The 57671-nt window shown below is 68.3% G+C and carries 24 protein-coding genes (1 of these 24 running past the window's edge); 12 read left to right on the top strand and 12 right to left on the bottom strand.

Annotated elements, in window-relative coordinates:
• Positions 1–1415: the 3' portion of a DUF4153 domain-containing protein gene (locus tag VIM12_RS00635; protein ID WP_331939669.1), read on the top strand. It extends 412 nt beyond the left edge of the window; the window shows 1415 of its 1827 coding nt (coding positions 413–1827); the start codon falls outside the window, past its left edge; the stop codon is at positions 1413–1415.
• A 42-nt stretch (positions 1416–1457) separates the two neighbouring features.
• Here the strand turns inward: VIM12_RS00635 and VIM12_RS00630 are convergent, their stop codons facing one another.
• Complete coding sequence (locus VIM12_RS00630; protein WP_331939668.1) at positions 1458–1706, bottom strand: hypothetical protein; 249 nt, start codon at positions 1704–1706, stop codon at positions 1458–1460.
• A gap of 343 nt (positions 1707–2049) precedes the next feature.
• Here VIM12_RS00630 and VIM12_RS00625 point away from each other — a divergent pair, with 343 nt between their 5' ends.
• From VIM12_RS00625 to VIM12_RS00615, 3 genes are all read left to right on the top strand, one after another.
• The gene (locus tag VIM12_RS00625) at positions 2050–4254 is read left to right on the top strand and encodes a hybrid sensor histidine kinase/response regulator (RefSeq protein ID WP_331939667.1); all 2205 of its coding nucleotides are present in this window, start codon (positions 2050–2052) and stop codon (positions 4252–4254) included.
• A gap of 8 nt (positions 4255–4262) precedes the next feature.
• Positions 4263–5093: a helix-turn-helix domain-containing protein gene (locus VIM12_RS00620; protein ID WP_331939666.1), complete on the top strand. Its 831-nt coding sequence runs from the start codon at positions 4263–4265 to the stop codon at positions 5091–5093.
• Between the two features lie 103 nt (positions 5094–5196).
• Positions 5197–5673 (top strand): NADH-quinone oxidoreductase subunit B family protein, encoded by a 477-nt coding sequence (locus VIM12_RS00615; RefSeq protein WP_331939665.1) that lies wholly within the window; start codon positions 5197–5199, stop codon positions 5671–5673.
• 28 nt (positions 5674–5701) lie between these two features.
• Here VIM12_RS00615 and mrtJ read toward each other — a convergent pair whose 3' ends face one another.
• The 8 genes from mrtJ to VIM12_RS00575 form a co-directional block, all read right to left on the bottom strand.
• Positions 5702–6193 carry a JDVT-CTERM system glutamic-type intramembrane protease MrtJ gene (gene mrtJ, locus VIM12_RS00610; RefSeq protein WP_331939664.1) on the bottom strand — a complete coding sequence of 164 codons (492 nt, stop codon included), beginning with the start codon at positions 6191–6193 and terminating at the stop codon, positions 5702–5704.
• Positions 6174–8558: a PQQ-dependent sugar dehydrogenase gene (locus tag VIM12_RS00605; RefSeq protein ID WP_331939663.1), complete on the bottom strand. Its 2385-nt coding sequence runs from the start codon at positions 8556–8558 to the stop codon at positions 6174–6176. The genes mrtJ and VIM12_RS00605 overlap by 20 nt, the downstream gene beginning before the upstream one ends.
• 558 nt (positions 8559–9116) lie before the next feature.
• Positions 9117–10073 (bottom strand): PA2778 family cysteine peptidase, encoded by a 957-nt coding sequence (locus tag VIM12_RS00600; RefSeq protein WP_331939662.1) that lies wholly within the window; start codon positions 10071–10073, stop codon positions 9117–9119.
• Complete coding sequence (locus VIM12_RS00595) at positions 10070–10459, bottom strand: PA2779 family protein (RefSeq protein ID WP_331939661.1); 390 nt, start codon at positions 10457–10459, stop codon at positions 10070–10072. The genes VIM12_RS00600 and VIM12_RS00595 overlap by 4 nt, the downstream gene beginning before the upstream one ends.
• Positions 10460–10870: 411 nt before the next feature.
• Positions 10871–12181, bottom strand: coding sequence for a flavin-containing monooxygenase (locus tag VIM12_RS00590; protein ID WP_331939660.1), 1311 nt, complete (start codon positions 12179–12181; stop codon positions 10871–10873).
• Positions 12168–13139, bottom strand: a complete 972-nt coding sequence (locus tag VIM12_RS00585) for an NAD-dependent epimerase/dehydratase family protein (protein ID WP_331939659.1) — start codon at positions 13137–13139, stop codon at positions 12168–12170. The genes VIM12_RS00590 and VIM12_RS00585 overlap by 14 nt, the downstream gene beginning before the upstream one ends.
• Before the next feature lie 83 nt (positions 13140–13222).
• Complete coding sequence (locus VIM12_RS00580; protein ID WP_331939658.1) at positions 13223–14974, bottom strand: long-chain-fatty-acid--CoA ligase; 1752 nt, start codon at positions 14972–14974, stop codon at positions 13223–13225.
• 48 nt (positions 14975–15022) lie between these two features.
• Positions 15023–16321 carry an MFS transporter gene (locus VIM12_RS00575; protein ID WP_331939657.1) on the bottom strand — a complete coding sequence of 433 codons (1299 nt, stop codon included), beginning with the start codon at positions 16319–16321 and terminating at the stop codon, positions 15023–15025.
• 260 nt (positions 16322–16581) lie between these two features.
• On the opposite strand from VIM12_RS00575, the gene VIM12_RS00570 reads away from it, so the two are divergent.
• From VIM12_RS00570 to VIM12_RS00550, 5 genes are all read left to right on the top strand, one after another.
• A complete protein-coding gene (locus VIM12_RS00570; RefSeq protein ID WP_331939656.1) occupies positions 16582–17871 on the top strand; it encodes a TetR/AcrR family transcriptional regulator in 1290 nt (429 codons plus the stop codon).
• 269 nt (positions 17872–18140) lie between these two features.
• On the top strand, positions 18141–18821 hold the full coding sequence (locus tag VIM12_RS00565; RefSeq protein ID WP_331939655.1) for a response regulator transcription factor: 681 nt from the start codon (positions 18141–18143) through the stop codon (positions 18819–18821).
• A gap of 238 nt (positions 18822–19059) precedes the next feature.
• Complete coding sequence (locus tag VIM12_RS00560; RefSeq protein ID WP_331939654.1) at positions 19060–19824, top strand: SDR family oxidoreductase; 765 nt, start codon at positions 19060–19062, stop codon at positions 19822–19824.
• Positions 19825–19832: 8 nt separating this feature from the next.
• Positions 19833–21017, top strand: coding sequence for an acyl-CoA dehydrogenase family protein (locus VIM12_RS00555; protein ID WP_331939653.1), 1185 nt, complete (start codon positions 19833–19835; stop codon positions 21015–21017).
• 30 nt (positions 21018–21047) lie between these two features.
• Positions 21048–22187 (top strand): acyl-CoA dehydrogenase family protein, encoded by a 1140-nt coding sequence (locus tag VIM12_RS00550; RefSeq protein ID WP_331939652.1) that lies wholly within the window; start codon positions 21048–21050, stop codon positions 22185–22187.
• A 22-nt stretch (positions 22188–22209) separates the two neighbouring features.
• Here the strand turns inward: VIM12_RS00550 and VIM12_RS00545 are convergent, their stop codons facing one another.
• On the bottom strand, positions 22210–22656 hold the full coding sequence (locus tag VIM12_RS00545; RefSeq protein ID WP_331939651.1) for a hypothetical protein: 447 nt from the start codon (positions 22654–22656) through the stop codon (positions 22210–22212).
• Positions 22657–22870: 214 nt separating this feature from the next.
• Positions 22871–23329: a cache domain-containing protein gene (locus VIM12_RS00540; protein WP_331939650.1), complete on the bottom strand. Its 459-nt coding sequence runs from the start codon at positions 23327–23329 to the stop codon at positions 22871–22873.
• Positions 23330–23632: 303 nt separating this feature from the next.
• Here VIM12_RS00540 and VIM12_RS00535 point away from each other — a divergent pair, with 303 nt between their 5' ends.
• Positions 23633–24382 (top strand): SapC family protein, encoded by a 750-nt coding sequence (locus VIM12_RS00535; RefSeq protein ID WP_331939649.1) that lies wholly within the window; start codon positions 23633–23635, stop codon positions 24380–24382.
• A gap of 96 nt (positions 24383–24478) precedes the next feature.
• Here VIM12_RS00535 and VIM12_RS00530 read toward each other — a convergent pair whose 3' ends face one another.
• Positions 24479–25522, bottom strand: coding sequence for a hypothetical protein (locus VIM12_RS00530; protein WP_331939648.1), 1044 nt, complete (start codon positions 25520–25522; stop codon positions 24479–24481).
• Between the two features lie 267 nt (positions 25523–25789).
• Between VIM12_RS00530 and VIM12_RS00525 the strand changes: the two genes are divergently transcribed.
• Together VIM12_RS00525 and VIM12_RS00520 are read left to right on the top strand one after the other, a co-directional pair.
• Positions 25790–27121: a TolC family outer membrane protein gene (locus VIM12_RS00525; protein WP_331939647.1), complete on the top strand. Its 1332-nt coding sequence runs from the start codon at positions 25790–25792 to the stop codon at positions 27119–27121.
• Between the two features lie 133 nt (positions 27122–27254).
• Positions 27255–57671: DUF4347 domain-containing protein (locus VIM12_RS00520; protein WP_331939646.1), on the top strand; the 30417-nt coding region annotated here is incomplete at its 3' end.

Here is a 57671-nt window from a genome sequence, read left to right as displayed (position 1 = left end):
TGTCCGCCATCCACGACGGTCGGCGGCTGGCGCGCTATCCGACCTACTTCGACGTGTCCTGGAAGCTGCTCATCCAGCTCGGCTTTTCGGCCATGTTCGTCGGCGCGCTGTGGCTGGCGCTGTCGCTCGGCGCGGTGCTGTTCATGCTGGTGCGTCTCGATTTCCTCGAAACGCTGCTCAAGCAGTCGTGGTTTGCGATTCCGGCCAGCGTCTTTGCGTTTGCCTGCGCGATGCACATCACCGACGTGCGCCCCGCCATCGTGCGCGGCATCCGGTCGCTGCTGCTGGTGCTCCTGTCGTGGCTCCTGCCGTTGAGCGCGCTGATCGTGCTCGCCTTCCTGCTCAGCCTGGTGTTCACCGGGCTGGAGCCGTTGTGGGCGACGCGCAAGGCCACCGCCGTCCTGCTGGGCGCGGCGGCGCTGCTGGTCGTGCTCATCAATGCCGCATACCAGAACGGCGAGCAGGCGGCGACCGTGCCCCGCCTGGTCCGCTGGTCTGCGCTCGCCGCCGCGCTGACGCTGCTGCCGATCGTGGCGATTGCGGTCTACTCCCTCGCCCTGCGGGTCGCCGACTACGGGTGGACGACCGACCGCGTGATTGCCGCCGCCTGTCTGGCAGTGGCGGCCTGCTATGCGCTCGGCTATGGATGGGCGGCGTATGCGTTCTTCAGGCGCGGCGAATGGATGCAAGGCCTCGCCCCCGTCAACATCGCGACGGCATGCGTGGTCCTGGCGGTGCTGCTCGGCCTGTTCTCGCCGCTGGCCGATCCTGCGCGGCTTTCGGTCGACAGCCAGGTGGGGCGCCTGCTGTCGGGCGCCACGCCGCCGGACAAGTTTGACTTCGATTACCTGCATGCCCACGGCGCGCGCTACGGCCGCGCGGCGCTGGAGCAGCTGCAGGCGGCGGGCGGCGCCGACGGGCAGATCCGCGACAGGGCCGGGCGCGCCCTGGCGCGCAAGGCGCGGCCGGGCCAGCCGCCGGTCCCTGCCAGCCAGGCGGAGGTGGCCGCCAACATCACCGTCTGGCCCAGGCATGCAGGGCTGCCCACGTCCTTCCGCCAGCAGAACTGGTCGGACAAGCAGCAGAGGTGGCAACTGCCGCCCTGCCTGCGGCAAGCCGGCATGCCATGCGACGCGGTTTTGCTCGATATCGACCGCGACGGCCGGCCGGAGGTGCTGCTGCTTCCGGCCGAATCCCAGTCCGCGCCTGTACTCCTGGGGGAAGGCGGCGGTGGCGGCTGGAGCGTGCTGGGCAGGCTGCCGGGCGAGCTCAACAGTTGTGCTTCGCTGCGCAGGCAGCTGCTCGACGGGACCTACGGCCTGGTCCCGGCGCGCGTCCATGACCTGGAGATAGGCGGGCAGCGCATGGCGATCAGCCGGCAGCCGGGCGCATCCGCGATCGCCTGCCCGCCCTAGGCGCGCGGCAGCGTGAGACGACGTCATCGCCGCGGCGACGGATCAGATGTCTTTTTCCGGCACTCCCGTCAGTGTGCCTCCCTCCAGGCGCACGTCCAGGCCATCGCCTGCCGTCGCGTTCTGCCGCGCGTAGAGCGACACCGCGTAGGCCTTGAGGGCTTCCTCGCGCTCGGCCTGGCTCATCTCGGCCCACGGTTTGCCGCCGCGCTGCTGCGAAATCGCTTCCTCGACGGAAAATTCGACGGAGCTGTCCGTTCCTTGACCCTTGATCCACGCCTTGATGCTTTCCATGTGCGTCCTTTCATGGCTGGTTCCGATCCCGCTGTCGAAGCGAAACGCATGCCGGCCCGGTTGCGACCCCTTCGATGGGGAAAGGAACCGGCGGCACAGGCGCCGGAAGCGCCCCGCGCCGTGTGGAAAGGCAGCGCCGGCCCGCTCGCGGCGTCTCGGGCAGCACGCCTGCGACGGGCCGTGCGCAGCCGGTCGGGCACATGGCATCGCGTATTTTTTTCAAGGAGCGGACGAACGGGCAGGTCTTGCGGATCGGTTACACTGCCGGGGTCCGATCCTGCCCGCCGCAGTGACCGTTACTCCGTTCCCTCCTGTTAAGCCTTGCGCCTGGAAAAACCGCCTCATGAGCGACAAGAAGACATGGCATCTCTCGCAACTGCTGGCCCTGCTTGCCGCCATTGCCTTGTTACCCGTCGTGCTGGCCGGCGCCTGGGCGATCCGCAGCGCGATGGAGCAACACCGCGGCGACGCGGAGCGGGCGGCGCTCGATCTTTCGCGCGCACTTGCCATCGCCGTCGCCGCCGAGCTTGAATCATCGGTGTCCGCGCTGCGCACGCTTTCCGGTACGCCGGCGCTCCTGGACGGCGAAATCGCCGACTTTTATCCGATCGCGAAAAACGCGCTCAAGGCCCGCCCTGGCTGGAAGGCGGTCATCCTGACCGACCGTGACGGCAGGATGCTGTTCTCCACCCGGCTGCCGTACGGCGCCGCCGCGGGCGCCGTGGTTGATCCCGACAGCCACCGACGCGCGGTCGAGACCCGGCAGGCCACGTTCGGCAGCGCGCTGCCGGGGCCGGAAGGCCAGCTCGCCTATCCGGTGCGCGTCCCGGTGGTGCAGAACGGCGCGGTCCAGTACGTACTGACCGCGGCGGTCATGCCGGACCGGATGATCGACCTCATCCAGAAGCAGAACGCGCCGCCGAGCTGGATCCTTGCCGTCTTCGACGCGTCGGGGAAGCGCGTTGCGCGTACCCGGGCACACGAGACCAATGCGCCCTCGCCGTCGTTGCGCCGCCTGCTCGCGGAGAACGGGACCGAAGGCGTCGGCGTCACGAAGACCCTGGAAGGGGTCGAGTCCCTGACCGCATTCACCCGCGTGCACGGCGCCAGCTGGGTGGTGGCAGTCGGCATCCCGGTGCAGGGCCTGCAATCCGGCCTCCTGCAGGGCATCGTCCTCTACCTTGCCGGCATCCTGGCGTCGGTGGTTGCCTACGTGATCGCCGCCACCATCCTCGCGCGCGGCATCGCGCGCGGCGTCGACGGCCTGCACGGCCAGGCGTCCCGCCTGGTGCGCGAGACCGCGCGCCTGCCGCCGTTGCATAGCCGCATCCGGGAAGTCAACGAGGTCAATGCCGCGCTGATGTCCCTGTCGGAGGAGCGGGTGCAGATCGAGGCCGAGCGCGCGAACCTGCTGACCTCGCTGAATGCGGCGCTGGATACCGCGCGCCAGGCGCTGGCCCGGGCCGAGGAGGCCGGCCGCGCGAAGGACATGTTCCTGGCGATGCTGGGCCACGAATTGCGCAACCCGCTGGCGCCGATCGTGTCGGCGCTCGATTTGATGGAAATCCGGGGTGACGACCGCACCGCCCGCGAACGGGGGATCATGCGCAGGCAGGTCGAGCACTTGCACCGGCTGGTGGACGACCTGCTGGACGTCTCGCGCATCGTCCAGGGCAAGCTGGAGATCCGCCAGGAGCCGGTCGACCTCAAGGACGTCGCGCAGTGCGCCCATGAAGCGGTGCGGCGCACTTCGGAATACGGCGGCACCGTGATCGAGAGCAGCCTGCCGGACGCCGCGGTCTGGGTCACCGGCGATGCCGCGCGCCTGGTGCAGGCCGCGACCAACCTGTTGGCCAATGCGTTGCGCTTCGCGCCGGGCGGAAGGGTCCGTCTCGCGGTGCATGCGCGGGAGGGCAGTGCCGCCATCGTCGTCGAGGACGACGGCGCGGGCATGGCGCCCGAGATCCTGGACAAGGTGTTCCAGCCGTTTTTCCAGGCGCCGCAGTCGATCGCCCGTTCCACCGGCGGCCTGGGACTGGGCCTGGCCATCGTGCGCAGCATCGTCGAGCTGCACGGCGGCCGGGTCCACGCGGACAGCAAGGGGGCGGGCAAGGGCAGCCGCTTCGAGATCATCCTGCCGTCCGGCGCGGCGCCCGGCGCAGCCGCGAACGCGTCCGCGACCGCCGTCGGGATCGCCGGAAGGCGCATCCTGGTGGTCGACGACAACGTCGATGCCGCCGAACTGGTGGCGGCCGGACTGAGCGCCGCCGGCCATGAGGTACGGACCGCGCACGAGGCCGATGACGCGCTTGACCTGTTGCGGTCGTTCCAACCGGAGGTGGCGATACTGGATATCGGCATGCCCGGCATGAGCGGATACGAACTTGCCACGGCCATCCGTTCCCACGCCGCGGGATGGGACGGGAAGCTGATTGCGCTGAGCGGTTACGGCCAGGCCAACGACAAGGAGCGGGCGCGCGCCGCCGGCTTCGACGTCCACCTGACCAAGCCGGTGCGCATCGCCGAGCTGAACCAGGTGTTGCACTAGGCGCCGCGATGTCGCGCAAGGTCGTCCTCGCCTGCCCCCCGTTGCGCCCCGCGGTGCGCAACATCATGCTGGGCGGGTTCGACAGCGACTGCGTGCACCTGCCGGCCGCGGCCGACATCCAGCTGGTGGTCTACCTGCACGGCGGCGCCTTCCATATTGCCGACGACGGGGCGGACGGGCTTCCCGTTGCCTTCGTTGCGCCGGGCAGCCTCGCGCCCCGCCTGTTCCGGGTCGAGCCCGCAAGCCGCTTCATCGCCGCCACCTTTCGCCCCTCCGGGTTCCTGGCCTGTTTCGGTGTTCCCGCCCATGCACTCGGCGACGCCGAGGTGCGGCTGGATGACCTGGTGCCGCGGTCCCAGGTCGAGGCGCTGCAGGCGCGACTGGACGCGGCGCGCGGTGACCGGGAACGGGTGGCGGCGCTCGAGGCCTTCCTGCTGGCCCGGCTCGATCCCGCCCGGGTCCGCGCGCTGCCGCTGCCGCCCATGACGCTGGAACGCCTGCTGCTGCCGGCGACCGATCTCGCCGCGGCGCTCGGCATCGGCACGCGGCAGCTGGAGCGCCGCTTCCTGATCCACCACGGCATGTCCCTGCGCGACTATCGCCGGCTGATGCGCTTTTCCAGCGCGCTGGCCGGCATGATGCAGGCGCATCGGCAGCCGGCCAGCCTGGCGCAGGCGGCCCTGCAGGCCGGCTATGTGGACCAGGCGCATCTCACCCGCGATTTCCGCCGCTTCGTCGGGCAGCCGCCGGCGCAATTCGCGCGCGAGCGCTTGGCACCCGGTTCCATCTACAGCCTGTGGCAGCTCAGCGCCGAGGAATTGCCCGCCTTCGTGGACTAGGTCAGGGCGCCAACCGGCGCTGCCGGCGGACGGGATGTCGTGTCGGTACAAGATTTCCCGCCGCGCCCGGGCTATCGTTTCCTGCTCGGAAAGGGGAAATTCTATGGAAGGCACGTCGCTCGATACCCACGGCTACATCCTCACCTCGGTCGATACCCTGCTGGCGCACGCCCGCAGCAACAGCATCTGGTACCTGTCCTTCGGCCTCGCCTGTTGCGCGGTCGAGATGATGCAGGCCGCCGCCTCGCGTTACGACATGGACCGCTTCGGCGTCATGCCGCGCGCCAGTCCGCGCCAGGCCGACCTGATGATCGTCGCCGGCACGCTCACCAACAAGATGGCGGCGGCGGTGCGCAAGGTCTACGACCAGATGCCCGATCCGAAGTACGTGATTTCCATGGGTTCCTGCGCCAACGGCGGCGGCTACTACCACTACTCCTATTCCGTCGTGCGCGGCTGTGACCGCATCATCCCGGTCGACGTCTACGTGCCGGGCTGTCCGCCCACGGCCGAAGCCCTGGTCTACGGGATCCTGCAGCTGCAGCAGAAGGTGAAGCGGGCGAAGGTGCTCCTGCGCTGAACGGGTCGATACGGCGACGGATCCGGGATCACAACGGCCACAGGAAGTAGCAGGCGTTGTAGGAGACGTGCAGCAGCAACGGCGGCAGGAGACTGCCTTCGCGCTCGCGGAAATAGCCGAAGACCAGGGACGGAACTAGGATTGCCGCCGCCCATGCCGGCGGATGATGGATGAGATGCGCGCCCATGAACAGCAGCGAGCTCAGCGCATTGGCGACACTGAGGCCGGCCGCCTCGCGCCGGCCGTGCGCCGTCGACAGCAGCTGTCCCTGCACGACGCCGCGGAACAGGAGTTCCTCGATGATCGGTTGCCAGAGCACCAGCGACAGCACGGCAAGCGGAGCCGCGGGAGCGCCGGCGCGGAGTCCGGGCCAGCCTGCATCGAGAAGGAGCAGGAAGGCCGGCCCTGCGGCCAGCGCGCACAGGTAGGACGGGCTGCGAAGAAAGCCCGCGCGGCAATGCAGGCCCAGTTCGTCACGCCACCGGGCCCGCACCGCCTGGCTACCGCTTGCCTGCGCCATCCTTGCGGCGACGCCAGCCGATCGCCGCCAGCGCCACGGCCAGCAGGCCGGGCAGTACCGGATCGAAGCGGCCGCTGCCGCCGATCGCGCAACCCCCGCCGCCGCCCTTGCCGGCAACCGGCGCGATGATGGGCGCGCCGGCGCCGCCACTGGTGCCGCCGTTGCCGCGGTCGACGATCGCCGCCGGGCAGCCGGTCACGCGCGGTGCGCCCCAGTTCGCCAGGTCGGACGCATTGCCGTCGCCGCCGTCCGTCACCACCAGCCGCAGGCTGTTCTTGCCGGCGATACTGAGGTAGATGGCCTTGCGCAGGTCGCTGCCGCGCATCACGCCGCTGTCGAATACCTTGGCGTCATCCAGGTACACCTGGAACACGGCGGAGCCGCTGTTGCCGGCGGCGTCGTCGATACCGACGTCGGCGATCAGGTGCCCGGTGCAGGCGCCGCCCAGTTGGTAGCGCAGTTCCGAGGGCGCGTACACGCCGATGCCCTTCGCATAGTTGATGCCGTCCAGGCGGATCGGGCCGCCGGCGTTGTTGCGGTTGAGCGCAATGTCGCCGCGGCCATTGGTCGGAGCCGACGCGGTACGCACGTCGCTGAGCTGCGCATCGGGATAGATGTCGCGCGAGACCGTGCTGGTCTGGCCGGCGCTGTCGGTGGCGGTCAGCGACAGACGCAGCCAGATGTTGGCTGCCTCGGCGTCGAAGGTCGGCACCGTGAGCTCGCCACTGGTGATGCCCGTGGTCGTCGGGTAGAACGGATGGGAATGCGTGTCGTGCATGAAGTCCACTTTCCAGCTGAGCGCGGAGGCCGGCAGGTTACCGTCCTCGGCGTCGCTGGCGGTGCCGGCGAAGCCGATCTTGTCGCCCGGGACAAATCCCACGTCCGCGCCGGGAGACGTAATGGCCGGCGACGGCAGGCGGTTGCTCGTCACGGTGAGCGCGGCGGCGTCCGACACCACCGTGCCGTCGGCGTTGCTGACGGCGACGCTGAAGGTTGCGCCGCTGTCGGCCGGCGTCGTGCGCGCAATCGTATAGCTGGCGGACGTGGCACCCGGAATATCCACCCCGTTGCGCCGCCACTGGTAGCTGGAGGCGCCGTCGGCCGCCACCGTGAACGTGACGGGATCGCCGAGGAAAATCGTCTGTGCCCGCGGCTGCTGCGTCAGGCGCGGACCGAGCGTGTTGGTGAAGGTGATCTTGCCGAGCGCCCCGGAGCTGGCGCCGCCCTCGCCCTGGTTGCGGGCAAGGTAGTAGAGGCTGCCGTCCGCCGCGGTTGCCAGGGCCACCGGACTGCCGATGTTGGTTGCGAACTCCTGTGCGCCTGCCGCCGGGTTGGCCGGATCGATCATCCGGATCCAGCCGCTGCAGTAGTCGGTGAACAGGTATTTGCCGACGTACTGCGGCGGGAATTGCGGGCTGACCGGATTGTAGAAGCTGCCGCCGGTAATCGCGCAGCCGGCGTCGCGCCGGTATTCGTGGACCGCGTTGGTGAAGCGCGCGTCCGATGTGCTGCCTTCGTGGATCGGCCACGCGTAGTTCGCGCCCGCGACCGCGCGGTTGATTTCCTCGACGCTGCCCGCGCCGACGTCATTGATGTACAGCAGGCCGGTGTCGGGCTGGATGTCGATTGCGTACGGGTTGCGCAGGCCGAGCACGTAGTTGCCGCGGTAGGCGCCCGGGGTGTTGTAGAACGGATTGTCGGGCGGGAAGCTGCCATCGGGATTGATACGCAGGATCTTGCCGAAGGGGCTGGCGACATTCTGCGAGAAGGAGGCCTCCAGCGGGTCGGTGCGCAGGTCCTCATGGCCGCCCACGGCGACATACAGCTTGCCGTCGACCCCGAAGCGCAGCGGGCCGCCCATGTGCCATTGCACGCCGCTCGGCACGTTGGGCAGTTCGAGCAGCGTCACTTCGGAGCCGGGAATCGCGGCGTCGCCCGATGCCGTCACCCGCAGCACGCGGTTGCGGCTGCCGCCGCCCGTGAGCACGGTGCAGTACAGGTAGACATGCTGGTTGACCGCGAAGTTGGGGTCGGCGGTGACGCCGAGGCAACCGCGCTCGGAGAAGGTGTCGACGTTCTGCACCGTATAAAAGCTGCTCGAGAGCAGCGCGTCATTCTTGACGATGCGGATTACGCCATTCTGCTCGACCACCAGCGCGCGGCCGTCCGGCAGCATGCCCATCGAGGTCGGGCTCTGGAACCCGCTCGCCACCTGGCGGTCGGTGAAGCCGACAGGGACGCTGGCGGCATGGGCGAGCGGCATCGCCAGGGCGAATGCGCAGAACAGGGCGCGGCGCATGGCGGACCAGCGCGGGTGCGCCGGGGAGGCGGCGGGAATGCGTGCTGCGGATCTTGATCGTGACATCTTCACCTCATGGCTTGGTTAGTGACTTGCATCGTTTCGCGGTCGCAGCACAACCCCTGCGCGAAAAATGCGCGCATTCGATGTCGGCTCGGTGTGGCGCCCGGGAGGAGGCGTGTCGGCGCTGCATCGGGAAGGGGCGCGGAACGATCGTGAGATGGAACCGTCGCTGCAGGCATGGGCCGACAGCGAAACGGCAAATCCGAACGCGAGGGTCGGCTTGCCCCTATGACTGCGATGTGTGACTGGAAGTTAGCATCCGTCCGGCAAATCAATGATGAGGGGAATCAAGCCTGCCGGTGCAGAGGCGTACTCGTATGCGCTAGCTCAAGCCGCATCGATCCGATACGAAAGGCGTAGCGCTTCCCGCGGCGTCGGGCAAGCGGATCGATGGGGAGTACATGCAGGCGTACGGCGAGTACGGCAGCGTCGGCCGCGGGATGGCACAAGCTCGCCGCAGCCGGGCGTGACGCGGTGGAAGGGATGACGGCGCCGCGCCCCGTGCTCCGGCAGCGCGCGCCAACATGCTCGGAGACGCAATGCGGCCGCGAGGGAGGATGTTTACAGCTGTGCCTGTATCTGCCGCTGCAGCGCGCGGTAGCTCTCCAGCCTCGGGCCGCCGAGTGCGACCGCCTTGCTGACTGCCGCCATCGCCTCGTCGCGCCGTCCCTGATCGAACAGCGCCTGCGCCAGATTGTTCCAGCCGTCGGCAAAACCCGGATGCGCCGTGACCAGCTTGCGATAAGCCGCCGCCGCCGCGGCGAGGTCGCCGGCCGCGTAGGCGGTGTTCCCGGCGCCGAGCTGGAGGACCGGGTCGTTGGGCCAGCGCCCGAGGGCGGTACGGTAGGCGGTCCCGGCGGCGCTGCCGGAGCTGCGCTCGAGCGCGACCGCGGCTGCCGCATAGGTGGCCGCGTCGGCCGTGGCGGGAAGCCGCGCGGGTGCCAGCGCCAGCATCCCCCAGCGCTGCGACCTGTCCCAGGTGCGTTCGAATGCGTAGAGCGACATCTCGGTGCGCTCCGCCGGACCGGAATGCAGGATCAGGACATTGCGCGCGCGGTCATAGCCGATCGCCACCGCATAGTGCCAGACCGGCGCGAAAGGCAAGGAGAGGTTCTGGAGCACGATCACCGGGTTGCCGGCGGCAACTTCGCGCAGCAGGGCCTCGAGATCGGGTTGAATCCGGTAGGCGATCAGGCCCATGCGCCGCGTCGCGGCCATCATCTCGGGCTGCAGCGACCCTTGCCGGGCCGGCAGGTAGACCTGGCTGACAAGCTGTTCGGGCCGGATCGGCACGCCGGCGGCGCCCGCCGCCATGGCAAGCGCCGCCGGCCCGCACTGGTAGTCCTCCTGCGGATGGAAGGGCACGTCGGCCAGCAGCGCCGCCGGCGGCAACCCCGTCGGCCAGTCCTGCTGCAGCGCGGCCATGCGCGGCGTGGCGCAGCCGGCCAGCACCAGTGCCAGCAGCAGTGCCGCGAAGGCGCGCATCCGCTCGCCGGAGGCGAATGCGCCTGGCGTCATCGGATCGAACGGGTGAACGGGAAGATTTTCGTGAACCCGAGGATGTCGGTGACCAGCAGCACGATGAATACCGTGAAGATGATGCCGAGCACATCGCCGCCGGCCGGCAGCTGGTCGATCCGTCCTGCAAGCTGCTGCACTTCCTCGTCGGACATGGCTTGCACGCGGTCGATGGCGGCCTGCGGATCGACACCCTGCGCTTCAATCGACTTGCGCACCTCCTCGCGGGACAGGAAGCCGACCACGTGGTCGCGCTCGACGCCGGCCGACTGGCCCGCCGCGGCTTCCTGGGTGGTGACGATGGCGGCGCCGGCCTGCATCGGCAGGCTCAGAGCGGACATGCAGACGACAAGCATCGATGCGGTGAGGCGTTTGAAGGCGTTCATGATTTCTCCTTGAGATGATGACGACGGGCGAGCGCCGGCACGGGTATGCCTGCACGGGAGTGCCTGCATGGGCACCGGCGCCGGCAACTCCCCGACGCCGGCGCAGCGAAAGGCGACCTGCGGCAAGCCGCTCCGATTTACTTCTACCGCAACTTCCCGCCCTCTCCTTGATTGCCCTCAACGGGAATGAAGCTGGAGCGGCGGCGGTGGCAGGCAAGGCGAGGGACGTTGCAATTTGGCGTCGTGTCCGATCCTGACGCTTCCCATCAGTAAGCACAGGGCGCAGATGGTTCCCTCCGAAGCCGGTGCCGGCTGCGGAACGGCGTGCCACGTACGGCCGCGGGAAGCCTGTCGTATTGCCCCGGGGACAAGACGCGCCGGGCGGCACGCGTGCCTCATGCCGGCGGCGTTTCAGCGCCCGGCCCGGCCTGACGCCATGTCGCGCCGGAGCTGCCGGGCGTATTCCCGGAAATCGACTTCCAGCGTGTACCGGGCGGAACCGACATAGCGCTTCGCCACCGCGCGCGCGTGGCGGTCGATCTCGGCCGCCATCGCTTGCGGCGACGGCAGCGCCGTTTCTCCCGAGAGCACGGAAGCCAGCCATTGGCCCTGGATCTCGACCAGCGGAATGGTCGGCCCGATGGGCTGCACCAGTCCCGCCATGTACAGGCCGGGCAGGCCGGGCGGCATCATGCGCCGGTAGAGCGCGGCCCGGCCGTCCTCGACCTTGAAGAGGGAAGGATCGATGAAAGGAAAGGTGGTGCGATAGCCGGTTGCGTAGATGATGGCGTCGACCGGCGCGATGCTGCCGTCCTCGAACGCGACCGCCTTGCCCTGCAGTTCGCGGATGTTGGGCTTGATGCGGATCCAGCCATGGCCGGCATAGGGCAGCAGCTCCTGGCTGAGCGTCGCGTGTTCGCGCCAGATCGGATGGCGCGGACGCGGCACGCCAAAGCGGGCCTGGTCGCCGACCGCCAGCTTCATCAGGCGGCCGATGACAGCGCGTGTCACCGGGGTCGGCAGTCGCAGCTTGCGCGACAGGAACGCCGACCATCGGTCGATCGGGATGCCCATCAGGTACTTCGGCATGATCCAGGCGCTGCGGCGGGTGGACAGCAGGGTGCTCCTGGCCGACTTGCAGACATCGACCGCGATGTCGACTGCGGAATTGCCGATGCCGACCACCATCACATTGAGGTCGGCGAACGGCGCGGCGGTGCGGTAGTGGTGCGAGTGGATCGCCATCCCGTCGAAGCGGCCGGGGAAGTCCGGCAGGCGCGGGTCCCAGAGATGGCCGTTGGCGACGATCACGGCGCGGTAGCGCCTGGTCTCGCCGCTGCCGAGCCGCACCAGCCATGCGCCGTCCCCGTCCGGCCGGACATCCTCGACCCGCGTCCGGAAACGGATGTGCTGCCTGACGCCGAAATGCGCGGCATAGGCTTCCAGGTATTCCATCACCTCGTAGTGCGAAAGGAAATCCGGATAGCGGTCGGGTATCGGGAAATCCGAGTAGCCGAGGTTGTTGCGGCTGGTATCGATATGCAGGCTGCGGTAGGCGGACGACAATCCATTGTCGTTCTCGTAGCGCCACATGCCGCCGATATCGGAGCCGATTTCGAAGCACTCGAAGGGCACGCCCTTCTGCCGGAGCGCCTTGGCGACGGTGACGCCGGAAGAGCCGGCGCCAACGATGCAGACCGGCAGCGAGTCAGGTCGGGACATGGGTGGCCTCCAGGTGGCGGGCGACGATGGCATCGGCCGACGCGTCGGCGACGATGCCCAGACTGCGCGCCAGCGCGGAATCGAAACCGCGCGGCCAGCTGTCGACGATGGCCTGCAGCTGCGGGTCCGGTTCCCAGCGGATGCTGCCGCGGGGATGGGTGACGGGCGCGCGTGCCACCGCCGCCGCGATGTCCGCCGGGGTGAGCGTCAATGACGGCAGGTTGAGGGCGCGGCCGGCGCCGAACGCCGCCGCCGGCACGTCCTGCAGCCGCAGCAGCGCGGTGACCACCGCCTGTACCGAAGCGACCGGGATGCGGGTGTCGGGCGCCAGCGGGCAGGTCGTGTCCTTGCCGGCCAGCGGTTCCCGGATCAGCGAGGCGATGCGGTCCGACACGCTCGTGCCGGGCGGCCCCGGATGGGTGAGCACCACCGGCAGGCGGAGTGCGCGGCCATCGAGGTAACCGCGCCGCGCGTAGTCGCTGATCAGCAGTTCGGCGATCGCCTTATGGGTGCCGTAGGAAGTCTGCGGCGTCTGCGCCACACGGTCGCCGACCACCTCGGGCAGCGGTCCGCCGAAGGTCGAGATCGAGCTGGCGAACAGCAGCCGCGGCGGTGCGGGTTGCGCCCGGCATCGCTCCAGCAGGCGCATCAGCGCATGCACGTTGACGGCCATCCCGCGCGCGAAGTCGGTTTCAGCGTCCAGCGTCAGCGACGCCGCCAGGTGATAGACGACGTCAAAGGGCTGGTCGAACACCCGGTCGAGGAAATCCTCGCTGCAGATGTCGCCCTGCAGCGAGCGGACGGCACCGTCCGCGACCGCGGCATGCGGCGCCGACGCCGATGCGCCCGGCGGACGGCTGTCGGCCAGGACCAGCGCAGTGAAGCCGCCGCGCGCGCGAAGCGCCGCAGCGAGACGGCTGCCGATGAAACCGGCGGCGCCCAGGACGAGAATACGCATCTGTCATTCTCCTTGCCGTTGTACTGCCTGACTTGCCGCACCGCCGGCGCGTCCCGGCGGAATATGCCGCTGCCGCCGGCGCGTCAATCCCGCGCCGGCGCCACGTCCCTGGCGACGGCAAGGAAGCGGTCGATCTGGTCGCGCACGAGCTTCTTGTTGTACTTGCCGACGCTGGTCTTCGGTATCTCGTCGACGATCGCCACCCGCTTCGGCAGCATCCAGCGGGTGATCTTGCCGCTGTCCACGCCGTGCCTGGCAAGGAAGTCGACGATATCCTGCTCGCTTGCCGCAAAGCCCGGCCGCAGCACCACAAGTGCCAGCGGCACCTCGCCCCAGGTCGGATCGGGCACGCCGACCACTGTCGCCTCCAGCACGAAGTCCGCCATCTGGATCAGGTTTTCCAGCAGGACGGTCGGCACCATTTCGGCGCCGCTGCGGATCACGTCCTTGATGCGGTCGGCAATCACGATATAGCCATCGGTATCGACCTTGGCGATGTCGCCGGTATGGAACCAGCCGTCGCGCCAGACTTCGCCGGTCCTGTCCGGGGCGCGAAAATACTGCTGCGTCACCCAGGGACCGCGTATCACGATCTCGCCCACGCTCCGGTCGTCGTGCGGCACGGGCCTGCCTTGCTCGTCGACGACCTCCACGTCCAGGCCGAGCAGCGGCAGCCCGGTCTTGACCATGACGTCGTCGACCCTGTCCTTCGGCCAGCCGACCATGTGCTTCTTCAGGAAGGACGCGACCGTGGTCGGCGCGGTCTCCGTCATCCCGTAGCCGGAGCTGACGCGGAAATTCGGCATCAGCTTCTCCAGCTTGGTCTTGAGACCGAGCGGCAGCGCGCCGCCGCCGATGCTGATGCGCACAAGGCTGCCCAGGTCGTACTTGTGGAAGTCCTTGTAGTCGAGCAGCATCGCGGCGATGGTCGGCACGATGCCGACCGAGGTCACCCGCTCGCGCTCGACCAGCTCGCAGAAGCCCTGCACGGTGAAGGTCCCGGGCAGCACGATCTTCTGGGCGCTGAAGACGGTCAGGAACGGCGCGCCCCAGCCGTGGATGTGGAACATCGGCGTGTTCAGCATCGGCACCGCATTCTCGCCCAACCGGTTGCCGCCCCCCTGCGCGTCGAAATCCGGCGTGTTGACGACCGCCTGCGTCGCCATCACGTGCAGGGTCAGCAGGTACAGCTGGCGATGGGTGAAGGTTGCGCCCTTGGGCTGGCCGGTCGTGCCGGTGGTGTAGCACAGCGTCGCATTGGTGTCCTCGGACAGCCAGGGCCAGTCGTAGTCCTCCGGCTCGCCGGCGATCAGTTCCTCATAGGCCAGCAGGTCGGGAATCGTCGTCTGCGGCAGGCCGGGCTTGTCCGACATGTAGACGAAAGCCCGCACCGTGTCCTTGACCTGATCGTAGATCCCTTCCAGCAGCGGCAGCACGCTGTCGTCGACGAAGATCACCTTGTCCTGCGCGTGCCGGATGGTGTAGACCACGTGTTCCGGCGACAGCCGCACGTTGACAGGATGCAGGGTGGCGCCGATGCAGGGAACCGCGTAGTAGAGCTCGAGGTGGCGATGGGTGTTGAGCGCCATTGTCCCGACCCGGTCGCCGATGCCGCCGCTGGCGCCCGCAATCCCGAGTTTCTTCTCCAGCGCATGGGCAAGCTGCGATACGCGCCGGTACCACTGGCGCCAGGTGAAGCGGAAGTACTCGCTGGTCAGGTGATTGCGGTACACCACCCCGATATCGTCCGGGTAGAGGCGGACGGGGCGCTTCATGAAGGTGGTCAGCAGCAGCGGGTATTGCGAACTGTATTCCGGGTAGGTCCTGTGCTCCACGTTGTCTCCTGTTGTTTGTCGTGCGGTCGTTCGCCGCATCGTCGTCGTTCAGTCCTTCTGCCTCCCTCGCGGTTCCTCGAGGCGCAGCACCATCAGCAGCGCGAGCGACTTCAGCACGATCGCGGCGCCGAACAGCCAGGCGAAGTCGAAGCCCTGCGCGATCAGCCCGCCGAGTACCGGGCCGGCCGCCATCATCAGGTGGGAAGCGGTGTCGGACACCGCGATCAGCATCGGCCGGTCGTGGCTGGCGCCGAACTCGAGCACCAGGTTCTGCGACGCGACGAAGTAACCGCCAAATCCGGCGCCCAGCCCGCAGAATGCAAGCACCACCCAGCCCGGTTCATGCGCCAGCAGCAGGCCGCCGGTGGCGCCGATCCAGAGCGCCAGGCTGGCAAGGAACACCAGCCGGTAGCCGTGGCGGTCGGCCAGCGCGCCCCACGCCAGGTTGCTGAACGTCTGCGCCAGCAGGAAGGCCAGCGACAGGTAGCCGAGCATGGCGCCGGACAGCGCCGCCCCGCCGCCGGCATAGATAGCATAGAACGGCAGGGCAGCCGTGCCGAGCGCCGCCAGCGCCCGCGCCTGGAAGAAGCGCTTGTAGTGGGGATCGGCACGCAGCAGCGCAGGCACCTGCCGCAGCCGCTGGGCAAGCCCGGTGCGGGGGTGCACCCAGGGCGATTTCGGTTCGCGCACGAAGGACAGCGCCGAGATGCCGACGCTGGTCAGGATGAAGGCGACCATGAAGGTGCTCGCATAGCCGTTGCCGAAGGCATTGGTGCCGACCAGGTAGCGGCCGCCCAGCCAGGCGACGCCCGCCGCGATCAGGCCGCCGAGAAAATTGCGCAGGCCGGTGAGGCTGCCGCGGCGGTCGACCGGGATCACCTTCGACATCAGATAGGCGAAGGCGACGCTCTGGACGCCGTTGAACAGGCCGAACAGCGCCAGGAAAAGACATGCCGCGGCAAGCGCCCACCAGCCCTCCAGCAACCAGGCCGACAGTGCCAGGCCGAGGATCTGCACGCGCATCAGCCAGCCGATCGAGAACACCACCGGCAGCACTTTCCGGCGGTGCTCGATCAGCGTCGCGCCCCAGATCGACGACAGCGCCATGCCGATGAACTGCGCCGCCAGCGCCAGTCCGACGGCAAGCTTGGAGGAGGACAGCAGGTAGATGTAGGCGGGCACGAAAGTGGGCGCCGTCACCAGCCGGAAGCCGGTGAGGCCGAGCATGCCGTGCGCCAGGTTCGCGGCGAAGTTGCGTGGCAGGTGGCGGCGCACCCGCGCGCGATAGGCCTGTTCGAGGGCCAGGCGCTGCGCGTTGTCTTCCGCAAGCGGTTGGCGCGCGTTCATCGCCGGGCCAGCGAGATGAGATAGATGCTCGGCATCCTGTTTTAGTATAGATGGTATGTCAGGCGGAAATCATCTTAGCATGCCGCACCGGTTGTGCCATCCCTGTGCGACAGGCGTGTTGTTTTATGCATTAGAAATGCCGGTATGTATGCTATCGCGCCACACTTGCGCGCCCGGGCGTGGCATCGGGATGCCTGCGGGCCTCGGCAGGCAGGCCGGCGCCGGTATAATCCTTCCAGCCCAACAGCCGATGCGCCGACATGACCGAGGATCTCCAGACCAGCCGCATGACGCAGCGCTACGTGAAGAAGCGGGAGTCCATCCTTCATGCGGCGGCGCGCCTGTTCAACCAGCACGGCGTCAAGGGCGCGACGCTGTCCGATGTGGCCGGCCAGGTCGGCCTGAGCACCAACAGCATCACCTACTACTACAAGAAGAAGGAAGACCTGGTCGTCGCCTGCCTGCTGCATTCGATCGAGGCGATCAACGCGATCATCCCGGTGGCGGCCGCCGCGCCGGACGCCGAGCAGCGCATCCGCCGCTTCATTGCCCTGTTCTTCGCGCGCCTGGCCCAGATACATCGCAACGAGGCGGCGGAGATGATGACCTTCCGCGATGCGCAGGTGCTGACCGGCGCGCATGCCGAGGTCGTGTTCTCCGCCTACACCGACATGTTCCGCCGGGTGCGCCGGCTGCTCGCCGGCGACGCGCCGCTGCCGGCCGACCGCGTCGCGCTCAACGCGCGCAGTCACCTGCTGCTGACGCTGACGGTGCGGGCAATGTCCTGGAGCAGCCGCTACGATCCGGATGACTATGCGCATGCCGCCGCCCGCATGAGCGAGATCCTCATCGGCGGCATGGGCGGTGGTCGGGCGCGCTGGCGGCAGACCGCGCTGGATGCGCTGCTCGCGCAGGCCCCCGGGGCGGACGCCACCACCCAGGATGCCTTCCTGCGCGCAGCCACCGCACTGATCAACGAACAGGGTTACCACGGTGCCTCGGTCGACCGGATCTCCGCGCGCCTGAACGTCACCAAGGGCTCGTTCTACCATCACAATCCCAACAAGGAAGACCTGATCGCGGCCTGTTTCGACCGCACTTTCGCGCTGATCCGCGACACGCAGACCGCGGCGCTGCGCGCCGAAGGTTCCGGATGGGACAAGTTGTGCGCGGTATCCCGCGCGCTGGTGCGCTACCAGTTCTCCGACCGCGGACCGTTGCTGCGCATGTCGGCATGGAGCGAACTGCCGGAGGAGATCCGCGGCGACAAGCTCAACACCATCAACCAGCTCGGCCTGCGCTTCGTCGCCTTCCTGGTGGACGGCATGCAGGACGGCTCCGTGCGCCCGCTGGACCAGGCCATCGCCGCCCATCTCGTCAGCGGCATGATCAATGCCTCGGTGGAGCTGGAGCGCTGGGTGCCGGGCATCACCGCCGAGAATGCGGTCGAGCTGTTCGTGCGACCGCTCTTTCTCGGGATTCTCAAGCCGGACGAGAGGATGGCGGCGGCCGTGGCGGGCGCGAACGCCTGGCGCAAACAGGTCGAATGACATGGGGTGTTCCGTTCCGGCAGGCCGCAAGCGGCGCGGCGGATGCAGCGTCTGACCGGCGTCATCCGGGCGCCGATGTTGCGGGCGGCACCGATGCAGCAGGCGTACGCCCGCCCGCAATGTTTTACAATCCGCGGATCGGACGGAGGCGGAGATTGCCGGCAGCCTGCAGCATTGCCCGCCGCAGCCCGGGGTCGCACGACGAAAGGCACCAGGATGAACCTGCAGGAACATACAAGAAACGGCGCATTTCCCATGAAGCTTGCACCATGACCGGCAGCATTCCGCATAACGAGACCGCGCGCGGCGCGCGCACCATTCTTGCCGTCGACGACCATGAACTGGTCCGGGTCGGCCTGCGCTCGGTCCTGCTCCAGCACTTCGGCGAGCGTTTCCAGGTGGAGGAGGCGCAAAGCCTGGAGCAGGCGCTGGTCTTCCTGAAAGATCATGCCGACGAGGTCTTTCTGCTGCTGCTCGATCTGCACCTGGGCGACACCCGCGGTCTTGCCGGCCTGGCGCTGCTGCGCCAGCGTTACCCGCGATTGCCCGTCATCATCGTCTCCGGGCTGCAGGAAGAACGGGTGCGCGAGAAGGCGGCGATGCTGGGCGCCGTGGCCTTCGTCAGCAAGAGCGGCGACGGCGGCAGCCTCAGCGGGCTGCTAACCGCGGTGGAGGACCTGGCCGCAGGTCGTCTCGGCATGCCGTCCGACCCCGGTCATGCGCCTTCCGTTCCGGGGCTCGGCGCGGATGCCGCCGCGCGCGTGAGCGGCGCCGCCCTCAGCAAGCGCCAGATCCAGATACTCGAGCTCATCCTCGCCGGCCACGACAACCAGCAGATCGCCCACGAGACCGGCCTTGCGCTCGGCTCGGTGAAGAACAGCGTCTCTTCCATCTTCCTCGTCTTCAACGTGCGCTCGCGGGCGGAACTGATCGGCTTGTTCGCCGGTTGAGCGCGACCCGTGGCAGCGCCGTCGGGGCATTGGCCCGGCATTGTGCCGGGCACATGCGCGCGCCTCTCATTTTCACCGTGACCTCCGGTTTTCGTAAAAGCGGTATTGACACCTTGTTCACACACAAGCTATAACATGCCTACAAACAGTCGGCCGATATCCGGTTTTTCGAAAAAGTAGCCTGTTTTCAATGTACTGCCCGGCGGCCGGCCTCCACAACAATATCCAGGAGCGAGACATGTCCCTGTTCGACCTCGGCGGCAAGGTCGCCGTCATCACCGGATCTTCACGCGGCATCGGCCGGGCCATTGCGGAGCGCATGGCGGAGCAGGGCGCCAAGGTGGTCATCTCCTCGCGCAAGTTCGGCCCCTGCGAGGAAGTGGCGAACGCACTGAATGCGAAGCACGGCGCCGGCACCGCGATCGCCGTCGCCGCCAGCATCTCCTCCAAGACCGACCTGCAGAATCTGATACAGGAGACCATGCAGGCGTTCGGCCGCATCGACATCCTGGTCTGCAACGCGGCCTCGAATCCCTACTACGGCCCGATGGCCGGGATCGAGGACGACCAGTTCCGCAAGATCCTCGAGAACAATGTGATCGCCAACCACTGGCTGATCCAGATGGTCGCCCCGCAGATGATCGAGCGCCGCGACGGCGCCATCATCATCGTCTCGTCCATCGGCGGCCTGCGCGGCTCGCCGGTGATCGGCGCCTACAACGTGTCGAAGGCCGCCGACTTCCAACTGGCGCGCAACCTGGCCGTGGAATTCGGTCCGCACAACGTGCGTGTCAACTGCATCGCGCCTGGCCTGATCCGCACCGACTTCGCCCGCGCGCTGTGGGAGAACCCGGACACGCTGCAGCGTGCCACCTCGACCACGCCGCTGCGACGGATCGGCGAGCCGGACGAAATCGCCGGCACCGCCGTCTACCTCGCTTCCAAGGCAGGCAGCTTCATCACCGGGCAGGCCGTCGTCGTCGACGGCGGCGCCACCATCTGAGCCGCGTCATGGACAGGCTCGACACGTTCCGCGCGGAGACGCGCGCCTGGCTGGAGGCCAACTGCCCGCCCGAGATGCGGCAGCCGGTCACCGGCGAGGACGATACCTGCTGGGGCGGCCGCAACTTCGCGTTCCAGTCCGAGGCGCAGAAGCTGTGGCTGCAGCGCATGGCGGAGCGCGGCTGGACCGTTCCCGAATGGCCGCGCGACTACGGCGGCGGCGGACTCGACCGCGACCAGGCCAAGGTGCTGCGGCAGGAGATGCAGGCACTGGGCTGCCGGTCGCCGTTGCAGAGCTTCGGCATCTGGATGCTCGGGCCGGCGCTGCTCAGGTACGGATCGGAAGCGCAGAAGCGGGAACACCTGCCGAAGATCGCCCGCGGCGAGATCCGCTGGTGCCAGGGCTATTCCGAGCCGAATGCCGGCTCCGACCTGGCGTCGCTGCAGACGAAGGCCGAAGACCAGGGCGACCACTTCCTGGTGAACGGGCAGAAGGTGTGGACCTCCTATGCCGACAAGGCCGACTGGATCTTCTGCCTGGTGCGCACCGATTTTTCGGCGCGCAAGCATACCGGCATCAGCTTCCTGCTGTTCGACATGCAGTCGCCGGGCGTTTCAACGCGCCCGATCACGCTCATTTCGGGCAAGTCGCCGTTCTGCGAAACCTTCTTCGACAACGTCAGGGTGCCCAAGGAGAACCTGGTGGGCGAGCCCAACGGCGGCTGGGAGATCGCCAAGTACCTGCTCACCCATGAGCGCGAGATGATCGGCGCCATCGGCGATCGCGCCATCAGCCGTCCGCTCGGAAGGTTTGCCGCCGATGCGGTCGGCACCGACGCGCGGGGCTTGCTGGACGACCCGATGCTGCGCAGCCAGGTGGCGATCTTCGAGATCGACGAAGCCGCATTCCGGCTGACGATGGAACGGACCGGCGATCTTGCGCGGCAGGGCAAGGTCAACCCCGCCTTCTCGTCGGTGCTCAAGTATTACGGCGCCGAACTCAACAAGCGCCGCTACGAGCTGCTGATGGCGGCCGGCGGCGCCGACGCGCTGGAATGGGAAAGCGCGCGCAGCCGCGGCGGCGAGCTGGCGCGGTCCTGGCTGCGCACCAAGGCGAACTCGATCGAGGGCGGCACCAGCGAAGTGCAGCTCAACATCATCTCCAAGCGCATCCTCGGCCTGCCCGACGCCTGAGCGTCCCCACCTCACCACCTGAATACGCCGATGCCACTCGCCCTGAACCAGGAACAGGACATGCTGCGCGACAGCGCGCTTGCCTTCCTTCGTGAAAACGCACCCGTCTCCCACCTGCGCAGGCTGCGCGACGACCGGGACGACAACGGATACTCGCCCGAACTCTGGCAAGGCTTCGCCGAGATGGGCTTCACCGGCGTGCTCGTGCCGGAAGCCCATGGCGGCCTCGGCCTTGGCCACGTCGAGGCCGGCATCGTCATGGAAGCAATCGGCCGCAACCTGACGCCCGTGCCTTTCCTGTCCAGCGCACTGCTGGCGGCGACCCTGCTGGCGCGGTACGGCAACGCCGGCCAGCAGCAGATCTACCTGCCGGCCCTGGCGCGCGGCAGCCTGAAGATGGCGCTCGCGATTGACGAGCATGCAAAGCACCGGCCGACGCATATCGGGCTGCAGGCCCGGGCCGACGGCGACTCCTGGATCCTCGACGGCGCCAAGCTGTTCGTGGTCGACGGGCATGTCGCCGACACCCTGATCGTGGCCGCGCGCAGCGGCGGGTCGAGCGGCGAGCGCGCGGGCATCACGCTGTTCCTGGTGGCGCGCAGCGCGCCTGGCGTGGAGATCGAGCGCACCGTGATGGTGGATGCGCACAATGCGGCACGGGTGGTCTTGCGCGGCGTCCGGGTCGCGGCCTCGGACGCCGTCGGCGGCATCGGCGGCGGATGGAATGTGCTGGAGGCTGCGCTCGACGCCGGCCGGGTCGGGCTCGCGGCGGAGTTGCTGGGTATCGCCGACGAGGCATTCGAGCGCACCGTCGGCTACCTGAAGGAACGCCGCCAGTTCGGCCGCCTGATCGGCGAATTCCAGGCGCTGCAGCACCGCGCCGCCGACCTGTACGCCGACATCGAGATCACCCGCGCCCTGGTGCTGCGCGCGCAGCAGGCGCTCGACCAGGGCGCTGATGGCGCTGCCGCGCTGGCATCGGCGGCCAAGGCCCGTGCCGGCGCGACCGCCACGCGTGCGGTGCAGGAAGGCGTGCAGATGCATGGCGGGATCGGCATGACCGACGAATTCGAGATCGGTTTTTTCATGAAGCGCGCGCGGGTCGCGCAGGAACTGTTCGGCGACACCCACTTCCACGCCGACCGCTGGGCGAGGCTGGGCGGATACTGAGGCGCCGGACGGCGCAATCGATTCAGGCGCCGAGCTGGTCCAGCAGCAGGTGCCACTTCGGTTCCTGCCAGCGGATGCCGTGCGCCGCGCAATACTCGCGCAGCTGGGCAACCTGGAACTTGCTGACGACAAGGTCGCTTGCGTCGAAGGACAAGGGATTGCCGTCGTCGGTGCGGTAGACCGCACCGCGCACCGCAATGAAAAACATCGGCCGCTGGAAGCTGCGGCCATGCGCGAACACGTCGATCGGAAAACTCCACTGCAGCTGCTCCCTCACCCGGCGGAAACGGCGGCGCTGTTCTTCGGTCTGGTCGCGCACGCTCTCAGACAGGAAGGACAGCCGTCCGGTCACCAGCACGTCGAGCTCGAAGCAGTCATTCGGGCTGCCCTGATCCTGCCAGCGCTCCGGCAGGTTCTCCCAATAGCCGAGGTTGAATCCGAAGGCCATGCATGCATCGTCCGCAGCCATCTCCACTCCCTGTGCGTGTTCTGTCGTTCGCGTGCATGCATGCTAGCGATCCGGCAGCGGCGGGCGTTGAGAAATCGCAGGAGGGTCTTGGGCTTGCAGGGCGTTGGGGCGTCCAAGCGGCCTGCTGCGGCAGGTGCCGCAATCAAGGCGCCCGGGAGGGCGTGCCCTGGTGGAGGCGGGGGCGGCTTGCCGCCGCCCTGCCGTTGAATGCCGCTTACTTGTACACGCCGACTGCGAAGCCCAGGTCGCCCATCGGCTCGACGTAGGTGGTCTTCGACTCGATCTGCTTGCTCACCGGGTTGGTCCACTTGTAGTCCACCCATCCGGTCTTGTTCGCCTTGACCAGCTCGACCACTTCCGCCACGAACGCCTTGCCGTCCGCATCCTTCAGTTGCATCAGGTCCTTGTCGATCAGCTTGGGGTTGGTGCCGTGCGCACGGACGTGGCCCGATGTGTCGACGACGTAGACGTAAAGGTCGCGGTCCACGAACTGGCCCGACTTGTTGTTGATCTCGGCGTAGGCCTTGTCCTTGCCGTTCGCCTTGTAAAACGCGATGGCCTTCTTGGAAAGCGCGGTGGCTTCTTCCTTGGTGCCCTTGTCGGCCGCAATTGCGCCGGTGCTCAGTGCGGCATTCATGACGACGATTGCCGCGGCGGCCCACATGCTTCTCATGCTTGTCTCCAAAGTGATGTTGTTGTGCGAGGTTGTCCTCGTCCACCAATCTAGGCGTTCTGTTTCTGTATTGCAATAGATTTGCGCAATAACCGCGCGACTGTATGCGAAGCGCGACATGCCGCGGGACAGGGGGAAGCGCTATGACGATTGCGCGGTATCGCCAGCGGCGACAAGCATGCATCGCGAATCGGTGATTTGCCGCACCGCAAAGGACGGCTACAATAGCCCGGCTGATCGGGGCAGGCGCGCCGGACGGCGCTGCAACCATTCTTCAATCGGATAGACAAGGACGCAACAAGAATGACAACCATGATTTTCTACGAACGCGCAGTCGCCCTGAACCGGGACCGGCACCAGAAGCTCAAGATCCGCATCCTGCCCGAGCATTTCTCGTTCGCGGACAAGACCAACTCGGTGCTGCTGGCGGGCAGCGAGTTCGCCGAAGCCTGCCGTGATTACCCGATCGTTTTCGTGGGCAGCGAAGGTGGCCCGTTCACCGCGGCGGCACTGGTCGGCCTCGGCGACAAGGAAAACCTGTTCACCGACAGCAGCGGCAACTGGGAGCGCGGCACCTACATCCCGGCCTTCATCCGCCGCTATCCGTTCGTGCTGGCCGGCGCGGAGACCGCCGAGACGCTGACCGTCTGCGTGGACGAGGCGTATCGCGGCCTGGGTGAGGAAGAGGGCGAGGCCCTGTTCGGCGCCGACGGCCAGGAAACCGAATACCTGAAGAACGTGGTGGAGTTCCTGCGCCTGTTCCATGCGGAGATGAAGCGCACCGCCGCTTTCGCCGCCAAGGTGGCCGAGCTTGGCGTGCTGTCGCCCAAGGTCATCACCGTCGAGCGCAACGGCAGCAAGCAGACGCTGGAAGGCCTGTGGGTGGTCGACGAGGCCAAGCTCAACGCGCTGGACGATGCGAAGACGCTGGAACTGGTGCGCACCGGCTTCATGGGCTGGATCTATGCCCACCTGCTTTCGCTGCGCAATGTCGCCCGCCTGGCCAACCGCATGGATGCGCCGGCGGCAAAGCCGGCAGGCACCGTGCACTGACGCCGTGCCGGCTCGCGCCGGCATATTGCCGCATCCGGCGACGCCCCGTTCATGCTCCGGCATGGCGGGGCGTCGCCGTTTCCGGGCTTGTGCCCTTCAGCTCGCAGGTGCGGTCCGGGGCAGCCAGTACACAGTCAGGAAGGACTGGCCGTCGCGTCCCGTACCGCCCGATACGTGGCCTATGCGGGCGCCACGCATGCGCCCCAGTTGCGCCTCCCATGCGCCGGGAAGAATACCGAGGCGGGCGGCCTTCGCGCCGATGATGGTTGCAACGTCCGCGATGCGGAGGCCGGCTGCATACAGGTTGATGTCGTATGACAGGCGCGGATTGCCCTCTTCGCTGACCTCCACGTACAGCAGCGCGTCCTCGCTGCTGCGTGCCAGCGCGAGGTCGACGATCGCGGTCGTCGCAAGCATGTCCTCGGCACATGCGCCATGCACGGCGCCGATGCGGGCCCGCATGCCGTCGCGGCCGAGGCCGTGCAGCAGCCGGTAGCGTGAAACCATGCGCCGCGTGGGATCCGCAGGGTCCCATTTGTAGCCGAGATACAGCAGGTCCGGCTCCACCCCGCCCGGGATGAATTCCTGGTAGACCTTGCGCACGCTGCCGCCGTCGCCGGCTTCATGGCCGAAATGCAGGAAACTGGTGCGGGGCATGGCGGCGGCAAGGGCGGCGCGAAACGGCGCCGGTATGCACAAGCGGTCGACGATCTCGGCGAACTGCTCCGGCAGCAGCGCGTCGCGCCGGATCCCGAGCAGGAAGCGCTCCGGCAAGAGCCGCCCCGGCTGCATCTTGAAGGAGCGCTCGTAACCATTCAGCGGCAGGTTCTTCAGCAGCCCGTACATCTGCGCGCCTTCCGGTCCCAGCATGTCGCCGCCGCTTCCCAGCCCTGTGCGGCGATCGCTCTCCTCGCCGAAGCGCAGGCTGGCCTCGGACCATAGGACGCCATGCTGCGCCTCTGCGGCATGCACCGCCTCATTCAATTGCCGAAGCAAACCGGCGGCGCTTGCCGCGGGCAGGGCGAAGTCGCGCCCGGGCATGTCTGCAGCGGCTGGCGCAAATTGCAGCAGCAGGCCGCCGCTACCCCATGCGACGGTGCAGCCCCTGGCTTGAAATACGTTTTCCCGGTCTTCTTTCACTAACGTCTTCCTGCGGTTTTTCAGTTAAGTCTTGTGCCGATACTGCACTTTTCCAAAGCAAAATTACTGTGAGGAAAATTTGATATGGATCATAAATATTTTTTTGCGTCACATGTTCCACTCTGCAAGATTTCCTGTGGACACGCCTCTATGTATCAATTAAATTCTGCTCGTAACATTTGGTGACTGTCAGCAAGAGGCCCCGACCGGCAGCATGGCGAGCGGCGCAGGGTGCGGACATTGCCCCACCTCCTCCGCATCCAGAACATGAACACACTTCCTTTCCGCGCCGGCGTGCTGGCACTGTTGTCCGTGCTTGCCGTTGCCGCCCAGGCCGAGACGCTCGCCGATATCTACCAGCTGGCCAGGGAGAACGATCCCCGCTACCGCGCAATGCGCAGCGAGTTCGAGGCCACCGAATTCGCCACCAAGGAGGCCCGGTCCGGGCTGCTACCGAACGTCGGGCTGGGCTACACCCGCGCGACGGTGGACCAGAACATCACCAAGAGCGAAAACGCGGTGTTTGCCACCGGCCAGGCGAAGTATCCCACCACCGAGCAAACGCTGACCATCACCCAGCCGATTTTCAAGCTCGGCGCATGGCGCCGCTACAACCAGGCCAAGGCCACCGAGAAGCAGGCCGCATCCGCCTATGCGGCGGCCGAGCAGGACCTGATGATGCGCACCGCGACTGCCTACCTCGCGGTGCTGGCGGCGCAGGACGCGCTGGCGCTGGCGAAGGGCGAGCAGGAATCGATCCGGCGCCAGCTCGACCTCGCCCAGGGCAAGTATTCCAGCGGCCAGGCCACGGTGGTCAACCTGTACGACGCGCGCGCCCGCAATGCGCTCAAGGAGTCGGACGTGGTCGCGGCCGAGAACGACCTCGCGGACAAGATGCAGGCGCTGCGCGAGATCATCGGCAGGATGCCGGGCAACCTGTCGGTGCTGCCAGCGACCATCCCGCTCATCGGGCCGGAGCCGCAGGACCCGGAGCAGTGGGTCGGCACCTCGCTCAACAACAACCTGCTGCTGCAGGCGCGGCAAATGGCCGTGGAGGTCGCGCGCCAGGAGATCGGACGGCAGAAGGCCGGCTACTTCCCGAGCCTGGATTTCTCCTACAGCCGCAATGTCAACGACACCGGCGGCAGCCTGTTCGGCGGCGGCAGCACGGTCAACACGAACCAGATGATGTTCCGGCTGACGGTCCCGATCTATGAAGGCGGCGCCACCAGCGCGCTGACAGGACAGGCGGTCAAGCACCACGAGACCGCGCGGGAGGACCTCGAGCGCGACCGCCGCCAGATCGAGCGGCAGGCGCGCGCGGCCTACCTCGGCGTGATGAGCGGCATGGTGCGCGTGAATGCGCTGAACCAGTCGGTGACCGCGCTGGAAAGCGCCCGCAAGCTCAAGGATGAAGGCTACAAGGCGGGCCTGACCACGGTGCTCGCCGTGCTCGACGCCGAGCGCGACCTGTACGCTGCGCGTCGCGACGCGGCCCAGGCCCGCTACGACTACCAGCTCAACGTGCTGCGCCTGAAGCAGGCCGCGGGTTCGCTGAGCGAGGAAGACCTGCTGCGGCTCAGCAGGCTGATGCAATAAGAACACAACGGCGGTGCCGCGGCGCGGGGTGCGCTGCGGCTGTTACGGCGGTACAAGGCTAGGCAAGACAACCGGGGGCAGTTCCATGGCGCGCAAAAAAATCCAGGCTATCGGCAATCGTATCGCGGAGACCATGCGAAGTCGGCGCCGCAAGACGGCGACCAGGAAGAAAACGCTGTTCGAAGCACTCGAACAGCGTTTTCTGCTTTCTGCGGAACTGGTCGTCCCGCCGCCGCCGCCGCCCCAGTCTGTCCTGGAAGCGCCGCTGCAGCTGAACCAGCCGGGGCAGTTGCAGGTCAAGCTGCAGTCGGCCGCGACGGAAGGTGCCGATGCGCCCGGTGCCAGCGCCCTCAACGACAACAGCCTGAGCCGGACCGATCCGGTGCAGGCCGCCGATGCGACCGCCGCCGCCGCCGCCCCCGCCGCGCAAGCCGCCAGCGCCGCCCTCGATCCCGCCGCCGCCCGCCCCGCGGCCGGCACCAGCATCGCCCTGTCCGACTTTGCCGCCTTCATGCAGTCGCGCCCGGGCGCCTCCCAGGTCGTGATCGTCGACGCCAACATCCCGCAGGTGGACCAGGTGGTGCAGGGCATTGCCGACGCGCTGGCGCAGGACAAGGACACCCGAAATCCGTTTCCGGAAGGCGAGGCGGATGCCGCCGCGGGCACGACCGGGGATGCGGCCGACGCCGCCGACGCGGTGCTGCCGGCCGCCGGCGCAATCACCGACGGTCCGCAGATTCGATGGCTGCGCCAGGACGGCGTGGACATCATCGTGCTCGACGGCCGCCATGACGGCGTCGCGCAGATCGGCGCCATCCTGTCGGCCTACAAGGATCTCGACGCGGTGCAGGTGCTGTCCCACGGCGACAGTGGCGCGATGCAGCTCGGCAGCACCCAGCTCAACGCCGGCAACCTGGGCGACCACCAGTCGCAGCTGCAGGCCTGGGGCCAGTCGCTGCGCAGCGGTGGAGACATCCTGCTGTACGGCTGCGATATCGCGCAGGGCAGCTATGGCGTCAATTTCGTGCAGAGCCTGGCGCAACTGACCGGCGCCGACGTCGCCGCCTCGAGCAACGCCACCGGCGACGCAGCCAAGGGCGGCGACTGGCTGCTCGAGCAGGCCACCGGCAGCATCGAGACCAACGCGATCCGCCTGCAGGCCTATTCCTGGCTGCTCGACAACATGAGCGGCACCTCCGGGGACGACACCCTGGTCAGCACGGCCATGGCGGACCACATGACCGGACTGGACGGCAAGGACACCTACAAGTTCGCCGACAACTGGGGCATCGACACGGTGGCCGACAGCGCCGGCATCGACACCCTCGATTTCTCGCTGGTGACGAAGAACCTCACCTTCACCATCCGCAGCGACGGCAGCATCGACGTCTCGGACGGCAGCGGCAACAACACCCTGCACGCCACCGGCATCGAGAACCTGATCGCGGGCGGCGGCGTCAATACCTTCGTATTCGAGAACGGCGCCGGCCTGGCCGGCACCATCACCGGACGCGCAGGCGGCACCGACGTGCTCGACTACAGCCAGTACACCGGCCCGGTGGCGATCAACCTCGCCACCAACACGGCGACCGGCACGGCAGGCGCGACCAACATCGGGCGCGTGATCGGCGGCAGCGGCGTCAACACGCTGACCGGCCCGAATGAAAACGCGGTATGGAAGATCACCGCGGCCGGCAAGGGCCGAATCGGCAGCTTCCTGGCCTTCGAGAACTTCACGATCCTGGCCGGCGGCAGCGGCGCCGACACGCTGGACTACAGCGAATACGGCGGTCCGGTGAGCGTGAACCTCACCACTGGCGTCACCACGGGCCTGACGGCCACCAGCGGCTTCAACAATGTGATCGGCTCGGCGTTCAACGACATCATCATCGGTGACGGCGGCGCCAATGTGCTCAGCGGCGGTCTCGGCAGCGACACCTTCGACGGTGCGGGCGGCAGCGACACCTTGGCCGAGCTGCGCGACGCCAACATGGTGCTGACCAACACGACGCTGACCATCGGCGGCGAAGTCGACAGCTTCAGCAATATCGAAGCGGTTTCCCTGGTCGGCGGCGCCGGCAACAACACCCTCGACGCCTCGGCGGTCACCAGCCTGACCGTCAGGCTCGACGGCGACGACGGCAACGACACGCTGATCGGCGGCGCGCTGGCCGACGAACTGGTCGGCGGCCTCGGCGACGACAACCTCGAAGGGCGCGGCGGCGACGACACCCTGACCGGTGGCGGCGGCATCGATGCGATCAAGGGCGGCACCGGCACCAACACGCTGGTGGAAGCGGGCGACAACCGCTACGTGCTGACGGACGCCACGCTCGACATGGGCCAGGGCACCTCCGAGGTGCAGACGATCAGCATTTCGGGCACGGCGACCGGCGGCAGCTTCGTGCTGACCTACAAGAACGAGAAGACCGCGCTGCTGTCGCACGACGCCGACGCGCAGACGGTGCGCGCCGCGCTGCTGGCCCTGAGCACCATCGGCGAGGGCGACGTGCAGGTCAGCGGCGGCCCGGGCAACTGGGTCGTTACCTTCGGCAACAACCTGGCCGGCACGGATGTCGACGCGCTGGGCGTGATCTCCTCGCTGGTCGGCAGCAATGCGCTCGTGACGGTGGCGACCACCACCCAGGGCATGGCGGCGTTCTCGACCCTGAGCGGTATCCAGCGCGCACGCCTGTCAGGCGGCATGAGCAACAACCTGATGGACGCGTCCGCCTTCACCGGCAACGTGGTGCTGCGCGGCGGCCAGGGCAACGACGTCCTGATCGGCGGCATCGGCGCGGACACGCTGGAAGGCGGAGCCGGGGACGACACCCTGACCGGCGGTGGCGGCATCGACACCATGGATGGCGGCGCCGACAACGACACCCTGATCGAGATCCGCGACGCCAACATGACGCTGGCGAACAAGACCCTGGTGATCGGCAGCGAGACCGATGTCATCTCCGGTTTCGAGCGCGCGTTCCTGACCGGCGGCGCCGGCAACAACACCATCAATGCGTCCGCCTTCACCGGCCTGTCCAACGACACCTCGCTCGACCTGCTCAACAACGGCACCGGCGTCGATACCGAGATCGGCAAGAAGGACATCCGCATCACCCTGTCGACCGGCGCAACGGTCGACATCGACCTGAGCTACGCCGTCACCCTCAAGGATGTGTTCGATGCCATCCATGCGGCCAGCGACAAGCTGAGCGCCGCGCTGAATGCGGCGGGCAGCGCCATCGTGATCACCGACAGCGCCGGCGGCGCCGGCAAGGTCAAGGTGGAAAGCCTCAACGAATCCAAGGCCGCCCTCGGCCTCGGCCTGCTGGGCGAAGGCGACAAGACCGGCATCACCGGCAGCGCGCTGACCATCGGCAGCGTCACCCTCGACGGCGGCGCCGGCGACGACACGCTGACCGGCAGCGCCGGCAACGACTTCCTGACCGGCGGCACCGGCGCGGACACGCTCGCCGGCGGCGGCGGTACCGACACGGTGGTCGAGACCCGCGACGCCAGCATGACGCTGAAGAACACCCAGCTGACGATCGGATCGGAGGGCAACGACACGCTGAGCGGCATCAAGCACGCCATCCTCACCGGCGGCGTCGGCGCCAATGTCATTGATGCTTCGCAGTTCAGCCTGGGCGCGGTCACGCTGAGCAGTGGCGGCGGCAAGGATACGCTGTCCGGCGGCAGCCATAGCGACACCTTCCATGTCGACGTCAGCGGTTTCGGCGCCACCGACAAGGTCACCATCAACGCCGGCGGCGGCAGCGCCGACGCGGTGTATGTCAGCGGCGCGGGCACCCTCGACAACGCGGACTTCAGCAAGGTGGCCTTCGGTACCGGATCGGAAAGCACGCGCCTCGTATTCAAGGGCAGCCGCGGCGAGAGCCAGGTGCTGGCCGAGAACATCAGCAGCAACGGCAAGAACGTCGCGCTCGAGTACGACCGCATCGACCTCAACGGCAAGACCATCAACACCGGCGGCACCGGCGTGGCCGGCAGCATCACGCTGCGCGCGCGACATATCGCGCTGGGCGTGAACTCGCAGCTGATCGCCGCCGGCACCGGCGGCGCGCTGGGCGCCATCAACATCCTGGCAGAGGACCTGTTCAAGGACTTCACCGGCTTCGGCTTCGCCAACGTCGACGTGCAGGACGCCAGCGTGATCATCAGCGGCGCCACCATCAGGGGCGGCGATGTCACGATCAGCGCCAGCGCCGAAGCCAAGCGCTTCGACGTCGAGCTCGGTGAGACCGACCTCGCCGGCAAGATCGAAGGCGCCGCCGACGGCGCCATCAGCGGACTCGACAAGCTGTCGGTGGTGGCCGGCGTCGCGGTGTCGGTGGCCAAGGCGCATGTCACCATCGACGAGGCGACCAATATCAGCGCCAGGAACTTCGTCGCGCAGTCGACGGCGAAGGCGGTGGCCAGTCCGAAGCCGGCCGCCTGGGGCGCCGGCGTCGCGGTCGGCGTGATCGTCACCGAGGCGAAGGTCACGGTGGCCGGCAATGTCGAGGCGACCGGCAACATCAGCGTGCTGGCGAGCGCGGACAACACGATGAACGTGGTCTCCAAGCCGACGGCGGTGGCCGGCTACGATGCCGCCATCGCGGTCAGCGTGCTCAACTCCGAGGCGACCGCGCACGTGACCGACAAGGCGCGGCTGAAGGCCGGCCAGAACATCCTGGTCTATGCGCAGACCATCGACCACAGCCGCACCCTGGCGCAGACCCTGGTCGGCGAAGAAGGCAAGGTCGGCATGGCCTTCGCGATCAGCGTCGAGAATGGCCGCACCAATGCCTGGCTGGACGGCGCGGCCGAAGCGGGCGGCAACATCGCCGTCAGCGCCGAGCAGTGGCAGGACCTGGTGCCGACCAAGCAGTTCTTCAAGCTGGCGCCGGCGGTGGCGAGCGGCGTGGCGGCCTCGGCCGGCGTCGGCAGCGACTCCGAAGGCAACGTGGTGGACGACCTCGAAGGCACGATCACCAACAGCGTCAAGGGCAAGGCGGCGGAACTCGTCAAGTCGAACCAGAAGCTGCAGTTCATCGACAAGGCCAAGGAAAAGATCACCACCACCGTCACCGACTTCCTGAAAAAGAGCGACTTCATCAAGAAGCAGCTCGAATCGGAGACCACCAACAAGTTCGACATCGGCGGCGCCCTGGGCGTGCAGGTCGACATCAACCGCGCCAGCGCCCGCATCGGCGACGGCACCGGCACCATCGCGTCCGGCGGCGCCGACGTGCAGGCGGGCGGCACCGTCACGGTGTTCGCGCGCGTGCAGAACCGTCCCGACATCACCACCGGCGCCTCGGTCGAGAACGAGACCGAGAAGGCCGCCCAGAAGGAAGCAGGTCTGGGCGTGGCGGTGGCGCTGGCGGTCGGCGTCTACCGCAATGCCACCGAGGCGTACATCGCCGGCAATGCGGAGGTCGATGCCAAGGGCAAGCTGACCGTCATGGCGAAGACGCTCAACGAGCTCGACCGCGATTCGGAATGGGGCAAGAACCTCATCACGCCGTTCAGCGAGGACAACACCACCGCCGACCACCAGTCCGGCGAGGCCGAGGAGGATGCGGAAGTCGCCCACGGCGACACGGTCGAGGTCAGTGAAGGACACAGCGCCGGCGGCGAGGTCGGCAACTGGTACCGCTACATCGGGCTCGGCAACTACGCCGGCGACCTGGCGCAGGCGGATTTCACCGACACCACCAAGTGGGAGGAGCTTGGCAGCCCGGCGCGCGTCGTCGCCGGCAACTTCTTCACCAACCTGACCGGCTACCTGAACGACGGCGCCGGCCTGGACGATTACCTGATCGACTCCTGGAGCCAGGCCAATGCCGAGGGGCAGGTCAAGGCCGGGGCCGGGTCGGCATCGATGCTGGTGCTGGACCAGAGCGCCAGCGCCACCATCCGGTCGGGCGCGCGCATCAACCAGGACATCGACGGCAAGAGCGGCAACGACAACTTCCGCACCGGCGAACAGGACGTGGAGATCGATGCCAACAGCACCAACCACGGCTTCCACCTGGTGGGCAACTTCAAGACCCCCGGCATCTCCAGCGGCAAGGATGCGCAGAGCTGGTCGCTGGACGGCATCCAGTTCCTGCCGTCGGGCGGGGTGAAGTCGGCCAAGGACGGCAGCGCGGTCGGCGTCGGCTTCGGTTTCTACGCCTACGATAACGACGTCACCGCGAAGATCGAGGATGCGGTCACGCTGTACGCCAGCAGCCTGGACGTCAAGGCCAGCACCGAGGTGCTGTCGGTCGCCCTCGCCGCGTCCGGCAGCGAGGCCGGCAACGTCGGCGCCAACGGCGCCGTGGCCGCCGCCGTCGTCACCAACAATACGCTGGCGCAGATCGACAACGGCGCCAGCATCACCGTCGGCAGCAAGACCATCGGCTCCACCGGCAGTTCGGTGCGCGTCGAGGCCAAGGACAAGAGCAACGTGATCACCGCCGCCGGCGCGGTCGCGAGTTCCGAGCATATCGGCTTCGGCGCCTCGGTCGGCGTCAACGTCATGGTGCGCAACACCAGCGCGCTGATCGGTGCGATCGAGGGCGACGCGGGTACCGATACCCGCGGCAGCTTCACCGCCGGCGGACAGGTCCAGGTCGCGGCCATCAACAACGGCTTCATCGGCAGTTTCGCGGTGGCGGGCGCCAAGGCGTCGAGCAAGCCGGCCGAGGCGCCCCCGAGCACCCCGCCCGCCACGCCGAACCCGGGCACTGGCGGCACCCAGGGATCGGACGGCACCGCGCAGAGCAATGCCGACCTGAAGTCCTGGCAGGACAAGATGGGTTCGGTCCTGAAGGAGATGAACAAGGCGCCGGCGGGCAGCACCACGCCGGACACCGCCGCCGCGACCGAGCAGCCGGCGCAGGCGAAGACCGGCATCGCGGTTGCCGGCTCGGTCACCGTCAACGTGGTCGACGACAATACCCGCGCCTACCTGCGCAAGACCGGCATCGTCTCCACCGGCAACCTGGTGCTCGATGCAAGCAACGACAGCCTGCTCGGTTCCCTGGCCGGTTCCGTCGCCTACGCCAGTTCCAGCGATGCCAGCAAGTCGACCACCGCCGTGGCCGGCGGCTTCGGCGTCAACGTGGTGGCGGGGGATACCGCCGCGTATATTGACGACGTGACGAGCCTGTCGGTGGCGAAACTGGATGTCGAGGCGGCGCGCCTCGGCTGGATCGCCGCGCTCGCGGCCGGCGTCAGCGGCGCCACCGGCAAGCAGGGCAACGCGGTGGCGGGTTCGGTGGCGGTGAACATCACCCTGAACACCACCCGCACCGCCCTGACCAACACCCGGGGCGGCGCCAGCGGCACGGTGAAGCTCAATGCGCACGACGACACCAACCTGATCAGCGTGGCCGGCTCCGCCGCCTTCGGCGGCAAGGGCGGCTACGGCGTCTCGATCGGCTATGCCCAGATCGGCAACAAGGTCGAATCCCTGCTCGGCAACGTCGACAGCTTCACCCACGGCGGCCAGCTCGACGTGCTGGCCAGCTCCAGCGCCAAGATCATCTCGGTCACCGGCTCGCTGGGCGTCGCCACCGGCGGCGGCACCACGGACGGCAATGCGCTCGGCGGCACGATCTCGGTCAACATCGTCGACAACAAGATCAGTGCGAAGATGGTCGACAGCAACATGCTGGCCGGCTCGCACGGCGACGTGAACGTCAGGGCAGAGGACAAGTCCGGCATCTACGGATTCGCAGGCGGCTTCGGCCTCGGCCGCAGCGGCGGCTACGGCGTCGCCGCCGCGGCGAACGTCATCGGCAATACGGTCACCGCGGCCGTCGACAACGTCGACATCGATACCGACGGCAAGCTCACCGTCAGCGCGAACGAAAAGGCGACCATCGCCGGCGTCGCCGTCGGCGGCGCGGGTTCCGACAAGACCGCCATCGCCGGCTCGATCGCCATCAATGCCATCGTCAACGGCAGCGAGGCCCGCATCAAGCAGGGATCGAACATCAAGACCGCCGGCGCGGTCCTGGTCGAGGCGCTCGACCAGGCGCTGCTGGTCTCCGTCGCCGGCGCGCTGGCGGCGTCGCCCAAGGGCGACACCGGCGTCGGCGTGGCGGTCAGCTGGAACCGCGTCAGCGACGCGGCGGCGGCCTTCATCGAGGGCTCGACGGTGCAGGCAGGCGGTTCGGTTGCAGTCACCGCCGCATCGCAGTCGCTGCTGGTCGGCATCGGCGCCGCCGGTGGCGGCGCCAAGTCCACCGGCGGCGCGGGATCGCTGACGATCAACTCGATCGCCAACCGCATCGACGCGCACGTCGCGGACGCCACCGTCACCGCGGGCGGCAACGTCACCGTCAGCGCCAGCGAGGCAGCCACCATGTATGTGGGCGCGCTGGCGATCGGCGCGGCCACCGGCGAATCCGGCACCGCGATCGGCGCGGTGCTCGCCTACAACTACGTCGGCGCGATCGACAACATGGCCGACCCCAACCTGATCAGCGTGGCGGATGCGCCGGCCGATCCGGACGGCGCGAACGGCAGCAAGCACGTCTCGGTGGCCGGCGCCGCCGGTGCCACCGCGGCCAGCGTGACCGCCTACATCGAGCGCTCCGGCGTCACCGCCGGCGGCAGCGTCGCGGTCACCGCCGGCTTCGACGACCCCTCCGACACCCTCAGCACCGGCCCGCTCGCGGCCGACAGCAAGGCCGTCAATCCGTCCACCGACGTCACGCTCACCAGCGACTACCTCACCGTCAGCGGCCATGGCCTGCAGACCGGCGACGAGGTCACCTACGCGTACGCCAGCGGCGCGGCCATCGGCGGCCTGACGGCAGCCACCACGGCCGACGGCGTCACATCGCCGAAGTACTACGTCATCAAGGTCGACGCCAACGCCTTCAAGCTGGCGGCCACGCTCGACGACGCACTGGCCGGAAAGGCAATTGCCCTGACCGCCGCCGGCAGCGGCAGCGGCCACCAGCTGAAGAAGACGACCGCCGGCGCCGTTGCGGTCGCCCTGAATCCTGCCGCGGTCACGGTGCACAACAACAAGGCCGACAGCATCACTTTCGGCAGCGCGCACAAGCTCAATTCCGGCGACGCCTTCGTCTACCGCAAGGGCGCGGCGTCCAACGACGGCATCGGCAACCTGGTGGAAGGCGAGACCTACTACGTGATCCGGGTCGATGCGACGACGATCCGCCTCGCCGCGTCGCGCGAGGACGCGGTGGCGGCGACGCCGAAGGCGATCATGCTGACCGACAAGGGCACCGGCAGCGGCCATAGCCTGGTGGTCAAGCCCTCCAGCATCAACGCGCAGGGCATCGCACTGGCGCTGCCGACCTCGATCGGCGCGCAGATCACCAGCGTGACGGCGGCGGGCGCGGGCGGCAAGAACAACGCCGGCGCGGGCGCGATTTCGCTTAATTTCGTGCGCATGAACATCGACGCGCATATCTCGGGCACCGGCAGCAACCAGGCGATCACCGCGACCGCCGGCGACGTGCTGGTGCTGGCGAAGGACGCCTCGGCCATCTATTCCGGCACCGGCGCGCTCGGCCTGTCGCTCGGCAAGGGCACGGCGGTCAATGCCTCGGTCGGCGTCAACGACATCAAGAACAACGTTACTGCGCAGATCGCCGGCGCCAAGGTGGTGGCGAACGCGGGCGGCGTCACCGTCAGCGCCGAGGAATCGGCGCGCATCGTCAACATCGTGGCCGGCGGCGCGGCGTCGACCGGCGGCGGCAATGCGCTCGGCGGCTCGATCGCGGTCAACCAGATCCGCAATACCATCGACGCCGGTATCGTCGGCGCGACCGCAAGCGGCGTCACTTCTTCGTCCGACGTGTCGGCCAGGACCGGCGTTGCCGTCACCGCGCGCGACAAGGCGGCGATCGCCTCGCTCGCCGGCAATGTCTCGGCTTCCATCGGCGGCGGCAAGTTCGGCGTCGGCATGGCGATTGCCGTCAACAACATCCAGGACACCGTGCAGGCGCGGATCGACAATGCAGCAGTGTCGGCCAGTGCCGGCGATATCCTGGTCGAGGCGGAATTCGCCAAGCCGGGCATGTTGCCTTCGGTGCTCGACGCCCAGATCACCGCTGTCGCGGTCAGCGGCGGCGGCGCGGACAACATCGCCGGGGCCGGCTCGGTCGCCCTGAACTTCATCCGCAACGCGGTGCGGGCGTCGATCGCCAATGTCGGCGACATCCGCACCAATGCCGATGACATCCTTGCCAGCGGCAGCATCCGCGTGCTTGCCAGCGACAGCTCCACCATCCATTCCCTGGCCGGCGCGATCGCGATTTCCGGCATCGGCGCCCAAGGTGCGTCCGGCGCCATCGGTGCGTCCGTCGCCTACAACTACCTCGGCGGTGATCCCAATGCCCCGGCGTCGACCGACAACAACCTCGTCAGCGCGCGCATCGAGAACGTTGGCGGCAGCATCAAGGCCGGCAAGATCAAGCTCGACGCGTCCTACAAGGGCGAGATCAACAACATCACGGTCGCGGGCGCGGGCGCCGGCAACTTCGCGCTAGGCGGCGCGGTGTCGATCAACCGCGTCCGCAACACCAGCGACGCCCACATGGCGAACCTGGCCAGCGTCACGGTGACCTCCACCGGCGCCGACAGCATCGCCATCAACGCCGACGACAAGTCCACCGTGCGCGTGCTGGCCGGCGGCGTCGGCGTGGCCATCGCCACCCAGAATCCGGTCGCGATCGCGGCCGGCGTGTCGGTCGCGGTCAACGAGATCGCCAACACCGTCGCCGCGTACATGGATGATGTGCAGGCGGCGGCCGCGGGCGGCATTACGCTGAGCGCGGCGGAAGCGGCAACGGTCGAGGCGCTCACCATCGGTGTCGCCGTCGGCGCCACCACCAGCGGCGGCTTTGCCGGTTCCGGCGCCGGCGCCGGCTCCGGCAACATCATCAAGAACAAGGTCTCCAGCTACATCAAGAACAGCAAGGCCAGCGGCGGCATCAGCGCCGGCGGCGACATCGTCATCTCGGCGGCCGACAGCGCGAAGGTGCTGGCTGGCGCCGGCGGCTTCTCCTTCGGCGGCTCCTTCGGCGGCGGCGGCGCGGGCGCGTCGATCGGCATTTCGGTGGCCACCAACGAGATCGAAAACACGGTCGACGCGTTCGTGGACGGCAGCAGCCTGCATATCAGCGGCAATGACCTGCGCCTGAGCGCCACCGAGAGCGCGGTGATCCAGGCCCTGACCATCGGCGGCGCGGTCGGCGTCAGCGGTGGCGGCGGAGGCGCGGGCGTCGGCGTGGCCGGCGCCGGTTCCGGCAACATCATCAACAACAAGACCCGCGCGGCAATCCGCAGCGGCAGCAGCGTCACCACCACCGGCAGCGGCGAGGTCAGCATCAGCGCGACCGACAGCGCTGAGATCATCGCCAATGCGGGCGGCGTCGGCGTCGGCGTGCAGGCGGGCGGGGGCGGCGCGGGTGTGTCGCTCGGCGTCGCATTTGCCGAGAACAAGGTCACCAACGACGTCTCCAGCCTCATCGAGGATGCGGCGGTCACGGCAGGCGGTGCGCTCGGTCTTTCCGCAGCTCAATCGTCGACGATCTGGGCGCTGTCGATCGGCGGCGCGGTCGGCGTGCAGGCGGGCGGCGGCGGCGGCGGCGTCGCGGTGGCGGGCGCCGGCTCCCACAACACCATCAGCAACAAGGTGACGGCGGCGATACGCAGCGCCGGCGCCGCAACCAGCGCGACGGCGGGCGGCGCGCTCTCCCTCAAGGCCAGCGACAACAGCGAAATCCTCGCCAATGGCGGCGGCATCGGCGTGGCGGTGCAGGCGGGCGGCGGCGGTGCCGGCGTCACGGTCGGCATGTCGGTCGCGGTGAACAAGGTCGCCAATACCATCGATGCAGTCGTCGACGGGGCGGGCGCCTCGGCGGCCAGCATCGCGCTTGCCGCGGAACAGAAGACCAAGGTCTGGGCCCTGACCGTCGCGGGTGCGGTCGGCGTGCAGGCGGGCGGCGGCGGCGCGGGCGTGTCCGGGGCGGCAGCGGACTCGTACAACGAGATCGCCAATGCGGTCACGGCGGCCATCCGTAACACCCAAAATGTCAGTACGCTTGGTGCGCTCAGCATCAGCGCCAGCGACAGCAGCGAAATCTACGCCAACGGCGGCGGCCTGAGCGCGGGCGTGCAGGCGGGCGGCGGCGGCGCGGGCGTCACGCTCGGCATCTCGGCCGCGCAGAACAAGATCGCCAATACGGTCGATGCGTTGATCGATAATGCCGACGTCACGGCCGGCAGCGCGTCGCTCTCCGCCACCGAGGACGCGCTGATCGAAGCGCTTAGCATCGGCGGCTCGCTCGGTCTCCAGGCCGGCGGCGGCGGCGCCGGTATCGGCGGCGCCGGCGCGGGCTCCGGCAACGTCATCGCCAACAAGACCCGGGCGGCCGTGATCGACGGCAGCAAGCTCACCACCACCGGCAGCGGCGCGGTCACCATCAGCGCCACCGACAGCGCGCAGATCATCGCCAATGCCGGCGGCGTCGGTGTCGGCGTGCAGGCGGGCGGCGGCGGGGCCGGCGTCTCGCTGGGCGTGGCCTTTGCCGACAACAAGATCAGCAACGAGGTCAGCGCCCTGGTCGAGGATGCGCAGGTCGCGGCCGGCGGCGCGGTCAGCCTGACCGCGGCCGAGACGGCGGAAATCTGGGCGCTGTCCATCGGCGGCGCCGTGGCAGTGCAGGCCGGCGGCGGCGGCGCCGGCGTGTCTGCGGCGGGCGCGGCATCGCACAACACGACCAGCAACAAGGTCACCGCGGCCATCCGCAATGCCAGCGGCAGCACCCGCGTGACGGCGGTCGGCGCGCTCACGATCAAGGCCAGCGACAGCAGCGAGATCCTGGCCAACGGCGGCGGCATCGGCGTCGGCGTCCAGGCGGGCGGCGGTGGCGCAGGCGTCACAGTCGGCATGTCGGTGGCGGTCAACAAGACCACCAACCAGGTGAACGCGCTCATCGACGGCGCCACAGCCAGCGCCGCGCGCATGGCGCTGACGGCCGAGCAGAGCACCGACATCCGGGCACTGACCATCGCCGGCGCGGTCGGCGTGCAGGCAGGCGGCGGCGGAGCGGGCGTGTCCGGCGCGGCAGCCGACTCCTACAACGAGATCGCCAACGCAGTGACGGCGGCCGTCCGTAACACCCAGGACATCAGCACGCTCGGCGCGATCACCATCAGCGCCAGCGACAGCAGCGAGATCTACGCCAACGGCGGCGGCCTGAGCGTCGGCGTGCAGGCGGGCGGCGGCGGCGCAGGCGTCACGGTCGGCGTATCGGCGGCACAGAACAAGATCGGCAATACCGTCGACGCGCTGGTCGACAATGCCAGCGTCACTGCCGGCAGCGTTGCGCTCAGCGCGACCGAGTCGGCGATGATCGAGGCCCTGAGCGTCGGCGGTTCGGTCGGTGCGCAAGTCGGTGGCGGCGGCGCCGGCATCGGCGGCGCCGGTGCGGGTTCGGGCAATGTCATCAGCAACAAGACCCGCGCCGCCATCCTCGGCGGCAGCAACGTCACCACCAGCGGCAGCGGTGCGGTGAGCATCAGCGCCAGCGACAGCGCGCGCATCATCGCCAACGCCGGCGGCTTTGCCGTCGGCGCCCAGGTCGGCGGCGGCGGCGCCGGCGTTTCGCTGGGCGTGGCCTTTGCGGAAAACAAGATCACCAATGAGACCTCGGCCCTGGTCGACAATGCCAGGGTCACGGCCGGTGGCGCGCTCGGCCTGAGCGCGACCCAAAGCGCCGACATCTGGGCGCTGTCGTTCGGCGGCGCGGTCGGCGCGCAGGTCGGCGGCGGCGGCGCGGGTGTATCGGTGGCCGGTGCCGGTTCCTACAATACGACCAGCAACAAGGTCACCGCGGCCATCCGCAGCAGCAGCGGCACGGGCCGCGGCGTCAGCGCAGGCGGTGCGATCACCGTCAGCGCCAGCGACAGCACCGACATCCTCGCCAATGGCGGCGGCCTCGGCCTGGCAATCCAGGGCGGCGGCGGCGGCGCCGCGCTCACCGCAGGCGTTTCGGCCGCGGAAAACAAGATCGGCAATACCGTGGACGCAGCGATCGACGCGGCGACGGTGACCGCGGGCAGCGCCGGCATCAGCTTGAGCGCAAGCGAGAGCGCGCAGATCGAGGCACTCAGCATCGGCGGCGCGCTGGCCGTGTCGGGCGGCGGCGGCGGGGTCGGCATTGGCGCGGCAGGCGCGTACTCCGGCAACACCATCAAGAACAAGGTCCATGCAGCGGTGCGCAATGGCGCCGACGTGTCCACCAGCGCCGGCGGCGCGGTGCAGCTTTCCGCCAGCGACAGCGCGCGCATCAAGGCCGATGCCGGCGGTGCGGCGGCTGCGGTCGCCGCCGGTGGCGGCGGTGTCGGCGCTTCGCTGGGCGTGGCGGCGGCCATCAACGCGGTCAACAATGAAGTCGATGCCTATGTCAACGGCGCACGCGTCGCGGCAGCCGGCAACCTGACCCTGGACGCGGCTTCCACCGGCGTGATCGATGCCATGGCGATCGGCGGCGCGGTCGCGGCGGGGATCGGCGGCACGGGCGTCGCGCTGGCGGGTGCGGGCGCAGGCGCGGACAACAAGATCGGCAGCCGCGTCAGCGCGTATGTGCAGGACAGCAAGGGCACCGGCCGCGGCGTCAGCGCCGGCGGCGCGCTCAAGCTCAGCGCCAGCGACAGCAGCAGCATCTTCAGCAAGGCAGTCGGCGCCGCGGCGTCGGTCAGCGCCGGTGGAGGCGGGGGCGGCATCGCGCTTGGCGCGGCCGTCACCACCAACCAGATCGGCAACATCGTGCGGTCCTATGCCGACAATGCCTCGCTGAGCGCGGGCGGCGGCGGCATCACCCTGGAGGCGAAGGAAACCGCATCCATCACCGCGCGCAGCATCGGCGGCGGCGTGGCGATCGACGCCAACATGGCCGGCGGCGCCGGCGCGGTCGGCACCGGCAGCGCGATCAACACCATCGCCAGCACCATCGAAGCTTACCTGCGCAACGGCAGCAGCGCGTCCACCAGCAACGGCGGCGCCGTCAGGCTCGATGCCAGCGACAGGGCAACGATCACGACGGAAAACGCGGCAGCATCGGCAGCGGTCTCGGCCGGCGTCGCCAACGTCACCGTTTCGCTGGCCGCGTCGGTCGCCGAGAACGACATCGGCAATACCGTGCGCGCGTACAGCGAAGCCTCGACCATCAGCAGCGCCGGCGCCATCGAACTGGTCGCCAGCGCCAACCCGGTGATCAAGGCGAGCTCGGTCGCCGCCAGCGTGTCGGTGGCCGCCTCGGCCAACGGCATCGCCTTCGCCGGCGCCGGCGCTACTGCCGGCAGCCGCATCCACAACACCGTCAACGCCTTCATCCGTGGCGCGAGTGCCGCGGCGAAGAGCGGCATCACGGCCGGCGGCAACATCAGCCTGTCGGCGTCCGAAACCGCGAACGTCCACGCCGACGTCGGCTCCGGCGCGCTGTCGTTCGGTCTGTTGGGCGCCTCGGTCGGCGTCTCGCTGTCCGACAATTCGGCCAGGAGCGAAGTCAAGGCATGGACCGACAATGCGACGCTGGCCAGCACCGGCGGCAGCATCGGGATCAAGGCCGAGGCACGCGACACCCTGAGCAGCAAGACCTACGCAACGGCCGGCGCGCTTGCCCTCGGCGGCGCGGCGGCGGCCACCACCGCCAAGGTCGAGGCCAGCCCCGACGTCGAAGCCTGGGCCGGCAGCGGCGCCAGCCTGAACGCCGCGGGCGATATCAACATCAGCGCCCTGAGCAGCAACATCGCCAGCGCCAGCACCCTGGCCGCCGCCGGCGGCCTGGCCGGCATCGGCACCAGCACCAGCACCGCCATCAACAACGGCAAGGTCAGGGCGCACCTCGACGGCAACGTCACCGGCGCGCGCGACCTCAGCATTACCGCCAGCGACACCGACACCGCCAGTGCCGACAGCAAGGCGGCTGCCGGCGGCATCCTGGCCGGCGCCGGTTCGGTCGCCAGCGCCACCGTCACGCCGACGGTCGAGGCGTACATCGGCAGCGGCAGCGGCAGCGGCACCGGCAACACCAGCGCGGCCAGCGGCAGCAGCAACAACAGCGTCACCACCGCGCGCGCCGTCAAGGTCAACGCCAGCGCGACGCCGAAGGCCAATGCCGACGCCTGGGGCGTCTCGGCCGGCGGCGCCGCCGTCGGCGTGTCGCAGGCCAGCGCCACCGTCTCGCCCGACATCCGCGCAGCGGTCGGCGGCACCCTCACCACCGGCGACCTGACGGTGACGGCGGCCCAGCTGCTGCACGGCAGCGGGGTGTCGGCCGACGCCGAAGCGGAAGGCTCTTCCGGCGCGCTGATCGGCGTTGCATCGACCTCCGCCACCGCGATCAACGGCAGCAGCGGCGACCGTGCCACGGTCAGCAGCCTGATCGCCGACAATGCGACCCTGGTCATCCACGGCGCGACCGCGATCACCGCCAACAGCAACAGCAAGCAGAATGCCCGCGCCGACAGCGCGGCTGGCGGCATCATCGCCGCCGGCGCCGCAGCGTCGGCCGCCAAGTCCGACACTGCGACCAAGGCGTGGATCGGCAGCGGCGTCAAGCTGACCGGCGACACGCTCTCGATCACCGCCAACGGCCATGACAACAATGTCGCCAACACCACCGCCGGCAGCGGCGGCGTGCTGGCCGGCGCCGGCGCCAGCGCCGACACCCGCAGCGTCAGCGACACCAGCGCGCTGATCCAGGACGGCGTCGCCGGCCGCAGCATCGAGCTGGGCAATGCCGGCCTGCTGCCGGTGCTCGACCGCAACAGCCAGGCGGACTTCAGCACCAGCCAGGGTACCCGCACCGTCAACAACGGCCAGACCGTGGACGTCGTCAGCGGCCACGCCGCCGGCGGCGAAGTCGGCACGCGCTACCAGTACGTCGGCACCGATGCCGCCGGCACCTACACCACCGACTCCGGCCTGCAGGTGCCGCGGTCCGGCGAGACGGTGGACGTGCGCAGCGGCTTCAACGGCACCGGCCAGGTGGGCGGACGCTACAAGTACGTGGGCCCGGTCACGACGGCGACCCATACGACCGACACCGATTCCACCAAGGTCCGTACCCTCCACCAGGGCAATACGGTGGACGTCGGCATCGCCCGCACACCGTCCGCCAACGATCCGGTCATGCTCAAGGGCAGCACCGGTTCGCGCTATGAGTACGTCGGTCCCAACGGCGCCCAGATCGACCTCAACAACGAGAACTTCCTCGACACCACGCGCTGGAAGAAGATCGGCACCGACCTCAAGAACGAGAACTTCGGCGATACGTCGCGCTGGCAGTATGTGGGCGCCACACCGAGCGCCGCGGCCAGCATCGACCTGGCCGACGAGAACTTCAACAACACCGCGCGCTGGAAGGCGGTCGGCATCCTCGACGGCTCCGGCAAGCTCAACATCTCGGCAGACCATACCGCCGCCTTCAGCAGCAACCAGTCGACGGTGGCCGGCGGCGCGCTGTCGGGCAGCGGCGCCGTCGGCGACCAACGGGTGCAGGCCAAAGTCAATGCCGGTGTCGGCGCCGGCGTAGTGGTCAACGCCAGCGAAATCGTGATCGGCGCGGTCAATCACGTGCTGTCCAACACCAGCATCTCCGGCACCACGGGCGGCATCGCGTCCGCCGCCGGCGCCACCAGCACCACCACGCTCGACCTGGCGACCGTCACCAGCGTCGGCGACAACAGCAGGCTCACCGTGCGCGGCCTGCAGGCGAGCGCCGGCGACATGACGCTGACCGCTCTCAATGACATCGTCGCCCACGACAAGGTGACGCTCAAGACCGGCGGCGCCATCTCCGGCGCCGGCGCCTACTCCACCATCGCCACCAGCCAGGACCTGGCGCGCGTCAGCATCGGCGCCAGCGCGCAGCTCTCCAGCGTCGGCGCGGTCAACCTGTCGGCGCGCGGCCAGGGCAATACTTCGTCCACCGTCAACGCGGAGACTTATGGCGCGGCAACCGTGGCGGTGGCCAAGTCCAAGGTCGACCTCAAGCCGGTCAACGAAGTGCTGGTCGGCCAGGGCGCGCTGGTGCGCGCTTACGGCGAACTCAACGTCTCGGCCGGCACCGGCACCGACCACAACCGCGACCAGTACACGGTGGGCGCGCGCACCGACACCTTTGCCGGCAGCGCGATCCCGATCGACGACGTCAACTCGGAGGCCTACCTGCGCCAGACCAACAGCATCGTGGTCAGCCAGAACGCGGTCATGGAGACCGCGCGCGACGCCAAGCTGCATGCGGAACACAACGGCTTCGCCAACATGAGCAGCCGCGCCAAGGCGGTTAACTGGGCGAGCGCGATCGGCGACGCCCTGAGCGGCTCGGAGTCTTACACCGGCGAACTCAGCAGCAGCGCGCTCGGCAACGTCACGGTGCAGGGCACGATCCGCACCGGCATCCAGCGCAGCCAGACGCTGGTGCTGGGCAAGGAGCCCCTGGCCAGCGGCTCGGCCGACCCGAGCGGATGGGACCGCAATACCGGCGCCATCTACGCGTCGGAGCAGAACGGCATCACCTACCGGGTGGCGCTGGAGCCGCTGATGAGCGACCTCGCCAAGCAGCTGGCGGCGGCGCAGAAGAGCTACGAGAACTATTCCCAGTCCAACAACAGCGAGCTGACCGGGTTCTACCTGCGCGAGATCAACCGCATCAAGCAGGAGATGAATGCCCAGGGCCTGCTCGATTCGCGCGGCGCGGTAAAGCAGCAGTATGTGATGACCGTGTATGTCGACCCGGTCTGGGCCCAGGCCGGCATCATCGACGTGCGCGGCGACAACCTGCTCGGCAGCGGCAAGTTCGATTCGCCCGGCGACGCCTCCGTCACCATCGTCAACCATACCCCGGCCTTCCTCAAGCTGATGGGCATCACCATCCCGGAAAGCAACGGCGGCCTGGTGATCAATGGCGTGGTTGCCCAAAGCAACGTCAAGATCAACGAGCTCAACGAGAGCAGGACCGGCGCGGCGTTCGGCGAGGTGCCGCAGGCCGGCGCCGGCGCGCTGCCGTCGATCAGCGTCAGGAACACCTTCAACCCGCAGACCTTCAACGGTGGCGGCACCGGCGCGGTCTACGTGTCGCCCGACATCACCGTGGTCGGCAACATCAACAACCTGTCCGGCAACCTGACACTGAAGATCGAGGGCGGCAAGGGCGACATCCAGATCAACGGCACCACGCGCGCGCGCAACATGACCGTCGTCACCGGCGGCAGCGTGTACGTGGAGGGCGTGACGTCCTACTCCGTCGGCGGCGAGGCGTACAGCCAGTGGAAGAGCGTCACCGACGTCAGCCAGGGCGGCACCAGCGGCGTGTCCGGTCCCGGCGCCGGCGCGGCGCAGGCACAGATCAACGCCGTGCTGGCGCAGCAGCTGTCGGGCGTCAACGTCTACGGCGACCGCATTCACATCCAGGCCCAGTTCCTCAATGCCAATGGCGTGATCCAGAGCGGCAAGCAGGACTACAGCATCAGCTTCGGCGAAGCCACCGCCAAGGAAATCCGGGACATCCCGAGCTGGCAGACCGGCGAAGTCCTGCTGCGCACCGCGTCCACCTCGGACTTCGCGGTGCGCTACGACACCGCCACCGGCCGCATCGTGGTCGAGGAACTGCGCGTGTCCGGCGGACTGATCGAGCTCGACGCCACCATTGCCAACACCGGCAAGGGAGAATTCCGCGTGCTCGGCGGCTACGCCAACGTCACCATCGACAACCAGACCGGCTACGACCTGGTGGTCAAGCGGCTCGACGCCTCGCAGCGCGGCACCGGCAAGCTGCTCATCGTCGATCGCGCCAAGAAGGATGCCCAGGGCAACTTTACCGTGACCCTGTACGAGAAGGCCGGCGACAACGTCACCATCACCACCACCGTCGGCAACAGCACCAGCTTCGGCCAGGTCGGCAATCAGTCCACCTACAATCCGCTGTCCGGCCTGCGCTACGGCTGGGCCATCGGCCAGGAAGCCGCGCAGCGCAAGTGGGCCGAAGTCGGCCGCAGCAGCTGGCTGGGCATCGACTGGCTGGCCGCCGATCCGGCCCGCATCAACTGGACCAAGATCGACAATCTCGGCCCCCCGAAACTGGTCGGCAGCGCCGCGTACTACTACGTCGACACCAGCAAGGTCGGTACCGCCTACGAATACGCCTACCAGCGGGTGGAGATGACCGAGCCGGACTTCCGCCAGACCGGCCAGCGGGTGGAGAGCACCTGGTACGGCAAGGAGACGGTGTACTCGACCTTCGTCGAAGAGACGAAGTTCATGGACATCCACAGCCACAACATCCGCGCCGACTACGCCATCAACATCAACTTCATCGGTCACGACAAGAGCGACGTGACGGTGAAGTCGGGCGGCGCCATCTGGCTGCAGGGCCCTATCCTGAACAGCTCGGGCACCACCACCCTGGTGGCGGCGAAAACCATCGAACAGCTGACCGACAGCGCCTACGTCGGCGGCCAGAAGGTGGTGCTCGATGCCAAGGGCGGCATCGGCCTGCAGCCGACCAACAGCGGCGGCGTCGGCCTCAACGTGGACCTGGCGGAAACCCCGCCCTACGATTTCACCACCACATCCGGCCTGACCGCGCTGGAGGCCGGCTACACCATCCGGCTCGCCGGCGACTATGCCGGCGGCGGACAGGCGGGCAAGATCTATCGCTACAAGGGGGCCGCCGCCTCGCTCGACTTGACCCAGCAGAATTACGGCAACACCGCGCTGTGGGAACTGAGCAATTCGGTCGACTACAACTACATCGCCGGCAACGGCAGCTACACCATCAAGGGCCAGCAGGTGCTGGTCAACGGCGGCTATGACAAGGGCGGCGAGCCGGGAGCGGTGTATCGCTACATCGGCGGCGCGGCCAAGCTCGACCTGTCGAAGCAGAACTACGCCGATACCAGCAAGTGGCAGAAGGTGGAGTCGTATGCCGCGCTGACCGCGAACTCTTCGGACGGCAGGATCCAGATCAACGAGATCAACGGCGACATGAAGATCGACCGCGTCACGGCCGGCGCCGGCCAGGACGTCGTGCTGACCGCGGAACGCTCGATCGTGATGGCCAGGACCGGCAGCGCGTCCTGGGGCGACGGCCGCATTGGCAGCGCCGAGCGCAAGGGCGGCTCGATCACGCTGAACGCGCAGACCGGCAGCATCGGTTCTGCCGGCCAGGCCATCACCCTGTACGCCGGGGCCGACCTGAGCAACAGCGTCACCGCGCTGGCCAGGCAGGACATCTACCTGACCCAGGGCGAGTTTTCCGCCGCGGTCAAGGCCGAACAGGCCCGCGCGGGCGATCTGCGCCTGCAGCAGGCGAAGTCCGCCAGCGGCAACGGCACCATCCGCATCGAGGTCAAGGACGGCTACCTGCTCGACGCCAACAAGTCGCAGCAGCGCGACCAGCGCACTTACGAAGAGCTTGCCAGCGGCATGTGGAAGGACCTGCAGCTGACCAAGGAAACCGGCGCCGACGCCAAGGTCGCCGACACCATCGCGTCGTTCAAGGCGGCCAAGGAGCAGGAGTACCGGACCTACTGGTCGTATCGCAACCAGCAGGCCAATCCGGCGGCGTACGACGACAAGTTCGAGGTGCAGCTGTCGGCCGCGCAGGAAGCCTATTACCGCGAGGCCATGGGCTACGACAACGCCGCCATCGCGACCCTCGAAGCCAAGATGACCGCGGAATACCGCGACATGCACAAGCGCTGGGGCAATCCGGCCGAGACCGCCTACAACGCCGGTTTCGTCTACGACGTCACCAGCGGCCCGGGCGCGGCGGAAATACAGGCGCTCAAGGACAGCATCAAGGTCTGGACCAGGGAAGAGCTGCTGCTCACCATGAGCGCCGGCTTGCTCAAGCCGACCGCCGACACCCAGGTCAACATCGAGTCGCCCAACATCGTTGGCCATGACGTCACCATCGTCACGTCCAAGGGCGGCGTCGGCTCGCGCGGCGGGGCAGCCGGCAGCGGCGGGTCCAACGACGGCCAGGTGGTGATCGAGATCGGCAGCACGCCGCTGAAGCTGACCGAGGAACAGCAGGTGGCGCTGGCCGCCGCCGACCGCATCGACATCACCTACCTCGCGGGCGATCCGGTTGCGGCCAAGGTCGATTTCCGCGACATGGGCGCCTACGACACCATCGTCAGCACCAGCACCAGCTTTGCCAACGCGGGGCTCAAGGCCGGCATGCACATCCAGGTCAGCGGCCAGACGTCCAACGTCACCGACAAGGGACAGACCTTCCAGATCAAGAGCATCGACGAGGTCTGGGCCGACGGCAAGCTGGTCAGCAGCACGATCACGCTGACCGCCAAGACCCAGCTGGTCGGCGAGACCGCGCGCACCGTCACGCTGACCCCGATCGCCCTCAATCCGACCCGCTCGGACGTGGTGACCACCCAGGTCAGCATCGGCAGCAGCAACGGCATCGCCACCCTGGTGCGCAACGACGGCGGCGACTGGCTGGCCGACGGCATCCAGGCCGGGATGCAATTCGCGCTGTCCGGCGATACCAGGAACGGCAGTGCCAAGAACACCTGGTACACCGTGGCCAGCGTCACCGAGACCACCATCACCCTGGTGGCCGGCAACACCATGGTGGCCGAGGCAGGGGTCAATGTCGTCCTTACACCCAAAGTGGATGATGTGAGCAAGCTGCGCCCGGCGATCAAGAAGGTGGTGATCGACATGCGCGACGACATCAACGTCGACGCAGGCGGCAGGATCAGCATCACCGCACGCGACACCATCTACCTCGGCTCCGGCGATTCCCCGCTGGCGCTCGGCCTCGGCAACATCGAGGCCGGCGGCGAAGTCCGCATCAAGGGCAAGAACGGCATCGTCAACCGCGCCGCTTCCGGCGTGAACATCGTCGGCGGCGACACCATCCTGGAAGCGGGACGGGGCGCCATCGGCGCCGCGGGCAGCGCCATCACCCTCGATCTGCACGAGAACGCCACGCTGACGGCGCGCGCGCTCAACGACGTGCACCTGCGCGAGACCGCGGGCAGCATGCGCATCGAGGGCGTGTCCTCGGTGCAGGGCATCATCCGCCTGGAATCCGCGGGCGCCATGCTCGACGCGCTGGCCAGCGACACCGCCAAGCTCGCCGCCAAGCGCATCGAGCTCACGGCCGGCGGCGACATCGGCGCGGCCGGCAACATGCTGGAAATGGACCTGACCGCCGCCGGCACCATCCATGCCACGGCCGGCGGAAACATCCACCTGCATGAGACGCTGGGCGACATGAACATCGACCGCATCCGCTCGACCGGCGGCGATGTAAACCTGCGTGCGCATGTGTCGCTGGTCGATGCGTCCACCACGGACAATACGGAAGGAAAACTGGGGGTCGACATCGAAGGCCGCAACATCACGCTCAAGGCGGACTTCGGCAGCGTGGGCGCCGCCGGCAACGATCTCGACATCGACACCAGCTATGCGGGAAGCAGCGCCGGCAGCGGCGGCCTGCTGAAGTCGGAGAGCGCGCTCGGCACCCACCTGATCGAAGCCTGGGGCGACCTGCTGATCGACCAGATCGGGACCGGCGCGCTGTACACCGCCTTCATCGCGGCCCCGCAGGGCAGCATCCTGAACGGCCGCAGCAGCGGCAACAACCTGACGTCCGGCCGCACCTACCTGTTCGCCCGCAACGACATCGGCGCCAGCGGCCGTGCGCTCAGCACCGCCGTCGGCGTGCTGCAGGGCGAATCGACGCTCGGCAGCACCTGGATCCTCAACACCGGCGCGCTGAACCTCGACCTCGTCAGCGGCAATGCCGGCCCGGCCATGGTTTCCGGCGGCACCCTCTATGTCGGCGCGATGAGCCCGGTCACGGTATCGCAGAACCTCAGCGCCGCCGGTGACATCATCATCGTCGCCACCGAGGACCAGACCATACTCACTGGTGAAGCGCTGATCCCCGATCACATCACGGTCAAGTCCGGGCGCACCATCGAAAGCACCGGCGGCGCAGTGCGCCTGCTGGCCGGCGACAACCTGACGATCGAAGCCGGCGCGCTGGTCAAGGCGGCGGGCACCGTCTCCCTGGAAGGCGACTACCAGGGCGATTCCGGCGGCAATGCGGCGAGCGCAGGCCACAACAACCTCGACGTCGCCGGGACCGTCATCACGGTGCTCGGCACGGTGCAATCGGCCACCCGCATCGAGATCCGCGGCGAGTCCGACAACGACACCATCATCCTGTCCGGCAGCCTGAGCGCGCCGCAGATGGTGGTCAGCGGCGGCGACGGCAACGATACCCTCAACATCAGCGGCAGCCTGACCGCAAGCGGCGCATTCGATGTGTCCGGCGGCGAGGGCAACGACCAGTTCAACCTCACGGGCAGCGCGAACGCCGGCAGCCTGGGCATCGACCTCGGCAACGGCAGCAACGCCCTGACGATTGCGGGCACCATGACGGTGCAGGGCGCGGCCGGCTTCGACGCCGGCAGCGGCAACGACCAGTTCACCTTCAACGGCCCGCTGTCGGCCGCCTCCCTGGCGGTCCGCTTTGGCGACGGCAGCAACACGCTGACCGTCAGCGAGGCGTTGAACGTCACCGGCCTGGCGAGCATCACCGGCGGCAGCGGCATCGATCAGTACAACGTCGCCGACCTGCTGAAGGCGGGCACGCTATCCGTCGACATGGGCGACGGCGGCAACACCTTCGCGCTGACCGGCAGCATCGAGGCCGGTGGCGCAGTCAGCATCGCCGGCGGCAGCGGCAATGACAGCTACCTGCTGTCGGGCAGCATCGACGCTGGTTCGGCGGTCATCAATGGCGGCGACGGCGACAACAGCGTGGTCCTCACTGGCATCATCGATGCCGGCGCGCTCTCGATCGACAGTGGCAGCGGTATGGACAATGTCGACCTGGCCGGCACGATCACGTCGGCCACGCTTGCCATCAACACCGGTGGCGGCGCCAACAGCACCGACCTCCATGGCGCAATCACCGTCAGCGGCGCAGCCAGCATCGCCGGCGGCGACGGCGCGGACTACCTGCAAATGCGCGGCCAGCTCAACGCCGCCGCGCTCGGCGTCGCGCTCGGCGCCGGCCAGGACCGGTTCGACATCGCCGGCCAGGTCAACGTGACCAACGGCATGCAGGTTACCCTCGGCGCCGATGACGACCGCTTTGCGCTGTGGGGTGCGCTCAGCGCCGGCCAGCTCACGCTGGGCGCGGGCGACGGCAACGACAGCATCGATGTCTGGGGCACGCTGACGACAGTGACCACCCTGATCGACGGCGGCGCCGGCAACGACGCCATCAGCCTCAATCCGGCCAGCGCCACGCCCGGCTTCAACAACACCCATCAGCTGGTCCTGACCGGCTACACCCGCGTGCTCGGCGGCAGCGGCGACGACAGCATCACGCTCAACCGCCTCGGGTCGCTGACCACCATGCACGGCGGCGTGCGCGACCAGGTGGAACTGGACGGGCAGGGCGGCAGCGACCTCTACACCGTCAACACCACCGGCGCCAGCGACCTGCTGGTGACGGTGAAGGACAGCGGCGCGCCGGCCGACGGCGTCAACCAGCTGACCATCAACGGCACCGCCGGCGATGACACCTTCCTGCTGCGCAAGAAGTTCGTCGCGCTGCTGCAATCGACCGGGCTGGACGGCGTGAACGACGCGCGCTTCAAGGATGCGTACGAGCGCATCAACTACGACGAAGGCATCAATGCCCGCCTGCTGGTCTCCGGCGCGCAAGGCAACGACGCCTTCTACGTCGATGACAACAGCGCCATCACCACGCTCGACGGCGGCAGCGGCAAGGATTTCTTCCAGTTCGGCCAGATGTTCGGCGACAAGCGCATTGCGCCGCGGGTGGCCGGCGGCGACGAGATCGAGACGGTGGAGACCACGCTCGGCTTCCTCAGCAAGGGCATCAGCTACGCCGCCACGGTATTCGGCGGCGATGGCGACGACCGCTTCTCCGTGTACAGCAACAAGGCCGTGCTGAAGCTGTTCGGCGACGACGGCAACGACGAGTTCGTGGTGCGCGCCTTCATCATCAAGGGCACCGCCAACGAACTCGCCAGCACCGATACCGAAGTCACCGGCGGCGCCGGCGACGACCATGTCGAGTACAGCATCAACGCGCCGCTCTCCATCGACGGCGGCGCCGGTGTCGATACCGTCACCGTGGTCGGCACCGAGGCCAACGACAACTTCGTCATCACCGACACCGGCGTCAAGGGCGCCGGCCTGAACGTCGGCATCGAAGGCACCGAGCGCATCGAGGTCGACGGCATGGAGGGCGACGACCACTTCTTCATCCTGAGCACCGCGGCCAACGTGATCACCACGGTGATCGGCGGCCTCGGCAACGACACCATCGATGTCGGCGGCGACGTCACCAAGACCATCGTCGCCAGCTCCGTGGAAGGCCGCAGCGGTTTCATCAACCACGCAATGACCAGCCTGGACCCGGCCTACAACGGCATGTTCGCCGAAGGCGTGCGGCTGAACGTCGGCGGCGGCTCGGAGGGCGCGGTCAAGGTCCAGCAGCAGGCGGCCGGCGACATGGTGCTGGTCGAGGATGCGCTCAACGGCAGCGCAATCAGCTGGTACACGCTGGCGATGAACATCCCGCGTCCGTCCGACGCCACCGTCGCCTACATGACCGTGTCGGCCACGGCGGCGGCCTTCAAGGACCTGCAGAACGGCGGGCGCAGCATCGAGGTCTCGCTCGACGGCGTCAACTTCTCACAGGCGCTGGTGCTGACCTTCGATGCCACCGACAACGGCGGCGCCAACGACTGGACACGCAGCCAGAAGATCTGGGTACGCGCCGCCGGCGACGCGGCGATGGAAGGCGAGCAGAAAGCCGTCATCAGCCACTCGATCCGCAGCGACAACGCCAGCCTGCAGAAGGCCCAGATCGCCAACGTGCAGGTGCGCGTGGTGGACGACGACAAGCCGGCGCTGATCATCCGCGAATCCGAGGGCGGCAACCGCGTGGTGGAAGGCGATGCCACGGGCGATACCTACCAGTTGTCCCTGACCCGGCCGCCCAAGGCCGGCGAAGTGGTCACGGTACGCCTCGACTTCGACACCGCGCAGCTGGAAATCGCGGCGGCGGACCCGGCACACCCGGGCCGTCTCGACGTGGCCGCGCGCACTGTCACCTTCACCGACGCCAACTGGAACCAGGCATTCGAGATCCGGGTGACGGGCCGCCAGAACACGACGGCGGAGAACACTGCCTCGTCCACCATCACCCACGTGCTGAGCACCACCGCCGGCGGCGACTATGCGTCCGCGCTGGAGCAGCCGGAACTGGTGGTCGAGGTGCGCGACGACGACGTCGGCGGCCTGCTGGTCACCCCGACCGGCGGCTCGACCATCGTTTCCGAGGCCGGCAGCGATACCTACAGCATCAGCCTGACGCGCGAACCGACCCACCCCGTCACCGTCAAGCTGATGTCGGACGGCCAGACCATCCTGTCGGACTACCTGCTCGACCAGGGCAGCAGCGATCCGCGCTTTGCGATCATCGACGGCGTGCCGACGGTGACCTTCAACAGCAGCAACTGGAACCAGGCCTTCGTCGTCAAGGTGTCGGTCAATCCGAACGCCGCGACCGACATCGGCAGCGTGCCGGTGCAGACCTTCCCGGCCCAGCCGCACACGCTGGCCGCGGTCAAGGGACCGCTGTTCATCGAGGGCAGCGTGCTGGCCGGCAAGGACCGCTCGCTGCAGCGCGCGGTGATGCTGCCGACCGAGACCGACGGCCCGCTCACCACCTCCAACCTGCAGATTGTCGAAAGCGCCAACACCGACACGCTCAACATCTACAACGACGGCAGCATCGCCAACGACAGCGGCAAGCATGGCCAGGTCAGCAACCTGTCCGGTCTCGCTTCGCTGGTAGGCGTGTCGCCGTCCGCGCTGACGCCGTCGCAGTATGCAAACATCTCCGGCCTCGGCATGGGCGGTCCGCTGACGCTCAACTTCGGTTCGCTCACCGATCCGGACGTGCGTACCGTCGACGGCGGCATCACGTACCACGGTTTCGAAGTGGTCGACATCCTGCTCGGACGCGGCAACGACAGCTTTGTCGTCGACCACAGCGTGGAAGACACCATCACGGTCGTGCAGGGCGGCGGCGGCGATGACCACATCACCGTCAACGGCGGCGGCGGCGCAGCCGCCCCGCTGATCGTCTTCGGCGACACCAGCCAGGACGGCAGCTACTACAGCGGCACGCCGGGAAGCGGCAGCGGCCGCGCGTTCGCATTCGACAACCCGGGCAAGGACACCATCGATGCCCGCAACGCCACGCTCGGACTCACCATCTACGGCGGTGCCGGCGATGACCTGATCTACGGCAGCCAGGGCAATGACCAACTGGCCGGCGGCTCGGGCAACGACCGCATCGTCGGTGGCGGCGGCAACGACCATATCTACGGCGACAGCGGCTTCAACATCGACCTGTCGAAGCGCCTCAGCCTGGCCTCGGCCGATCTGCTGTCGGTGGTCAACGACGCCGGCGCCAATGACGTCGCTGTCACCAGCGACGCGCTTGCCGTCGGCAACGACAGCATCGAGGGCGGCAGCGGCGACGACATCATCCTCGCCGATCACGGCACCATCACCCAGAAGGCGGGCAGCGTGCGCCTGCTGACGACCGCGGATCCGGTGCGGGTGGAGAGCACGGCGAACCGGGCGGGCGGCGACGACGTCATCACCGACGCCGGCGGCAACAACGTCATCATTGCCGGCAACGGCGCCGACAGCGTGACCGCCGGCGCCGGCAACAACGTGGTGATCGGCGACAAGGGCAGCGCGAGCTTCAACGGTGACGGCAGCCTGGCGCAGGCGGAAAGCATCGATTTCGACGCGGCAGGCGGCGGCAACGACACGATCGTGCTGGGCGACGGCAACCAGCGCGTCATCGGCGGCGCCGGTGCGGACAGCATCAGCGCCGGCGATGGCGACAGCCTGGTTCTCGGCGACAACGGCGTGGTCACGATGAGCGTCAGCGGCGTGCTGGTGCGCGTCGAGACCCGCGACAGCAGCACCGCCAGCGGCGGCGACGACACCGTCGTGCTCGGCGCCGGGCGTCAGCACCTGATCGGCGGCATCGGCGCGGACGGGATCACGCTCGGCGCCGGCCAGCGCGTCGTCCTTGGTGACAATGGCCGCGTGGAATACGACAACCTTGGCGCACTGTCCGAAGTCGTCTCCCGCGACTTCGACGCCGGCCTTGGCGGCGGCGACAGCATCGACGCCGCGGATGGCGACAGCGTCATCCTCGCCGGATACGGCAGCGACCTGATCACTGTCGGTGACGGCGACGCCACGCTGGTCGGCGACAACGGCAAGCTGGTCTACAACGCCGGCACGCTGGTGACGGCAGAAACGCTGGACACGGCCAACGGCAGCGGCGGCGACGACGTGATCACCGCCGGCGACAGCAATGGCGGCAGCCACCATGTCCTGGCCGGCGTCGGCGCGGACAAGGTCACGCTGGGCAACGGCAGCCGGGTTGTCCTCGCCGACAACGGCAAGGTCGAATACGACGCCAACGGCGCGCTCTCGCAGGTCATCTCGACCGGCTACGACCAGGCGCTCGGCGGCGACGACAGCATCGCAGGCTTGGACGGCGACAGCATCATCCTCGGCGGTTTTGGCAGCGACCTGATCACCATCGGTGACGGCGACGCCACGCTGGTCGGCGACAACGGCAGGCTGGCCTACAACGCTGGCAAGCTGGTGACGGCGGAAACGCTGGACACGACCAATGCCAGCGGCGGCGACGAGACGATCACCGCCGGCGACGGCCTCCACCATGTCCTGGCCGGCATCGGCGCGGACAAGGTCACGGTGGGCAACGGCAGGAGCGTCGTCCTCGGCGACAACGGCAAGGTCGAATACGACGCCAACGGTGCGCTCTCGCAGGTCATCTCGACCGGCTACGACCAGGCGCTCGGCGGCGACGACACGATCAGCGGCGGCAGCGGCGACGGTATCGTCATCGGCGGCTACGGCAAGGATGCGATCACGGTGGGCAACGGCGATGCGGTGCTGTTCGGCGACAATGCGGCCATCGTCTACACCGCCGGCGCACTCGCCAGCCTGGAAACGCTGGACGCCGCCGTGAACAGCGGCGGCGACGATGTGATCACGGCCGGCGACGGCATCCATCATGTCCTGGCCGGCATTGGAGCGGACAAGGTCATGCTCGGCAATGGCAGCCGGGTTGTCCTTGGCGACAACGGCAAGGTCGAATACGACGCCAACGGCGCGCTCTCGCAGGTCATCTCGACCGGCTACGACCAGGCGCTCGGCGGCGACGACAGCATCGCAGGGTTGGACGGCGACAGCGTCATCCTCGCCGGATACGGCAGCGACCTGATCACCCTCGGTGACGGCGACGCCACGGTGGTCGGCGACAACGGCAGGCTGGTCTACAACGCCGGCAAGCTGGTGACGGCGGAAACGCTGGACACGACCAATGCCAGCGGCGGCGACGAGACGATCACCGCCGGC

The organism is Noviherbaspirillum sp., from assembly GCF_036563305.1.
In the GTDB taxonomy this organism is placed as follows: Bacteria; Pseudomonadota; Gammaproteobacteria; order Burkholderiales; family Burkholderiaceae_D; genus Noviherbaspirillum.
Note: the sequence above shows the minus strand (reverse complement) of the source record. Positions and strands in the feature narration are given on the sequence as shown.

Bases quoted from the DNA above. Each gene is read 5' to 3' on its own strand.
- VIM12_RS00630 (WP_331939668.1), bottom strand. From the start codon at position 1,706: ATGGAAAGCATCAAGGCGTGGATCAAGGGTCAAGGAACGGACAGCTCC.
- VIM12_RS00625 (WP_331939667.1), top strand. From the start codon at position 2,050: ATGAGCGACAAGAAGACATGGCATCTCTCGCAACTGCTGGCCCTGCTT.
- VIM12_RS00620 (WP_331939666.1), top strand. From the start codon at position 4,263: ATGTCGCGCAAGGTCGTCCTCGCCTGCCCCCCGTTGCGCCCCGCGGTG.
- VIM12_RS00615 (WP_331939665.1), top strand. From the start codon at position 5,197: ATGGAAGGCACGTCGCTCGATACCCACGGCTACATCCTCACCTCGGTC.
- mrtJ (WP_331939664.1), bottom strand. From the start codon at position 6,193: ATGGCGCAGGCAAGCGGTAGCCAGGCGGTGCGGGCCCGGTGGCGTGAC.
- VIM12_RS00605 (WP_331939663.1), bottom strand. From the start codon at position 8,558: ATGTCACGATCAAGATCCGCAGCACGCATTCCCGCCGCCTCCCCGGCG.
- VIM12_RS00600 (WP_331939662.1), bottom strand. From the start codon at position 10,073: ATGACGCCAGGCGCATTCGCCTCCGGCGAGCGGATGCGCGCCTTCGCG.
- VIM12_RS00595 (WP_331939661.1), bottom strand. From the start codon at position 10,459: ATGAACGCCTTCAAACGCCTCACCGCATCGATGCTTGTCGTCTGCATG.
- VIM12_RS00590 (WP_331939660.1), bottom strand. From the start codon at position 12,181: ATGTCCCGACCTGACTCGCTGCCGGTCTGCATCGTTGGCGCCGGCTCT.
- VIM12_RS00585 (WP_331939659.1), bottom strand. From the start codon at position 13,139: ATGCGTATTCTCGTCCTGGGCGCCGCCGGTTTCATCGGCAGCCGTCTC.
- VIM12_RS00575 (WP_331939657.1), bottom strand. From the start codon at position 16,321: ATGAACGCGCGCCAACCGCTTGCGGAAGACAACGCGCAGCGCCTGGCC.
- VIM12_RS00570 (WP_331939656.1), top strand. From the start codon at position 16,582: ATGACCGAGGATCTCCAGACCAGCCGCATGACGCAGCGCTACGTGAAG.
- VIM12_RS00565 (WP_331939655.1), top strand. From the start codon at position 18,141: ATGACCGGCAGCATTCCGCATAACGAGACCGCGCGCGGCGCGCGCACC.
- VIM12_RS00560 (WP_331939654.1), top strand. From the start codon at position 19,060: ATGTCCCTGTTCGACCTCGGCGGCAAGGTCGCCGTCATCACCGGATCT.
- VIM12_RS00555 (WP_331939653.1), top strand. From the start codon at position 19,833: ATGGACAGGCTCGACACGTTCCGCGCGGAGACGCGCGCCTGGCTGGAG.
- VIM12_RS00550 (WP_331939652.1), top strand. From the start codon at position 21,048: ATGCCACTCGCCCTGAACCAGGAACAGGACATGCTGCGCGACAGCGCG.
- VIM12_RS00545 (WP_331939651.1), bottom strand. From the start codon at position 22,656: ATGGCTGCGGACGATGCATGCATGGCCTTCGGATTCAACCTCGGCTAT.
- VIM12_RS00540 (WP_331939650.1), bottom strand. From the start codon at position 23,329: ATGAGAAGCATGTGGGCCGCCGCGGCAATCGTCGTCATGAATGCCGCA.
- VIM12_RS00535 (WP_331939649.1), top strand. From the start codon at position 23,633: ATGACAACCATGATTTTCTACGAACGCGCAGTCGCCCTGAACCGGGAC.
- VIM12_RS00525 (WP_331939647.1), top strand. From the start codon at position 25,790: ATGAACACACTTCCTTTCCGCGCCGGCGTGCTGGCACTGTTGTCCGTG.